At 72.7% G+C, this 43,072-nt stretch carries 44 protein-coding genes and 1 pseudogene (1 of these 45 running past the window's edge); 28 read left to right on the top strand and 17 right to left on the bottom strand.

Going from position 1 to position 43,072, the window contains the following annotated elements; all coding sequences use genetic code 11:
- Positions 1–215 (bottom strand): annotated as a pseudogene (locus ACFYML_RS30660) (hypothetical protein); the annotation flags it as partial.
- 895 nt (positions 216–1,110) lie between these two features.
- On the opposite strand from ACFYML_RS30660, the gene ACFYML_RS30655 reads away from it, so the two are divergent.
- The 4 genes from ACFYML_RS30655 (at position 1,111) to mshC (ending at position 4,657) form a co-directional block, all read left to right on the top strand.
- On the top strand, positions 1,111–1,824 hold the full coding sequence (locus ACFYML_RS30655; RefSeq protein WP_387423931.1) for a histidine phosphatase family protein: 714 nt from the start codon (positions 1,111–1,113) through the stop codon (positions 1,822–1,824).
- Positions 1,825–1,957: 133 nt separating this feature from the next.
- Complete coding sequence (locus ACFYML_RS30650) at positions 1,958–2,536, top strand: DUF3090 domain-containing protein (RefSeq protein ID WP_073840130.1); 579 nt, start codon at positions 1,958–1,960, stop codon at positions 2,534–2,536.
- A complete protein-coding gene (locus ACFYML_RS30645; protein ID WP_387423926.1) occupies positions 2,533–3,351 on the top strand; it encodes an SCO1664 family protein in 819 nt (272 codons plus the stop codon). Before ACFYML_RS30650 ends, ACFYML_RS30645 begins: the two co-directional genes overlap by 4 nt.
- A gap of 67 nt (positions 3,352–3,418) precedes the next feature.
- Positions 3,419–4,657, top strand: coding sequence for a cysteine--1-D-myo-inosityl 2-amino-2-deoxy-alpha-D-glucopyranoside ligase (gene mshC / locus ACFYML_RS30640; protein WP_387423925.1), 1,239 nt, complete (start codon positions 3,419–3,421; stop codon positions 4,655–4,657).
- A gap of 153 nt (positions 4,658–4,810) precedes the next feature.
- On the opposite strand, the gene ACFYML_RS30635 is transcribed toward mshC, so the two are convergent.
- Together ACFYML_RS30635 and ACFYML_RS30630 are read right to left on the bottom strand one after the other, a co-directional pair.
- Positions 4,811–5,602: a GntR family transcriptional regulator gene (locus ACFYML_RS30635; protein ID WP_387423924.1), complete on the bottom strand. Its 792-nt coding sequence runs from the start codon at positions 5,600–5,602 to the stop codon at positions 4,811–4,813.
- A gap of 127 nt (positions 5,603–5,729) precedes the next feature.
- Positions 5,730–6,599, bottom strand: coding sequence for a PAC2 family protein (locus ACFYML_RS30630; RefSeq protein WP_357442434.1), 870 nt, complete (start codon positions 6,597–6,599; stop codon positions 5,730–5,732).
- Positions 6,600–6,905: 306 nt separating this feature from the next.
- On the opposite strand from ACFYML_RS30630, the gene metH reads away from it, so the two are divergent.
- Positions 6,906–10,421: a methionine synthase gene (gene metH, locus ACFYML_RS30625; protein ID WP_387423923.1), complete on the top strand. Its 3,516-nt coding sequence runs from the start codon at positions 6,906–6,908 to the stop codon at positions 10,419–10,421.
- 47 nt (positions 10,422–10,468) lie between these two features.
- On the opposite strand, the gene ACFYML_RS30620 is transcribed toward metH, so the two are convergent.
- Positions 10,469–10,765, bottom strand: a complete 297-nt coding sequence (locus tag ACFYML_RS30620) for a GYD domain-containing protein (protein ID WP_387423922.1) — start codon at positions 10,763–10,765, stop codon at positions 10,469–10,471.
- A 462-nt stretch (positions 10,766–11,227) separates the two neighbouring features.
- Between ACFYML_RS30620 and ACFYML_RS30615 the strand changes: the two genes are divergently transcribed.
- Both ACFYML_RS30615 and ACFYML_RS30610 read left to right on the top strand, forming a co-directional pair.
- Complete coding sequence (locus ACFYML_RS30615) at positions 11,228–12,067, top strand: alpha/beta fold hydrolase (RefSeq protein ID WP_387423921.1); 840 nt, start codon at positions 11,228–11,230, stop codon at positions 12,065–12,067.
- Between the two features lie 39 nt (positions 12,068–12,106).
- The gene (locus ACFYML_RS30610) at positions 12,107–12,364 is read left to right on the top strand and encodes a hypothetical protein (RefSeq protein ID WP_387423920.1); all 258 of its coding nucleotides are present in this window, start codon (positions 12,107–12,109) and stop codon (positions 12,362–12,364) included.
- A 40-nt stretch (positions 12,365–12,404) separates the two neighbouring features.
- Here the strand turns inward: ACFYML_RS30610 and ACFYML_RS30605 are convergent, their stop codons facing one another.
- The gene (locus ACFYML_RS30605; RefSeq protein WP_387423918.1) at positions 12,405–13,064 is read right to left on the bottom strand and encodes an HNH endonuclease family protein; all 660 of its coding nucleotides are present in this window, start codon (positions 13,062–13,064) and stop codon (positions 12,405–12,407) included.
- Positions 13,065–13,384: 320 nt separating this feature from the next.
- Here ACFYML_RS30605 and ACFYML_RS30600 point away from each other — a divergent pair, with 320 nt between their 5' ends.
- Entirely contained in the window at positions 13,385–13,561 is a 177-nt protein-coding gene (locus ACFYML_RS30600) for a hypothetical protein (protein ID WP_357442442.1), read from the top strand.
- 111 nt (positions 13,562–13,672) lie between these two features.
- Here ACFYML_RS30600 and ACFYML_RS30595 read toward each other — a convergent pair whose 3' ends face one another.
- Both ACFYML_RS30595 and ACFYML_RS30590 read right to left on the bottom strand, forming a co-directional pair.
- Positions 13,673–14,905, bottom strand: coding sequence for an RNA polymerase sigma factor (locus ACFYML_RS30595; protein WP_387423917.1), 1,233 nt, complete (start codon positions 14,903–14,905; stop codon positions 13,673–13,675).
- 3 nt (positions 14,906–14,908) lie between these two features.
- Positions 14,909–15,310 (bottom strand): YciI family protein, encoded by a 402-nt coding sequence (locus ACFYML_RS30590; protein ID WP_387423916.1) that lies wholly within the window; start codon positions 15,308–15,310, stop codon positions 14,909–14,911.
- Positions 15,311–15,492: 182 nt separating this feature from the next.
- Between ACFYML_RS30590 and ACFYML_RS30585 the strand changes: the two genes are divergently transcribed.
- The 4 genes from ACFYML_RS30585 to ACFYML_RS30570 all read left to right on the top strand — a co-directional run bounded on the left by ACFYML_RS30585 (position 15,493) and on the right by ACFYML_RS30570 (position 17,658).
- Positions 15,493–15,705 carry a hypothetical protein gene (locus ACFYML_RS30585; protein ID WP_387423915.1) on the top strand — a complete coding sequence of 71 codons (213 nt, stop codon included), beginning with the start codon at positions 15,493–15,495 and terminating at the stop codon, positions 15,703–15,705.
- On the top strand, positions 15,672–15,908 hold the full coding sequence (locus ACFYML_RS30580; RefSeq protein WP_387423932.1) for a hypothetical protein: 237 nt from the start codon (positions 15,672–15,674) through the stop codon (positions 15,906–15,908). Before ACFYML_RS30585 ends, ACFYML_RS30580 begins: the two co-directional genes overlap by 34 nt.
- A 67-nt stretch (positions 15,909–15,975) precedes the next feature.
- The gene (locus tag ACFYML_RS30575; protein ID WP_387423913.1) at positions 15,976–16,848 is read left to right on the top strand and encodes an alpha/beta fold hydrolase; all 873 of its coding nucleotides are present in this window, start codon (positions 15,976–15,978) and stop codon (positions 16,846–16,848) included.
- 162 nt (positions 16,849–17,010) lie between these two features.
- Positions 17,011–17,658, top strand: a complete 648-nt coding sequence (locus ACFYML_RS30570) for an HAD family hydrolase (protein ID WP_387423912.1) — start codon at positions 17,011–17,013, stop codon at positions 17,656–17,658.
- Positions 17,659–17,708: 50 nt separating this feature from the next.
- Here ACFYML_RS30570 and ACFYML_RS30565 read toward each other — a convergent pair whose 3' ends face one another.
- The 5 genes from ACFYML_RS30565 to ACFYML_RS30545 all read right to left on the bottom strand — a co-directional run bounded on the left by ACFYML_RS30565 (position 17,709) and on the right by ACFYML_RS30545 (position 24,207).
- Positions 17,709–20,261, bottom strand: a complete 2,553-nt coding sequence (locus tag ACFYML_RS30565; protein WP_387423911.1) for an ABC transporter permease — start codon at positions 20,259–20,261, stop codon at positions 17,709–17,711.
- Positions 20,261–21,028 carry an ABC transporter ATP-binding protein gene (locus tag ACFYML_RS30560; protein WP_357442457.1) on the bottom strand — a complete coding sequence of 256 codons (768 nt, stop codon included), beginning with the start codon at positions 21,026–21,028 and terminating at the stop codon, positions 20,261–20,263. The genes ACFYML_RS30565 and ACFYML_RS30560 overlap by 1 nt, the downstream gene beginning before the upstream one ends.
- 270 nt (positions 21,029–21,298) lie before the next feature.
- Positions 21,299–21,985 (bottom strand): response regulator, encoded by a 687-nt coding sequence (locus tag ACFYML_RS30555; RefSeq protein ID WP_387423910.1) that lies wholly within the window; start codon positions 21,983–21,985, stop codon positions 21,299–21,301.
- 37 nt (positions 21,986–22,022) lie between these two features.
- On the bottom strand, positions 22,023–23,216 hold the full coding sequence (locus ACFYML_RS30550) for a sensor histidine kinase (protein ID WP_387423909.1): 1,194 nt from the start codon (positions 23,214–23,216) through the stop codon (positions 22,023–22,025).
- 76 nt (positions 23,217–23,292) lie between these two features.
- The gene (locus ACFYML_RS30545; protein ID WP_387423908.1) at positions 23,293–24,207 is read right to left on the bottom strand and encodes a RecB family exonuclease; all 915 of its coding nucleotides are present in this window, start codon (positions 24,205–24,207) and stop codon (positions 23,293–23,295) included.
- A gap of 72 nt (positions 24,208–24,279) precedes the next feature.
- On the opposite strand from ACFYML_RS30545, the gene ACFYML_RS30540 reads away from it, so the two are divergent.
- The 4 genes from ACFYML_RS30540 (at position 24,280) to ACFYML_RS30525 (ending at position 27,211) form a co-directional block, all read left to right on the top strand.
- The gene (locus ACFYML_RS30540; protein ID WP_387423930.1) at positions 24,280–25,431 is read left to right on the top strand and encodes a M50 family metallopeptidase; all 1,152 of its coding nucleotides are present in this window, start codon (positions 24,280–24,282) and stop codon (positions 25,429–25,431) included.
- Complete coding sequence (locus ACFYML_RS30535; protein ID WP_387423907.1) at positions 25,428–26,405, top strand: tRNA (adenine-N1)-methyltransferase; 978 nt, start codon at positions 25,428–25,430, stop codon at positions 26,403–26,405. Before ACFYML_RS30540 ends, ACFYML_RS30535 begins: the two co-directional genes overlap by 4 nt.
- A gap of 81 nt (positions 26,406–26,486) precedes the next feature.
- Positions 26,487–26,642: a hypothetical protein gene (locus ACFYML_RS30530; protein ID WP_387423906.1), complete on the top strand. Its 156-nt coding sequence runs from the start codon at positions 26,487–26,489 to the stop codon at positions 26,640–26,642.
- A complete protein-coding gene (locus ACFYML_RS30525) occupies positions 26,639–27,211 on the top strand; it encodes a hypothetical protein (RefSeq protein ID WP_073836754.1) in 573 nt (190 codons plus the stop codon). The genes ACFYML_RS30530 and ACFYML_RS30525 overlap by 4 nt, the downstream gene beginning before the upstream one ends.
- A gap of 55 nt (positions 27,212–27,266) precedes the next feature.
- Here the strand turns inward: ACFYML_RS30525 and ACFYML_RS30520 are convergent, their stop codons facing one another.
- Positions 27,267–27,560, bottom strand: a complete 294-nt coding sequence (locus ACFYML_RS30520) for a ferredoxin (protein ID WP_073836802.1) — start codon at positions 27,558–27,560, stop codon at positions 27,267–27,269.
- A 178-nt stretch (positions 27,561–27,738) separates the two neighbouring features.
- Here ACFYML_RS30520 and arc point away from each other — a divergent pair, with 178 nt between their 5' ends.
- The 6 genes from arc (at position 27,739) to prcA (ending at position 33,934) form a co-directional block, all read left to right on the top strand.
- Positions 27,739–29,520 (top strand): proteasome ATPase, encoded by a 1,782-nt coding sequence (arc, locus tag ACFYML_RS30515; protein WP_073836755.1) that lies wholly within the window; start codon positions 27,739–27,741, stop codon positions 29,518–29,520.
- Positions 29,521–29,778: 258 nt separating this feature from the next.
- Complete coding sequence (gene dop / locus ACFYML_RS30510) at positions 29,779–31,296, top strand: depupylase/deamidase Dop (protein ID WP_387423905.1); 1,518 nt, start codon at positions 29,779–29,781, stop codon at positions 31,294–31,296.
- Between the two features lie 104 nt (positions 31,297–31,400).
- Entirely contained in the window at positions 31,401–31,607 is a 207-nt protein-coding gene (locus tag ACFYML_RS30505; protein WP_046562769.1) for a ubiquitin-like protein Pup, read from the top strand.
- Positions 31,608–31,612: 5 nt separating this feature from the next.
- A complete protein-coding gene (locus ACFYML_RS30500; RefSeq protein WP_387423904.1) occupies positions 31,613–32,281 on the top strand; it encodes an endonuclease VII domain-containing protein in 669 nt (222 codons plus the stop codon).
- Entirely contained in the window at positions 32,200–33,039 is an 840-nt protein-coding gene (gene prcB / locus ACFYML_RS30495; protein ID WP_387423903.1) for a proteasome subunit beta, read from the top strand. Before ACFYML_RS30500 ends, prcB begins: the two co-directional genes overlap by 82 nt.
- Positions 33,040–33,100: 61 nt before the next feature.
- Complete coding sequence (gene prcA, locus ACFYML_RS30490) at positions 33,101–33,934, top strand: proteasome subunit alpha (RefSeq protein ID WP_387423902.1); 834 nt, start codon at positions 33,101–33,103, stop codon at positions 33,932–33,934.
- Between the two features lie 143 nt (positions 33,935–34,077).
- Here prcA and rfbB read toward each other — a convergent pair whose 3' ends face one another.
- Positions 34,078–35,055, bottom strand: coding sequence for a dTDP-glucose 4,6-dehydratase (rfbB, locus tag ACFYML_RS30485; protein WP_387423901.1), 978 nt, complete (start codon positions 35,053–35,055; stop codon positions 34,078–34,080).
- 118 nt (positions 35,056–35,173) lie between these two features.
- Here rfbB and pafA point away from each other — a divergent pair, with 118 nt between their 5' ends.
- Positions 35,174–36,532 carry a Pup--protein ligase gene (gene pafA, locus ACFYML_RS30480; protein ID WP_387423900.1) on the top strand — a complete coding sequence of 453 codons (1,359 nt, stop codon included), beginning with the start codon at positions 35,174–35,176 and terminating at the stop codon, positions 36,530–36,532.
- 57 nt (positions 36,533–36,589) lie between these two features.
- Positions 36,590–36,784 carry a hypothetical protein gene (locus tag ACFYML_RS30475; RefSeq protein ID WP_073836761.1) on the top strand — a complete coding sequence of 65 codons (195 nt, stop codon included), beginning with the start codon at positions 36,590–36,592 and terminating at the stop codon, positions 36,782–36,784.
- 52 nt (positions 36,785–36,836) lie between these two features.
- On the opposite strand, the gene ACFYML_RS30470 is transcribed toward ACFYML_RS30475, so the two are convergent.
- The gene (locus tag ACFYML_RS30470; protein ID WP_387423899.1) at positions 36,837–37,766 is read right to left on the bottom strand and encodes a hypothetical protein; all 930 of its coding nucleotides are present in this window, start codon (positions 37,764–37,766) and stop codon (positions 36,837–36,839) included.
- A gap of 306 nt (positions 37,767–38,072) precedes the next feature.
- Between ACFYML_RS30470 and ACFYML_RS30465 the strand changes: the two genes are divergently transcribed.
- A complete protein-coding gene (locus tag ACFYML_RS30465) occupies positions 38,073–38,621 on the top strand; it encodes a carboxymuconolactone decarboxylase family protein (protein WP_387423898.1) in 549 nt (182 codons plus the stop codon).
- A gap of 27 nt (positions 38,622–38,648) precedes the next feature.
- On the opposite strand, the gene ACFYML_RS30460 is transcribed toward ACFYML_RS30465, so the two are convergent.
- On the bottom strand, positions 38,649–39,734 hold the full coding sequence (locus ACFYML_RS30460; protein WP_387423897.1) for a DUF3866 family protein: 1,086 nt from the start codon (positions 39,732–39,734) through the stop codon (positions 38,649–38,651).
- 59 nt (positions 39,735–39,793) lie between these two features.
- Positions 39,794–40,798 carry a cation diffusion facilitator family transporter gene (locus ACFYML_RS30455; protein WP_387423896.1) on the bottom strand — a complete coding sequence of 335 codons (1,005 nt, stop codon included), beginning with the start codon at positions 40,796–40,798 and terminating at the stop codon, positions 39,794–39,796.
- A gap of 148 nt (positions 40,799–40,946) precedes the next feature.
- On the opposite strand from ACFYML_RS30455, the gene ACFYML_RS30450 reads away from it, so the two are divergent.
- The 3 genes in view from ACFYML_RS30450 to ACFYML_RS30440 are tightly spaced (at most 10 nt apart) and all read left to right on the top strand, a layout consistent with a single transcriptional unit that may run on beyond the window.
- Entirely contained in the window at positions 40,947–41,945 is a 999-nt protein-coding gene (locus ACFYML_RS30450) for a helix-turn-helix transcriptional regulator (protein WP_387423895.1), read from the top strand.
- A complete protein-coding gene (locus ACFYML_RS30445; protein ID WP_387423894.1) occupies positions 41,942–42,949 on the top strand; it encodes a helix-turn-helix transcriptional regulator in 1,008 nt (335 codons plus the stop codon). Before ACFYML_RS30450 ends, ACFYML_RS30445 begins: the two co-directional genes overlap by 4 nt.
- Positions 42,950–42,959: 10 nt before the next feature.
- A protein-coding gene (locus ACFYML_RS30440) for a hypothetical protein (protein ID WP_073836767.1) crosses the window boundary here: on the top strand, positions 42,960–43,072 show its start. 136 nt of this gene lie beyond the right edge of the window; the window shows 113 of its 249 coding nt (coding positions 1–113); the start codon lies at positions 42,960–42,962; its stop codon lies beyond the right edge, outside the window.

The raw sequence follows: 43,072 nt of genomic DNA, 5'->3' as shown, positions 1-43,072 counted from the left end.
GCGGTCTGCTCGTCGTTCAGGGTGATCTTCGACTGGGCGCCCTGCACACCATGCGGGATCAGCTTGCCCATGTCCGGCTTGTCAGCCTGCACCGCCGCCACCGGGTTGGCGTGCACCGGCTCAGCGGCGTGAGCGGCGATCGGACCGGCGAACACACCACCGGTGAAAGCCAGACCAGCAACACCAAGAACACTCTTACGCAGCATCGAGTTCATGATCAAAGCTCCATTCGGGGGTTGGCGCACACACCGATGGGGGTCGGCTACATGTGCGCAAGCACCGTCAGGCGCTCAAAGAAAGGGGGGAAGTCATTCGACCAGCGGCTCGCGGGGCGGGGGTTCGCCTCTTCGCGGCGCCGGGACCATATCCAACGACCGGCGGCCCGCCATCATTCCGGGCCCGACCACCCCGCCACTTGGGGGCGGCTTCCTCGGTCGCGAGTCGTCTGCAACGACCGGCGGCCCGCCAACATTCCGGACCCGACCACCCCGGCTCACGGGGCGGCTTCCTCGGTCGCGAGTCGTCTGCAACGACCGGCGGCCCACCAACATTCCGGGCCCGACCACCCCATCTCACGGGGGTGTGCCTACCTCGGCCGTGCACCCATGTTCAACGAAACCCGGCCGCCCATCATTCCGGTCCCGGGATGCCGCCGACCACACCCACAAACCGGACATCGCCCACCACAACAGCCGCCAAATGGGCGCGAAACGCCCTTGATCCACTCTATGTCGCCGAAACGGCGGTAACCGACACACGCCTACACCACCACATCCCCGACAGGGAGTCGATCACGGGCGGGCCAGGACGGGAGGCCACACTTTCGGCGCAACCGGCGGCCGAGCCGGTGCCCCGCCGAGGCGCGGACCGTGTGCAGGTACGCACGCCGTACCCGGGGCGCGAACCGCGCACGCCGGACAGCCGGACGCCGCTGGACCACGACGCGGGTGTGGCCCGCCGTGACCGGCGGAGGGATCAAGCCTGACCGCCCGGAGCCGGGCGCGGCGGGCCACATCCAGCCGTGACCAGAGTCGGCAGCGACCCACGACGGATGCGCGCGGCGGGCCACACCCGAACCGCAGCCGGAAGACCGACGCCGTACCGCCTAGGCTGGTCAGGGTGGCGACCCTTCTGCTTCTGCGACACGGCCGGACCACCGCGAACGCCGACGGCGGCCTGGCCGGCCGGCAGCCGGTCGAGCTGGACGAGACCGGTCGCGCCCAGGCCACGGCGGTCGGCGAGCGGCTGACGGGCCTGCCCCTCGCGGCGGTGGTGACCAGTCCGCTGGTCCGCTGCCGGCAGACCCTGGAGCTGGCTCTGCCGAAGGCCGAGCAGGTGGTGGAGGAGGGGCTGATCGAGTGCGGGTACGGCAGCTGGGAAGGGCAGCCGCTGAAGAAGCTGGCGAAGGAGCCGCTCTGGCCGGTGGTCCAGCAGCACCCGAGCGCGGCCGTCTTCCCGGAGGGGGAGTCGATGGCGGCGATGTCGGCGCGGGCGGTCGCGGCGGTGCGTTCCTGGGACGCCCGGATCACCGCCGAGCACGGGCCGGAGGCGGTCTGGCTGGCGTGCAGCCACGGCGATGTGATCAAGGCCATCGTGGCCGACGCGCTCGGCGTACACCTGGATCTTTTCCAGCGGATCGTCGCGGACCCGGCGTCGGTGACGGCGATCCGCTACACGCCGCTGCGACCGTTCCTGGTCCGGCTCAACGACACGGGCGGTGATCTGAGCGGGCTGGTGCCGCCGCCGCGGAAGCGCCGGCGGCGCGCGGCGCGGGCCACGGAGTCGGACGCGGCGGTGGGCGGCGGCGCGGGAGCGGCCCCGTGAGCGCGAGGAGTGAGCCGATGAGCCGGTTCGCCACGCCCGGGAACGGCCCCCGTGGGCGCCGGTGTTTCGCCTTGGGCGGATTCAGCGTCGGTGCGCTGCACGGCGGTTCCACCCGCCGGATAGGGTCGTGGGTATGACCCACCAGGTGCACGCCTTCGAGCCGCCGGAGCGGTTCGTCGCCGGAACCGTCGGCCCGCCGGGGGAGCGTACGTTCTTCCTGCAGGCGCGCGGCGGTGGCCGGCTGGTCAGCGTCGCGCTGGAGAAGGTCCAGGTGTCCCTGCTCGCCGAGAAGCTGGAGGAGTTGCTCGCCGAGGCGCAGCGCCGGTTCGGCGTCCAGTTGCCGGAGGCGGCCCCCGTCGTCGGCGACAACGACCCGCTGGACACCCCGGTCGACGAGGAGTTCCGGGTCGGCACGCTGGGGCTGGCCTTCGACGTGGACAGCGCCACCGTGGTGATCGAGGCGATCGCCGCGGGTGAGACCGAGGTCGAGGTCGCGCTGGGCGAGGCCGACGACGATGAGGACGAGGACCCGGACGAGCCGGACGACGACCTCGACCGGCTGCGGGTGCGGTTGACCCCCGAGGCGACCCGCGCGTTCATCGAGCGGGCCCGCCGCGTGGTCAACGCTGGCCGTCCGCCCTGCCCGCTCTGCGGTCAACCCCTGGACCCCGCTGGACACCTCTGCCCGCGGCACAACGGTTATCACCGGTGACCTCGTCGGAACTCCAGCCCCGACAGGACGGAGCCGCTGCGCTGCGGCTCCTCACCGATGGTGAGCTCACCCTGGAGGGGCGGCTGGTCGACGCCTCGAACACCACCCTGCGCGGGATTCTCACCCGCGACGGGGTGGCCGCGCGCTGTGTCTACAAGCCGGTCCGCGGCGAGCGTCCGCTCTGGGACTTCCCGGACGGGACGCTCGCCGGCCGGGAGGTGTCGGCCTATCTCGTCTCCCGGGCGAGCGGTTGGGATCTGGTGCCGCCCACCGTGCTGCGGGACGGACCGTTCGGCCCCGGCTCCTGCCAGCTCTGGATCGACGAGCCCGAGGACGCCGAGTCACTCGTCGGTTTCGTCCCCGCCGACGCCCTGCCGCCGCGCTGGTTCCCGGTCGCCGCGGCCCGGGACGACGACGGGGCCGCGTACGCCCTGGCGCACGCCGACGACCCGCGCCTGGCCCGCCTCGCCGTCCTCGACGCGGTGATCAACAACGCCGATCGCAAGGGCGGTCACGTCATCGTGGGCCCCGACGACCGGATCTACGGGGTCGACCACGGCGTCTGCTTCCACGTCGAGGCGAAGCTGCGTACGGTGCTGTGGGGCTGGGCGGGCCGGCAGCTGCCGCCGGACGCGGTGGAGATGCTGGACGGGCTGGCCGGGCAGCTCACCGGTACGCTCGGCGACGAGTTGGCCGAGCACCTCACCATCGGTGAGGTCGCCGAGTTGGCGGCCCGGGTGGACCGGCTGCGGGAGAGCGGGCGGTTCCCGTTGCCCCCGCAGGAGTGGCCGGCGATGCCCTGGCCGCCCATGTGACCCGTTGTCGCGTTGATCACTTGAGGCACGGCACCCGAGCGCCTGACGGATCGTTAGGCTGACGGTCATGGAGTCTTGGGCGGGACACGAGGTGCCACGGCTGCCGGGCAAGGGCCAGCCACTGGGGTTGTACGACTCGGCGCGGCAAGGTGTCCACTCCAGTGAGCCCGACGGGGTCGCCTCGATGTACGTCTGCGGCATCACCCCGTACGACGCCACCCACCTCGGCCACGCGGCCACCATGATCGCCTTCGACCTGGTGCAGCGGATGTGGCGGGACGCCGGCCTGTCCGTGCGGTACGTGCAGAACGTCACCGACATCGACGACCCGCTGCTGGAGCGGGCCGAGCGCGACGGCGAGGACTGGAAGGTCCTGGCCATGCGGGAGACCGCCCTGTTCCGGGAGGACATGGAGGCGCTGCGGATCATTCCGCCGGAGCACTACGTCGGCGCGGTCGAGTCGATCCCGGACATCGCCGAGAAGGTCCTGGTGCTGCTCAAGGACGGCGCGGCCTACCGGCTCGACGACGGCAGCGGCGACGTCTACTTCGACCTCAGCGCGGCCCCCGAGTTCGGCTACGAGTCGAACCTCTCCCGCGAGCAGATGCTGGAGATCTTCCCGGAGCGTGGCGGCGACCCGGACCGGGCCGGCAAGCGGGACCCGCTGGACCCGCTGCTGTGGCGCGGGGCCCGGGAGGGCGAACCGTCCTGGCCTGGCGGCGAGCTGGGCGCCGGGCGCCCCGGCTGGCACATCGAGTGCACGGTGATCGCGCTGAACCTGCTCGGTGACCGGATCGCCGTGCAGGGCGGCGGCAACGACCTGCTCTTTCCGCATCACGAGTGCTCGGCGGCGCACGCCGAGCGGTTGACCGGCCAGGCGCCGTTCGCCGACCACTACGTGCACGCCGGCATGATCGGCCTGAACGGGGAGAAGATGTCGAAGTCCCAGGGCAACCTGGTCTTCGTGTCCCGGCTGCGGGCGGACCGGGTCGATCCGATGGCGGTCCGGCTGGCCCTGATGAGCGGGCACTACCGCACCGACCGCTCGTGGACCGACGAGGTGCTCGCCGCGGCGCAGGAGCGGCTGGCCCGCTGGCGGCGGGCCGCCGCCTTGCCGGCCGGGCCGGCTGGGGACGAGCTGCTGGCCGGGGTGCGCGCCCGCCTCGCCGACGACCTGGACACGCCCGGCGCTCTGGCCGTGGCGGACACCTGGGCCGCGCAGGCCCTGGCCGGGGTCGCCGACGACGCCGCTGCCCCGAAGCTCTTCGCCGACACCGTCGACGCCCTCCTGGGTATCCGCCTCTGACGCCTTCGCGTCCACCGGCGGGCCCTGCCAGCCGGCGGGGCACTCTTTCGCGGAAAGAGTGGCTATTCCGCCGCGGATAGCCAACTCTCTCCGGGAAACTGCGCGTTAAGTGCGCACGAGGCGTGTGCGCGACGGGGATGGGGCGGGGCAGGATCAGCCGAGGACGAGCCCCGGGTCCGGGTCGGGTTGCTCGGCCGGCGCCGGGATCTTGTATTCCTCGGTGAGGGTGGTCATCGGGCCGGGCCACGTCGCCTGTGCCACCTCGATCGGCTTGCGCCGCTCGTCGTAGGCGATGTGCAGCAGGTGCAGCACGGGGGTGTCCGGGCGGATCTGCAGGGTCTCCGACTCCTCCCGGCTGGGCTGCCGGGCGCTGATCGTGTCGGTCGCGGTGACGTACCTGCGGCCGGTGGCCTCCTCGGCCTCCTGGTAGAGCGGGCGGCCGAACGCCTCGGCCCGCTCCAGCGAGGTGCCCGCGGTGTCGGTCGGCAGGAACCAGGAGGCGCCCACCTCGACCGGCGACTCGTCGGTGCGGACCAGGTGCCGCCGGCAGAGCAGTTCGGTGCCGTCGGGCACCCCGAACGCGTCGGCCACCTCGGGCGGGGCGGGGGCCGGGCCGACCGAGACGAGCTGCTGCCGGTATCGGGCGGCGAGGTCGGTGTGGTAGCCGCGGAAGCCGCCGTACCGGCCGCGGGAGAGCCGGTTGAGCCGGCGCCGGGTGCCCCGGACGTACGTACCGGAGCCGGGTTTGGTGATCAGGATGCCCTCGACCCGCAGCTGGTCGACGGCGCGCTGCACCGTCTGCTTCGCGACGCCGAACATCTCGGCGATGGCCGGGATGGACGGCAGCCGCTCACCGGGCCCCCAGTCGCCGCGGCGGACCTGGGCCTTGAGCTGCGCGGCGATCTGCCGGTGCGGGAACTCGGCCGCTCCTGGGTTGATCTGCATGCCCGCCTCCTCATGACAGCTAGGTTCCTAGGATGCCGTAGTGGGGGTGACCGCGCCACCCCGGACACGCGGAAAACCGGGCCCCGGACGAGGTGTCCGGGGCCCGGCGGGCCTGATCAGGGAGCGGCTACCAGGAGCCGGCGGTCGGGCCGGCGGAGCCGCCGCGGCGGCGCAGGTACTTCTCGAACTCCTGGGCGATCTCGTCACCGGTGAGCGGGGTGATGCCGGCGTCGCCGACCCGTTCCTCCAACTCGCGGACGTACTCGCCCAGCTCCGCGTCCTGCTCGGCGGCGCTGCGCACCCGCTGCTCCCACTCGGCGGCCTCCTCGGCCAGGTCGGCCATCGGCACCGGCAGGTCGAGCACCTCCTCGACCCGGTGCAGCAGCGCGAGGGTGGCCTTGGGGCAGGGCGGGTTGTTGGCGTAGTGGGGGACGTGCACCCAGAACGACACCGCGTCGACCTCGGCCCGGGTGCAGGCGTCGTGCAGCACCCCGACGATGCCGGTCGGCCCGTCGTAGCGGGTGGGGGTCAGCTGGTAGCGCTTGGCGGCGTCCGCGTCCGACGCGCTGCCGCTGATCGGCAGCGGCCGGGTGTAAGGCACGTCGGCCAGCAGCGCGCCGAGCAGCACCACGCGCTCGACCTCCAGGCTGTGGCAGATCTCGAGGACCTGCTCGCAGAAGGTACGCCAGCGCATGCTCGGCTCGATGCCACGGACCAGCACCACGTCCCGCTCGGTGCCGGGCGGGCTGGCCACCATGAAGCGCGTGGTGGGCCACTCCACCCGGCGGGTCTCCCCGTCGGCCATGGTGATGGTCGGCCGGCTCACCTGGAAGTCGTAGAAGTCCTCCGGGTCCAGCTCGGCTACCTGCCGGGCCTGCCAGACCTGCTCCAGGTGCTCCACGGCGGCGGTCGAGGCGTCCGCGGCGTCGTTCCATCCCTCGAAGGCCGCGATGGCGACCGGCGACCGCAGCACGGGCAGTCCGTCGAACTCGGTCACGCCGCCACCTCACCCTGCTCGCCGGGAGCGGTGTCGGGCCGTCGCCCAGACGTCCGCCCGTCTGCGACAACTCCAGTACGGCGCGTCTGCGCCGCGACCTGGAGCCGTCGCACGGTCGCGTCCCTGTTGTCCTTCACGTCCGTCAGCCTACGTGCCGGCGCGGGTCGCGGCCCGTCGGCCGCGCCGGTCGGCCGGGGTGACCAACCCAGCTGAAGCGGATTAAAGGGACGGGTGATCCCGCTGACAGTATGTGGGAAGGCACGGTTGCGATATCCCCGTGCCGACATAGCGCACTAACCTGGCTCTGTGCGGACTTCGTTGCTCGATGTGCTGGCGGACCGGATCCTCATCGCCGACGGGGCGATGGGGACCATGCTCCAGGCGGCCGACCTGACCCTGGACGACTTCGACGGCCTCGAGGGCTGCAACGAGATCCTCAACGTCACCCGGCCGGACGTCGTCCGCGGCGTGCACGAGGCGTACCTGGCGGCCGGCGCGGACTGCGTCGAGACGAACACCTTCGGCGCCAACCTGCCGAACCTCGCCGAGTACGGCATCGCCGGCCGGATCCGGGAGCTGTCCGAAGCGGGGGCGCGGCTGGCCCGGGAGGCCGCCGACGCGTACGCGACGCCGGACCAGCCCCGCTTCGTGCTCGGCTCGATCGGCCCCGGCACCAAGCTGCCCACCCTCGGCCACGCCGCGTACGCGTCGCTGCGGGACGCGTACCAGGAGAACGCGGCCGGCCTGATCGTCGGCGGGGCGGACGCGCTCATCGTGGAGACCTGCCAGGACCTGCTCCAGGTCAAGGCCGCCGTGATCGGGTCGAAGCGCGCGATGACCGAGCTCGGGCGACAGGTGCCGATCATCTGCCACGTCGCCGTCGAGACCACCGGCACGATGCTGCTGGGCAGCGAGATCGGGGCGGCGCTGACCGCGATCGAGCCGCTCGGGGTGGACCTGATCGGGCTCAACTGCTCGACCGGCCCGGCGGAGATGGGTGAGCACCTGCGCTACCTGTCCCAGCACTCGCGGATCCCGCTGTCGGTGATGCCGAACGCCGGCCTGCCCGTGCTGACCGCGGAGGGCGCGTACTTCCCGCTGACGCCGGTGGAGATGGCCGACGCCCTGGAGCAGTTCGTCGCCGAGTACGGCGTGTCCCTGGTCGGCGGCTGCTGCGGCAGCACCCCGGAGCACATCCGGGTGCTGGTGGAGCGGCTGCGCGGGACGCGGCCGGTGGCCCGGGAGCCCCGGCCGGAGGCCGGCGTCTCGTCCATCTACCACCACGTGCCGTTCGCCCAGGACGCCAGCGTCCTGATGGTGGGGGAGCGGACCAACGCCAACGGCTCCAAGGCGTTCCGGGAGGCGATGCTGGCCGGCGACTGGCAGGCGTGCGTGGAGATCGCCCGCGGCCAGGCCCGGGACGGCTCGCACCTGCTGGACCTCTGCGTCGACTACGTCGGCCGGGACGGCACGCAGGACATGCGGGAGCTGGCCGGGCGGTTCGCCACCGCCTCCACGCTGCCGATCATGCTGGACTCCACCGAGCCCCCGGTGATCGAGGCCGGACTGGAGATGCTCGGCGGACGCTGCGTGGTCAACTCCGTCAACTTCGAGGACGGCGACGGCCCCGAGTCCCGCTACGCCCGGGTGATGCCGGTGGTCAAGGAGCACGGCGCCGCCGTGGTCGCCCTGCTCATCGACGAGGAGGGCCAGGCCCGCACCCGGGACTGGAAGGTACGCGTCGCGGTCCGGCTGATCGAGGACCTGACCGGCCGGTGGGGGCTGCGCCGGGAGGACATCCTCATCGACGCGCTGACCTTCCCGATCGCCACCGGTCAGGAGGAGACCCGCCGCGACGGCATCGAGACGATCGAGGCGATCCGGGAGATCGCCGCCCGGTATCCGGGGGTGAACTTCACCCTCGGCATCTCCAACGTCTCCTTCGGGCTGAACCCGGCCGCCCGGCAGGTGCTCAACTCGGTCTTCCTGCACCAGTGCGCGGAGGCCGGGCTGACCTCGGCGATCGTGCACGCCAGCAAGATCCTGCCGATGTCGAAGATCCCAGACGAGCAGCGCGAGGTGGCGCTCGACCTGATCTACGACCGCCGCCGGGAGGGCTACGACCCGGTGCAGCGGTTCATCGAGATCTTCGAGGGCGTCGACGCGGCGTCGGCGCGTGCCACCCGGGCCGAGGAGTTGGCCGCGCTGCCGCTGGACGAGCGGCTCAAGCGGCGGATCATCGACGGCGAGCGCAACGGCCTGGAGGCCGACCTCGACACGGCCATGGCCGAGGGGCGGTCGCCGCTGTCGATCATCAACGATCTGCTGCTCGACGGCATGAAGGTGGTCGGTGAGCTGTTCGGTTCCGGCCAGATGCAGCTGCCGTTCGTGCTCCAGTCCGCCGAGGTGATGAAGACCGCGGTGGCATACCTGGAGCCGCACATGGAGAAGACCGACGACGACGGCAAGGGGCGCATCGTGCTCGCCACCGTCAAGGGCGACGTGCACGACATCGGCAAGAACCTGGTGGACATCATCCTGTCCAACAATGGCTACGAGGTCGTCAACATCGGCATCAAGCAGCCGATCAACGCGATCCTGGACGCCGCCGAGCAGCACCGGGCCGACGCGATCGGCATGTCCGGCCTGCTGGTCAAGAGCACGGTCATCATGAAGGAGAACCTGGCCGAGATGGCCGCGCGCGGGGTGGCGGAGCGGTGGCCGGTCCTGCTCGGCGGGGCGGCGCTCACCCGCGCCTACGTGGAGGACGACCTGCGGTCGATGTTCCCGGGGCAGGTGCACTACGCCCGGGACGCCTTCGAGGGGTTGTCGCTGATGGACCGGGTGATGACGGCCAAGCGGGGCGGCGCGCCGATGGTCGACCCGGAGCGGGAGGCGGCCCTGGCGGCCCGCCGGGAGCGGCGGGAGCGGCAGCGGGCGATGGTGCGGGAGGCGCTGCCCGAGCTGGACGACGCCTCGGTCCGCTCCGATGTGGCCGTTGACGTGGAGGTGCCGCGGCCGCCGTTCTTCGGGACCCGGGTGGTCAAGGGGCTGCCGTTGGCCGACTACGCGGCGCTGCTCGACGAGCGGGCCACCTTCCTCGGCCAGTGGGGGCTGCGCGGTGCCCGGGGTGGCAATGGCCCGTCGTACGAGGAGCTTGTGGAGACGGAGGGCCGGCCGCGGCTGCGGTACTGGCTGGACCGGCTGATCGCCGACCAGGTGCTCGAGGCGGCCGTGGTGTACGGCTACTTCCCGGCGTACGCGGAGGGCAACGACCTGGTGGTGCTGGACGAGAACGGGCACAGCGAGCGGGCCCGGTTCTCGTTCCCCCGGCAGCGGCAGGAGCGGCGGCTGTGCCTGGCCGACTTCTTCCGGCCGAAGGGCGAGGAGCTGGACGTGGTGGCGTTGCAGCTGGTCACCGTCGGGCAGCCGATCAGCGAGTACACGGCGAAGATGTTCGCCGGCAACGAGTACCGCGACTACCTGGAGGTGCACGGCCTGTCCGTGCAGCTCACCGAGGCGCTGGCCGAGTACTGGCACCGGCGGATCCGGTCCGAGCTGGCCCTGCCGAGCGGGCGTACGGTGGCCGACGACGACCCGGCGGACCTGGCCGGCCTGCTGCGCAACGACTACCGCGGCTGCCGGTACGCATTCGGCTACCCGGCCTGTCCGGACCTGGAGGACCGGGCGAAGATCGTGGAGCTGCTGGGCGCGGACCGAATCGGCGTGCAGTTGTCGGAGGAGTTCCAGCTGGTGCCGGAGCAGGCCACGGACGCAATCGTGGTGCACCACCCGGAGGCGAACTACTTCAACGCCAAATAGGCCGAGATGGCTGCCGATGCCCTCTGACCTGCGGACTGTGGAAGGCCTTAGCCAGCGGCTTTGGCGATGATGCGATCCATCTGCTCCCGACCGAAGGCCCGCAGGGACGTGGTGCGGACGTTGCCCGCCCCACCGAGCTGCAGGAGCGCTGCGGTGGCGGTTTCGTCGTCGGGCGCCTCGACGACGGCCACGAGGTCGTACGGACCGACGGTCCAGTAAATGTTCAGGAGATTCGCCCCGAGATTCTGGGTCGCTGCGGCGAAGGCCTCGGCGCGCTTCGCGGTGTCCTTGTAGCCTCTGATCCCCTGATCGGTCCAGTTCAGCAACGCGATATACGTCGGCATGGTCCTTCACCTCCATGAAGAGACCTCATCGTAGGGTTAATTCTGGGCATAAGGGCTGAAATCTGCATCGGGTGCGCACCAGAACGAGTGATGCGAGCGATCACAGGATGGCGGCCAGCCCGGCGAGCCAGGCCCAGCCATCGCTTCTAGGGTGGAGCTGGCATACCTGTCGAAGCGCGGTGCCGTGAGCGTCGTCTGCGTGGAGCAGCCGGAAGATTTCCTCCGGCGCGCGGCCAGGGAAGGGACAGGGCAGGCCAGCTTCAGCGGTCGGCGTTGTCGGAGCGGCCGCCAGTGAGGACCGTGGAGGTGACGCGGTGGTCGGCCGGCGTTCGCCGGCTCACGTTCCGGCCGTCTCGTCGAGCAGCCGGCCGTCCGGCGGGGCCGGCGAGAATGCCCGGTCGGTTCGGTACGCCGGGCCGGCCCGGTCGAGACGCCGGGAGCGCGACTGGCAGCATCGTTGCTATGGAGAGCTTCACGTCTTGGGACGGCACGGAACTGGCGTACCGAGTCGTCGGCTCCGGGCCGCCGTTGGTGTGCATTCCGGGTGGCCCCGGGCAGGCGGTGGAATACCTGGGCGAGCTGGGCGGGCTCACCCGCAGCCGTACCCTGATCCTGCTGGACAACCGGGGCACCGGCGCGTCGGGTGTTCCCGCCGATCCCGCCACCTATCGGGTCGACCGCCTCGTCGATGACGTGGAAGCGCTGCGCCAGCACCTGGGCCTCGAGCGGATGGACCTGTTCGGGCATTCCGCGAGCGGCGGGATCTGCCTGCTCTATGCCGCCCGGCATCCCGGGCGGCTCAATCATCTGGTGCTGGTCGCTCCGTCGTTGCGGGTGGTCGGCCTGCCGTCGGACCTCGACGTCGACCGGGTGCTCGCCGGGCGGGCGCACGAGCCGTGGCACGCCACCGCGGTGGCGGCGTTGCACGCCGAGCCGACGACGCCGGAGGAGCAGCAGCGGTACCGGTGGGAGGCGGCCCCGCTGTTGTACGGCAGGTGGAGTCCCGCGGCCCAGGCGCAGGCCGCGGCCGAACCCGCCCAGTTCGCCCCGGCCGCCACGGACGGGTTCTACGCGGGGTTCGCACCCGACCCGGCGCTGCCCGCGCGGCTGGCGGAGTTCACCGCTCCGGCCCTGCTCCTGGCCGGCGAGCACGACATCTGGCCGACCGCGGCCGCGGTGCGGCAGCTCGCCATGCTCTTCGGCAGCCACGAGCTGGTGGTCCAGCCGGACAGCGGCCACTTTCCCTGGGTCGACGATCCGGCGGCCTTCGCGGCGTCGGTGGAGGCGTTCCTGGCCGGATGACGGACCCGTGGCCACGCGCCGGGGCCGCACCATGGGTGGGTGCGGATGACACGGGTGGTCGGTTGGTTCGGGCTGGCCGTACACCTGGCCGTCGGGTTCTGGTACGCGGCGAGTGGCCTGGTGGTGCCGGGTTGGGCGCTCGCCGGGCTGCTGGTGGTCTGGGCGGTGCTCCTGGCGGTGGCGATCCGGCTGCTGCGCCGGCGGCCGGTGTTCGTGCCGTTGGTGCCGTTGGCGGCGGTGCTGGTCTGGCTGGCGGTGGTCTCGGCCGGTGGCGCGTGGCTCGGTTGGACCGCGTGACGGGCCGGCCCGTGGGTGGGCCGGCCCGCAAGCGACGTGGTCAGTACGCGTAGGTGACGGAGATGGTGCTGTTGGGGCAGCTGTTCGCCCAGCTGGTCAGGGCGCTCTTCTCCGTGCTGTCGACGGTCAGCCGCCAGCGGATCTTCACGGCGACCCACTCGTTGATGTACCGGCAGCGGGCGGAGGCGTACGGCGGCATCCAGGTCGCCGGGTCCTGGTCGCCCTTGGACTGGTTGACGTTGTCGGTGACGGCGGCCAGGGCGCGGGAGTCGCCGAGGTCGTTGGCGTACGCCTGGCGGCGGCTGGTGGTCCAGTTGCGGGCGCCGGAGTCCCAGGCCTCGGCGAGGGGGACCATGTGGTCGATGTCGAGGTCGCTGGTGAGGGTCCAGTATGCGTTGTCGTAGTAGGAGTACCAGCGGCCGCCGGACAGGGAGCAGCCTGAGCCCTTGGTGGGCTTGGTGGTGGCCTCGGCGATGAGGACCTCGTTGCGGGTGTTGCAGCCGTTGCCGTCGGCGTCGATCCAGTGGGGGAACAGGTCGCGGTTGTAGCCGGTGCGGACCTCGGTGGCGACCGGGAGGCTGGCCACCGCGGTGGTGAGGGGGGCCGAGTAGCTGGCCGCCCAGGCGGGCTGGGTGAGGCCGAGGGTGGCGGCCACGGTCGCGACGAGGCTGATGGCCGTCGCGCGCAGGGTGCGGTTCATGATGCTCCGTCCGGATGGAAGTGACTGCATCTATATAGACCCGCATGGAAGTAACGGTCTAGATCAATTTCCGTGAACGGCGGATGAGCGACGGGCGTACCCTCCCCGCCGCGCCCATCGTGGAAGCCGCCGGGTCGACCGCGGCTCCAACCGCCCTCCACCGCCCGCGCGGAGGCTGGCCGGGTCGGCCGCCGTGTCCCGGTGTCGAACAGCCGGCCGAGGGTATGCGGACCTGGACCGGTCGGACAATTGAACAGGCCGAAAGATGCGGGCGCCGGGAGGCCCTGGCGAGGATAAGGTGACGAGGGAAGGGGACGACGATGGCCGACGAAACGCCAGTCAAGGTTCGGCCGGCCACGCCCACGATCGTCGGCGTGCCAGCCGACTCTCCCGAGGAACCGCCGAGCAGCCTCGATCTGTGGGCCCAGGCCCAGGTGCTGCACCGCTGTTTCGGCGACGACGACGGAGAGCCACACATCATGCGCGGCCTCGACTGAGACCGGGCCGCACCGCAGGTCGGCGGATGACCGCCGCCGATCTGGCGGCGCGTGATCCGCCGCCGGCCGGTCGGGTCGGACAGGCTCCCGGAAGGGTACGGCGACCTTCGGTCAGCCCAGCCGGGCGGCGCGGGAATGCAGGTAGCGCTGCTGGGCCAGGTTCATCGAGCGGCGGGCCGCCGCCAGATACGCCTGCCGCGCCGCGTCCGTCTCCCCGGCCAGTTCGAGCAGGTGCGCGCGGGCGGCGTACCGGCGGGGGTCCTCGGCGACCCGGCGATCGGCGTCGAGCGCGTCGAGCAGCGCCAGCCCGGCCCGGGGCCCGCGGGCCATGGCCACCGCGACCGCGTGGTTGAGCCGGACCACCGGGTTGTCGTGCAGGGCCAGCAGCATCTCGTACAGGGCGACGATCTGCGGCCAGTCGGTGGCCGCGACGCTGGGCGCCTCGTCGTGCAGGGCGGCGATCGCCGCCTGGAGTTGGTACGCCCCGACCGCGCCCCGGGGCAGCGCCGCGCCGACCAGGCGGATCCCCTCGGCGATCTGCTCACCGCGCCAGCGGCGCCGGTCCTGCTCGGCCATCGGCACCAGCGTGCCGTCCGGTCCGGTGCGCGCCGGGGTACGCGCATCGGTGAGCAACATCAACGCCAGCAGCCCGGTCGCCTCCGGATCGTCGGTGAGGCGGTGCAGCAGCCGGGCCAGCCGGATCGCCTCGGCGCGCAGATCGGTGCGGTGCAGGTGCTCGCCGGCGGTGCTCGCGTATCCCTCGTTGAAGATCAGGTAGAGCACGTGCAGCACGGCGTCGAGCCGGGCGGCCCGTTCCTGCCCGGCGGGCAGGGCGAACGACAGCCCGCTGTCCCGGATGCGCTGCTTGGCCCGGGTGATCCGCCGGGTCATGGTGGCCTCCGGCACCAGGAACGCCCGGGCCACCTCGGCGGTGCTGAGCCCGCCGACCGCCCGCAGGGTGAGCGCGATCTGCCCGGCCGGCGGCAGCGACGGGTGGCAGCACAGGAAGAGCAGGATCAGCGAGTCGTCGGCGTCGTCCGGCGGCCGGTCGGCGGGTGGTGCCAGCCGCCGGTCGGCCGGGACCTGGCGGGCGACGCTGTCCTCGCGGCGGCGCCGGGCCTGTTCGGCGCGGAGCAGGTCGGTCAGCCGGCGGGACGCGACCGTGATCAGCCACGCCTTCGGGTCGTCGGGCAGGCCGGAGCCGGGCCAGCGGGTGGCGGCGGCGAGCAGCGCCTCCTGGGCGGCGTCCTCGGCGGTGTCGAAGTGCCCGTATCGGCGTACGAGCGCGCCGAGGACCTGCGGCGCCAGGGCGCGCAGCAGGTCCTCGACGCTGGCGTCGGCCACCGGTCAGCCCTGAAGTTCCTCGAAGCCGTCCACGATCGGGCGTACGTCGACGTACTCGCCCTCGCCGTCGGGGTTGACGAACCGGGCGGCGATCTCGGTGGCGCGGTCGAAGCTGGCGCACTCGACCAGGGTGTAGCCGGCGAGCACCTCCTGCGTCTCCGCGTACGGGCCGTCGGTGACCACGGGCGCACCGCCGCGCAGCCGGACCCGGCGGGCGTGTACCGGGGCGGTCAGCCCCTGCGCGTCGACCAGTTCCCCGGACTCGGCCAGCTCCTTGTGGATGCTCACCATGTGGGCGTGCATCGCCGCGATCTGTTCGGGGCTCATCGGCGGCCGGTCGCCCGGCCGCCCGGCCAAGGTGTCGTAGTCCTGCTGGCTGCCGTAGAGCATGATCAGGTACTTCACGGTCTCTCCTCTCGGGAGGCGCCCTGCGGGCGCCGGTCACCCGGGACGTCGGAGCCGGGGCGCCGCCCCGGACACCAGCCTAGGGGCGGGCCGACCCGGCCGGCCGGATCAACAGAGCCGCCGACTGGTCCGGCCCCGCACCGGGCGGCGTCGACGGGCGCGGCCGTCCTACCGTGACGGTCATGACGGCGGTGTTGATGACCCTGGCGGCGGTGGCGGCACTGGTGGCGACGTTGTTCGCGTACGTCGGCTGGCGGGACCGCCGTCGCCGCAGCGCCGACGACGACCCGGCGGTGGTGCGGGCGGCGCGGACGGAGAGTCATCGGCGGGCGGCCGAGCGGGAGCACGCGCAGAGCGACGCGTGGAACCGGGGCGGCCACGGCTTCACCGGCTGAACGTCGTTCGACCCGCAGCAGGCGTCGCTGGTGTCGACGCCGGGCTGAACGATCGCCGGCGGGGGAGGGAGGGGCTGCTGGCGGTCGGTGACGATCCGGATCAGCCGTGGTTCGCCGAGGGCTCGCACGGCACCGCCGAACAGCGCACCGACTCGTTCTTCCGCGGCTACGAGAACTCCCTCGACGCCTGCGGTCTCGGCTGAACGGGTTCGGCGAGGGCACCCGGACTGTGCCGGGTTTGTCCGGGTCCGACGGGGGTACGCAGGCGGTATGAGCGCCGTCCCCGTCGCGCACCGCACGGTCGACGTCAACGGCATCCGTACCTTCTACCGGGAAGCCGGGCCGGCGGACGGTCCCGTGGTGCTGCTCCCGCACGGCTACCCGTCGTCGTCCTTCCAGTTCCGCAACCTCATGCCGGCGCTCGGCGACCGGTGGCGTCTGCTCGCCCCCGACCTGCCGGGCTTCGGATACACCCGGGCGGATGCCGACCATTTCCCCTACACCTTCGACGCGTACGCCAGCTTCCTGCGCCGCTTCACCGAGGCGCTCGGCCTGCGGCGCTACGCGATCTACCTGCACGATTTCGGCTCGCAGTTCGGGCTGCGGCTGGCCATCAGCGCGCCGGAACGGGTGGCCGCGCTGGTGATCCAGAACGGCGACATCTACGAGGACCAGCACGGGCCGAAGTACGCGCCGCTGAAGAAGATGTGGGCCGATCCCAGCCCGTACGCCCTGGCCGCAGTGGCCGCGCACGTCTCGGAGCAGGGCTTCCGCGACGAGTTCGTCGGCGAGGTGCCCGAGGAGATCGCCGAACGGATCAGTCCCGACCTGTGGACGCTGTCCTGGGCTCAGGTGGGCCAGCCGCCCGGGCCGGCGAACCTCGTGCGCCTGCTCGCCGACCAGCGCACCACGGTGCAGTGGTTCCCGCGCCAGCAGGCGTATCTGCGGGAGCACCGGCCACCCACCCTCGTCGTCTGGGGGCCGTACGACGGGTACATGCCGGAGGGCGCCGCGCGTGCCTACCTGCGGGACCTGCCGGACGCGGAACTGCACCTGCTCGACGGCGGGCACTGGCTGCTGGAGACGCGCCTCGCCGAGGTGGTGTCGCTGATGCGTGACTTTCTCGGCCGCGTGCACCCGTAGCGCGTTCGCGCTGACCGCGACCGGCCGGTGGCTCCGGCCGCGTCATCCGGATCACCCCCGGCCGGCCCGGATCGCTGCTCCGGACGTCCGGTTGGCAGGATCGAGGCCAGCCCGCCGTCCGAGCCGAGGAGGCCCCCGCTGAGCAGCAAGCACCCCGCCGCCGTGCTCTTCGACATGGACGGCACCCTGGTCGACAGCGAGAAGCTGTGGGACGTCGCGTTGCAGGAACTCGCGGCGGTGTACGGGGGGATCCTCTCCGACACCGCCCGCAAGAGCATGATCGGCACCAGCATGGCCGCGTCGATGCGGATCCTGCACGACGATCTCGGTCAGCCGGAGCGGGATCCGCTGGCCAGCGCCGAGTGGATCAACGCGCGGATCCTGGAGCTGTTCCGCGGCGGGCTGCAGTGGCGGCCGGGCGCGCTGGTGCTGCTGCGCGCGGTCCGCGCGGCGGGGATCCCCACCGCCCTGGTCACCTCCAGCGTCCGGCCGCTGGTCGAGGTGGCCATGGACACCCTCGGCCGGGACAGCTTCGACGCGGTGGTCTGTGGTGACGAGGTGGACTCGGTCAAGCCGCACCCGGAGCCGTACCTGACCGCCGCGCGGCTGCTCGGCGTGCCGATCGCGCGGTGCGTGGCGATCGAGGACTCCGCGACCGGGGTGGCCAGCGCGCTGGCCGCCGGGGCGGCGGTGCTGGCCGTGCCGGCGGAGGTGCCGCTGCCGCCGACCGACGGCGTACACCAGTTGGAGAGCCTGACCGGGGCGGACCTGGAGCTGCTCGCGGCGCTGCTCGGCGAACCGCCGATCTGATCCGGACCCGGCGGAGGGCCCCCTGCCGGGCAGGGGGCCCTCCGGTGGGCTCACTCGTGGGCGATGGCGCCGAGCACGTTGATCCGGGCGGCCCGGATCGCCGGCAGGACCGCGGCGATCACCCCGATGATCGCGGCCAGGCCGAGCATGACCCCGATCTGACCCCAGGGCAGGATCAGGTCGTTGATCCCCTCGTCCTTCAGCGCCCGGACCACGGCGGCGCCGAGGCCGCTGCCGACGACGACGCCCAGCAGCGCGCCGAACACCGAGATCACCACGGCCTCGACGGTGATCATGCGCATGGTCTGCGCTCGGCGTAGCCCGATTGCCCGCAGCAGTCCCAGCTCCCGGGTGCGTTCCAGCACGGACAGCGCCAGGGTGTTCACGATGCCGAGCACCGCGATCACGATGGCCAGCGCCAGCAGGATCTGGATCATCTGGAGCAGCCCGTCGAGCGAGCCGGTCTGCTGCTTGATGAATGCGTCCCGGTCGGCCACCGACACCTCGGGGGAGTCCGCGAGTAGCCGTTCCACCTGCGGCTGGACGTCGGCCACCCGGGTGCCCGGGGCGAGTTGCAGGAAGCCCTGGATCGGCTGCGGGATGGCGAAGTCGCGGGCCGCCTGCGGCGGCAGCACCACCGGGTTGGTGAACTGTGAGCTCTGGTAGATGCCGCTGACCGTGTAGCTGCGGGCCTCGCCGCGGGACAGCTGCACGTTCACGGTCGAGCCGACCGAGACGCCGCGGGACTTGGCGGTGTCGGAGCTGAACAGCATCTGGTCCGGGCCCAGCCGGCTGATGTCACCGGCGGTGGCCTTCGCCCCGAAGATGCGCTCCAGCGCGGCCACGTTGCTGGACGCGGCCACCCAGGTCCGTTGGCCGTTGACCATGGCCATGTCGCCGTACTCGCCGTCGACCAGCTGCACACCGGGCAGCGCGGCGGCCTTGTCCAGCACCGCCGGGTCGAAGCTCGGCGGCCGTGGGCCGCTCTGCGACCCGGCGATCACCAGCTCGGCCTTGATGGTGTCCTTCGCCAGGGCGCTGATGCTGCCCTTCGCCGAGTCGAGGATCACCGTGACCCCGGTGACCAGGGCGATGCCGACCATCAGCGCGGCGGCCGTGATCGCCGTACGGCGGGGGTTGCGCCCGGAGTTGAGCCGCCCCAGCTTCCCCGGCACCGACCAGGCGAAGATCGAGCCCAGCAGGGAGACCACCGGCCGGCTGATCAACGGGGTCAGCAGCGCCACGCCGATGAAGGCGAAGAGCACGCCGCCCAGGATGGTGGCCAGGGTGTTGCCGCCGGCGTTGCCGCTGAGCCCGAGGAAGAGCAGCGCGGCGCCGACCGCGGTGACCAGCCCGCCGGCCACCGTGATCCGGGTCAGCGGCCGGTCGGGGGTGGCCACGTCCTGCATCGCCGCGATCGGCGGGATGCGGGACGCGCGCAGCGCCGGCAGCAGCGCCGCCACCACCGTTATCACCAGGCCGACGGCGAACGCGCCGATCACCGCCGCCGCCGGTACGCCGATCCCGGCCAGGGTGAGCCCGCCGGCCAGGTTGCCGAACGCCCACGCCAGCAGCGCGCCGATGCCGATGCCGGCGGCCAGGCCGAACACCGAGGCGATCAGGCCCACGGCGATGGCCTCCAGCACCACTGAGCCGATGATCTGCCGGCGGCTCGCCCCGACGGCCCGCATCAGGGCCAGCTCCCGGGTCCGCTGCGCGACGATGATCGAGAAGGTGTTGAGGATCAGGAACGTGCCGACCAGCAGCGCCACCGCCGCGAAGCCGAGCAGGATCCGGTTGAAGAACGACAGCGCCTCCTTGAAGCCCTGCGCGGCCTCGGTGGACAGCTGCTCGCCGGTCTTGACCACGTATCCGTCACCCACGGCGGTGGCTACCGCGTCGCGCAGCGACTCGTCGGTGACCCCGCCGGCGGCCTTTACCGTCACGCTGTTGAAGGTGTCCGGCTCGCCCAGCATCAGCCGCTGCGCCGTCGGGGTGGTGAACATGATCTCGTTGCTGCCGCCGATCGAGTCGCGGCCGCCGCTGTAACCGAAGATCCCGACGATGGTGAAGTCCTGCTTCGGCTCCAGGGGAGTGAGCACCCCGACCCGGTCGCCGAGCTTCACCTTGCCTGCGGTCGCCAGCCCCTGGTTGATGACGATCTCGTCGGCGGCGCGCGGCTCGTGCCCCTCGCGCAGTCGCAGCTGCTCGGACTCGCCGGTCCAGTTCTCGCCCAGCTGCGGCGGGCCGAACGACGCGACCGCCTTGCCGTTGCTGCCGATCAGGCGGGCCCCGTCGGCGGCGACCACGCCGGTGGCCGTGGCCACCCCGGGCACCGCGCGGACCTTGTCCACCGTCGCCGCCGGCACCGGCGCCGCCGTCTGCTCGCCCTCCATCTCCGACACCGCGATCTTCGGCTTGGCCGCGACGTTGACGTCCACCCCCTCGTACGCGTCGGCGAAGATCGCGTCGAAGGTGCGGCCGAGGGTGTCGGTCAGCACGAACGCGCCGGAGACGAACATCACCCCCAGCACGACCGCCAGGCCGGAGAGGAACAGCCGCAGCTTCCGGGCCAGCAGGCTCTTCAGTGTGGCCCGGATCATCAGCCGTTCACCTCGGCCGGGGTGTCGAGCTTCTTCATCGTGTCCAGCACGGTGTCGGCGGTCGGCTCGATCAGCTCCGAGACGATCTGCCCGTCGGCGAGGAACACCACCCGGTCGGCGTACGCGGCGGCGGTCGGGTCGTGGGTAACCATCACGATGGTCTGGCCGTGCTCGCGGACCGAGTTGCGCAGGAAGTTCAGCACCTCGGCGCCGGAACGGGAGTCCAGGTTGCCGGTCGGCTCGTCGGCGAAGATCACCTCGGGGCGGGCGACCAGCGCCCGGGCGCACGCCACCCGCTGCTGCTGGCCGCCGGAGAGCTGCGCCGGCCGGTGCCCGAGCCGGTCCCGCAGGCCGACCGTGTCGATCACCGTCTGGTACCAGGCCGGGTCCGGCTTGCGGCCGGCGATCGACAACGGCAGCAGGATGTTCTCCTGCGCGGTGAGGGTGGGCAGCAGGTTGAACTGCTGGAAGATGAAGCCCACCTTGTCGCGGCGCAGCTTCGTCAGCCCGGCGTCGTTGAGGCCGGTCACCGTCGTGTCGCCGATCGCGACCGTGCCCCGGGTCACCGAGTCCAGGCCGGCCAGGCAGTGCATCAGCGTCGACTTGCCGGAGCCGGACGGGCCCATGATCGCGGTGAACCTGCCCCGCTCGAACTCGGCGCTCACCCCCCGCAGCGCGATGACCTGCGCCTCGCCGCTGCCGTACACCTTCCACACGTCGCTGGCCCGGGCCGCGGCCTGCGCCTGCCGGCCTACCATCGCGGTCACGTCATCTACCTCTTCCGTCTGCCTGCCGATCCGCACCGCCCCCGCTGGTCAGTGCGGCAGTTCCATCCTCGGTGCCGCCGGTGGCGGATCCGTCCGACTCCGGGGGGAGCCGGTGCCGGAAATCCCGCTGAGGGTCGCCCCCGAGACCGGCTCAGGGTCACCCCTGATCCGGCGGCGGCGCCGACGATAGGACCTGACGCCACGTCACGGTCAACCCTGCCGGCCGGACGATGGTCACGGTAGGTGACGGTCGCCACCCGGTCGGAACGCTCAGCCGCCGGGGCGCACCAGCCCCGTCTCGTACGCCAGCACCACCGCCTGCACCCGGTCCCGCAGCCCCAGTTTGGTCAGCACGTGCCCGACGTGGGTCTTGATGGTGGTTTCGCTGACCGACAGGGCCCGGGCGATCTCCGCGTTGGACAGCCCGCGGGCCACCTGCACCAGCACCTCCCGCTCGCGCTCGGTCAGCGAGTTGAGGGCCTTCGGCGGGGCCGCCGCCGGGTCGGGCAGCGCGTCGGCGAAGCGGTCCAGCAGCCGCCGCAGGATCCGGGGGGCCACCACCGCCTCGCCGGCGGCCACCGTCCGGATCGCGGTGACCAGATCCTCCGCCGGTACGTCCTTGGCCAGGAAGCCGCTCGCCCCGGCCCGCAACGCGCCGACCACGTACTCGTCCAGGTCGAAGGTGGTGAGGATGAGCACGCGCACCGGCAGCCGGGCGTCCACGATCGCCCGGGTCGCCGCCACCCCGTCCATCCGCGGCATCCGGATGTCCATCAGCACCACGTCGGGCAGCAGCCGGCGGGACAGCTCCACCGCCTCCAGCCCGTCGCCGGCCTCGGCCACGATGTCCAGGTCGTCCTCGGTGCCGAGCACCATCCGGAAGCCGGTACGCAACAGCGGCTGGTCGTCGGCGAGCAGGATCCGCACCGGTCGTGGCTGCGCCGTGCTGTCGGTCATCCGTCATCCCTCGTCGTGCCGGCCGGGCCGGGAACGGTCATGCCGGTACCGCCCCGACGGACTCGAGCGGGATCCGCGCGTACACCCGGAAGCCGCCGCCCGGTCGCGGACCGGTCCGCAGGATCCCACCGTAGAGGGCGACCCGTTCCCGCATGCCGACCAGCCCGTGCCCGATCCGGTCGGCCGCCGGCGCCGGGCCCCGGCCGGTGTCGGTGACCTCCACCGCCAGGACGCCGTCGGCGACGGTGAGCTGGACCAGCGCGGTGGCCCGGCCGGCATGCTTGAGCGCGTTGGTCAGGGCCTCCTGCACGATCCGGTAGACGGTCAGCGCCACGCCCTCCTCCATCGGCCCCGGCGTGCCGTCGATCCGCAGCGTCACCGGCAGGCCCGCCTCCCGGACCTGCTCGACGAGGGCCTCGATGCCGGTCAGGCCCGGCTGCGGGGTCAGTTCGGCGGTCGGTTCGGCGTCGGTGCGCAGCACGTCCAGCAGCCGGCGCAGCTCGCGCAGGGTGGCCCGACCGGTCTCCTCGACCGTGGCCATCGCCTCGTCCGCGGCGTCCGGGTCCCGGCGCAGCACCCGGCGCGCCCCGGTGGCCAGCACCCCCATCACGCTGACCTGGTGGGCGACCACGTCGTGCAGCTCCCGGGCGATCCGGCGCCGCTCGTCGGCGACGGCCTGCTCGGCGAGGGACCGCTGGTTCGCCTCGGCGATCCGGGCCCGCTCGCGCAGCATCCGGGTGGACTGCCGGCGCGCCTGCACCGCCCGGCCCACCGCGTACGCCACCGACGCGGTGAGCAGGTTGTTGAGGACCAGGTAGGCCGGGCCCATCTCGAGCACGCCCTTCAGCGGCGCGGTGAGGTTGGCCAGCACCACCGGCACCCACAGCAGCAGCGCGGCCAGGGTGGCCGGGCGCGGCCGCTGGTGCGCGGCCATCGTGTAGGTGAGCACGACGAAGGTCAGGCTCTGGGTGGCCGGCGCCTGCCGCAGCAGCACCGGCACAGCCAGGGTGGCCACCGCCGCGGCCACCGCCGGCCACGGCGCGACCCGGCGCAGCGCCACCGGGACCGCGCCCACCGCGCTCCAGCCCAGCGCCGTCCACAGCTGCGCGGGCCGCAGCTCGGGCGGCGCCAGCAGCAGCAACACCGTGGAGAGCAGCACCAGGGCGACCGCCGTGCCGGCGTCGACGGCCAGCGGTCGACGGCGGGCCCAGGCCCGCACCCGGTTGGTCATGCCACGACGCTAGCCGCCGCCCGGCGCGTCCCCTCGTCGCCGATGCCGAACCCGGCCTCCTCCGCGAGAAGGAGGGTCACTCGTCCGCTCCGGGGGCGACCGGCCGGGACCGGGCGTCGGTCAGCGGGTCACCCGCGCCGGCGGCCGGGAACGGTGGCGGGGTCCCGCCGAAGCTGGGGCAGAGCGCCTGGTGGCTGCACCAGTCGCAGAGCCGGCTCGGCCGGGGGCGGAAATCCTGCCGCGCGGTGGCCTGCTCGATCGCCTGCCAGAGCGCCACCACCGTGCGCTCGAACCGGAGCAGCTCCTCCGCGTCCGGGGTGTAGTCGCACACCTCGGCGTCCTTGAGGTAGAGCAGCCGCAGCACGCGCGGCACCACGCCGCGGGTCCGCCACAGCACCAGGGCGTAGAACTTGAGCTGGAACAGCGCCCGCGCCTCGAACGCCTCCCGCGGTGCCCCGCCGGTCTTGTAGTCGACCACCCGCAGCGCGCCGTCGGGGGCCACGTCGAGCCGGTCCAGGTAGCCGCGGATCAGCAGCTCCTCGTCGACCACCGCGGAGATCAACGCCTCCCGCTCGGCCGGCTCCAGCCGGCGCGGGTCCTCCACCGCGAAGTAGCCCTGCAGCAGCGCCGCGGCCGAGCGGAGGAACTCCGCCGCCCCGGCCGGGTCGTCCGCGGCGAACAGCGTCGCCAGCTCCGGCTGCTCGGTGACCAGCCGGTCCCACTGCGGGGCGACCAGGTCGCCGGCCGACTGCGGGGTACGCGCCGCCGCCGGCAGGTCGAACAGCCGCTCCAGCACCGCGTGCACCAGCGTGCCCCGGGCCTGCTCGACGGTGGGGCGCTCGGGCAGCCGGTCGATGCTGCGGAACCGGTAGAGCAGCGGGCAGGTCTTGAAATCCGCCGCCCGCGACGGCGACAGCGATGCCCGGACCGTGGATGGCGTCCCCGCCGTGGTCGGGGAGTCGTGTCTGTCGATCACCGGTTCCGCCGTCATGCCCGGAAGGTTAGGGCACCGGTGTGACAGGGCCGACGTCGCCGCACCGGGGCATGATCGGCGCCGCGTAGCATCGACCCGGTGGAGCACAGGTCCCGACCACCGCGCCGGCCCGGGCTGACCATCGGTCGGGTGTTCGGGGTGCCGCTGCGCGTGGACGCCTCGATGCTCCTGCTCACCCTGGTCGTCACCGTCCTGTACGCCAGCCTGGCCCGCCGGCAGCTCGAGGTGGGTCAGCTCGGCGGCTGGCTGGTCGGCGTGGGCTTCGTGGTCTCCCTGCTCGGTTCGGTGCTGCTGCACGAGCTCGGGCACGCCCTGACCGCCCGCCGGTACGGCATCGGTGTGCGCGGGATCACCCTGGAACTGCTCGGTGGGTACACCGAGATGGACCGGGACGCCCCCAGCCCCCGGGTCGACCTGCTGGTCTCCCTCGCCGGCCCGGCCGTGTCCGCGGTGCTCGGCGCGGCCGCCGTGGCGGCCACCCTCGCGCTGCCCGCCGGCACCGTCGCCCACCAGCTCGCCTTCCAGTTGGCGGTGAGCAACGTGATCGTCGCGGTGTTCAACAGCCTGCCCGGGCTGCCGCTGGACGGCGGGCGGGCGCTGCGCGCCGCCGTCTGGGCGCTCACTCGGGACCGGCACCGCGGCACCGAGGTGGCCGGCTGGGTCGGCCGGGCCGTGGCCGTCGCCACCCTGGCCGTGGTCGTGCTGCTCACCCTGCGCCGGGCGATCGCGCCGCTGGCCCTGCCGCTGATGCTGCTGGTCGCCGTCACCCTGTGGCGCGGCGCCGGGCAGTCCATCCGGATGGCCCGGATCAGCCGGCGCCTGCCGCTGGTCGACCTGTCCCGGCTGGCCCGCCCGGTGCTGCCCGTGCCCAGCGGCACCCCCCTGGCGGAGGCGCAGCGCCGCCGCGCCGAGGGACCGGTTCCCGACGCGGCACTCACCGTCGTCGACTCCGCCGGCCGGCCGGTCGCCCTGGTCGACCCGGCCCGGGTCGCCGCCGTACCGCCGGATCGGCAGCCCTGGCTGGCGGTGGACGCGGTCTCCCGCGACCTGGACTCCCTGCCCGCCCTGCCGGTGGGCGCGGACGGCGAACGCGTGATGGAGATCGTGCGCACCCACCCGGGCGCACAGTACGTGGTGACGGCAGGCGAAGATGTCGTCGGCGTTCTGCACATCGCGGATCTGGCTCAGCTCCTGGAACCCAAACGGAAGACGAACACGTGACCGCACATTCCTCCGCCGTCCCGGCCGACCCCGCCGCCGCAGCGCTGCCTCCCGTGCACCGGGGGCCATTCCGGCCCGGTGACCGGGTGCAGCTGACCGACCCGAAGGGCCGGATGCACACCGTGACGCTGGAGCCCGGCAAGGAGTTCCACACCCACCGGGGGATCCTCAAGCACGACACGCTGATCGGCCTGCCCGACGGCAGTGTGGTCACCACCGCGGGCGGCGGCACCGCGTTCCTGGCCCTACGGCCGCTGCTGTCGGACTACGTGCTGTCCATGCCGCGCGGCGCCCAGGTGATCTATCCGAAGGACGCGGCGCAGATCGTCATGATGGGCGACATCTTCCCCGGTGCGAAGGTCCTCGAGGCCGGCGCCGGCTCCGGCGCGCTGTCCTGCTCGCTGCTGCGCGCGGTCGGTACCGAGGGCGAGCTGCACTCGTTCGAGCTGCGGGAGGATTTCGCCAAGATCGCCGAGCGGAACGTCGAGGCGTTCTTCAACGGCCCGCACCCGGCCTGGCGGCTGCACGTCGGCGACGTCGCCGAGTGCCCGGAGACCGGCTTCGACCGGATCATCCTGGACATGCTCACCCCGTGGGAGATGCTCGACATGGTCGAGCGGGCGCTCGTCCCCGGCGGCGTCCTCATCGGGTACGTGGCCACCACCCCGCAGCTGTCCGAGCTGGTCGAGGCGCTGCGCGAGCGTGGCGGCTGGACCGAGCCGCGCGCCTGGGAATCCCTGGTCCGGGACTGGCACGCCGAAGGGCTGGCCGTGCGTCCCGACCACCGGATGATCGCGCACACCGCGTTCCTGGTCTCCGCGCGCAAGCTCGCCCCCGGGGTCACCGCCCCGCCGCGGCGCCGCAAGCCCAGCAAGGGCACCGAGGCGTACGTCCAGCGCCGGCAGGCCCTGCGCGACGCGGAGGCGGCCCGCCAGGCGGCGGCCGGGCCGGAGCAGGAGCCGGGCGAGGCGTGACCCCCCGGCGGCACGGACGGGCATGAGCGAGCGGATCATGTGTCCCGGCGGGGACGACACCGAACGGGCGGAGACGGTGGCATGAGCGAGCGAACGGCGTGCGGCGGACGCCGGGCCCGTCCGGGCGGGCGGGACCGGCGGCGGCGCGGCAGCGGGACGAGTGAGCGCAGCGAGCGGATCGTCGGGCTCGGCGCGGCCGACCCTCTCGTCGCCAGCCGGCGGGAGGCGGCGGCATGAGCAGCCCCGGCTACGGCAACGGCGACCTGCCCGCCGTCTTTCCCGACTGGTCGCCCTACGCCGATCTGGAGTCGGCCACGCGGGCGTACCTGCGCGATCCCGACATCGCCCTGGAGGCCCTCGGCGGGGTGCTGCGCGGCGCCTCCGTGCTCGGCTTCACCCTGGAACGCTTCGTCAACGAGGTCAACGGGGTGTGGCAGGAGGTGGTCGTCTGTGACGGCAGCCGCCTGGTCCTCTGGCACGGCGAGGACGTGCCGCCCGGCGAGGGGCCGCCCGGGTCGATGACCTCCTCGCTGCGGGTGGTGCCGGTCTCCACGATCACCGAGGTGGGCTGCCGGCGGCGGCTCACCCGCACCGACAACGGCGCGATCCGGGTCGACAGCATCGACGTCTACCTGCTGCTCAGCTCGCTGGACGAGGCGCCGCCCGGCGACGAGATCACCGGCGCGCCCCGGCACGACGCGCTACGGTTCGGCAAGACCCTCGACGACGGCGGCGCCGGGCAGATCGCCCGGCTGGAGGAGTTCGCCCGGATGGTCGCCTCGGTCGTCGGCCGCCCCCTGCTGTAGAGACGGCGGCGGGCCGGGGACGTCCGTCCCCGGCCCGCACCGCCCCGAACCGGGGTCAGTCCTCGGCGTCCGGCCCGGCCATCTCGACACCGTCGCCGGCGCGTACCACGTGGATGCACTCGCCCGGGCATTCCTTCGCCGAGTCGATCACTTCGAGGCGCAGGTGCTCCGGCACGTCCACCCGGGCCCCCGGGGCCAGCCGCAGCTCGCCGTCGGAGCCCTTGACGTACGCCAGGCCGTCCAGGTCGAACTCGAAGACCTCGGGGGCGTACTGCACGCACAGCCCGTCGCCCGTGCAGAGATCCTGGTCCACCCAGACCTGAAGCTGGTCCGTCGCGACCTCTGCCACCGGTGCACCCCCCATGTTCTCCCGTCCCACGCCCCGACGGTACCCGAACGGCCGTACCCGCCCGGCGACCAGCCCTTGGCGATCAAGCTTCGGTGACGGGCGCGTTGCGGAGGACCGAATCGGGCTCACAGCGGCTAGTGTTAGCTCAGAACGTTCGAGCCCCCCGGGGAGGTGGGACGTGGCACGCAGCGACGACGCGGACTCGCGCGCCGCACGGTGGGAGAAGGAGGCCCACGATCTCTCCACGCAGGTCGCGTTCCTGCAAGAGGAACTCGCCCTGGTGCGGCGCAAGTTGACTGAAAGCCCCCGACACGTCCGGCAGCTCGAGGAGCGGCTGGCGGCCACCCAGGCCCAGTTGGCGCGGCTGACCGAGAACAACGAGCGGCTCGTGAGCACCCTCAAGGAGGCTCGCGCGCAGATCGTGACGCTCAAGGAGGAGATCGACCGCCTCGCACAGCCCCCGAGTGGCTACGGCGTCTTCCTGGCCAAGCACGACGACGGCACGGTGGACGTCTTCACCGGCGGGCGCAAGCTTCGGGTTGCCGTCTCGCCCTCGCTGGACGTCGACGAGTTGCGCCGCGGCCAGGAGGTCCTGCTCAACGACGCGCTCAACATCGTGGACGCGTTCGGCTACGAGCGGGTCGGCGAGGTGGTGATGCTCAAGGAGGTGCTCGCCGGGCCCGACGGCGCTCCCGGTGACCGGGCGCTGGTGGTCTCCCACTCCGACGAGGAGCGGATCGTGCACCTCGCGGAGACCCTGATCGGCACCTCGATAAGGGCCGGCGACTCGCTCATGATCGAGCCCCGCTCGGCGTACGCCTATGAGCGGATCCCGAAGAGCGAGGTCGAGGAACTCGTCCTGGAGGAGGTGCCCGACGTCGGCTACGAGGACATCGGTGGCCTCCAGGCGCAGATCGAGCAGATCCGCGACGCGGTGGAACTGCCGTTCCTGCACTCCGACCTGTTCCGCGAGCACCAGCTCCGGCCGCCGAAGGGCATCCTGCTCTACGGCCCGCCCGGCTGCGGCAAGACCCTGATCGCCAAGGCGGTGGCCAACTCGCTGGCCAAGAAGATCGCCGAGCGGCGCGGCGAGGAGAAGCACACCAGCTTCTTCCTCAACATCAAGGGTCCCGAACTGCTCAACAAGTACGTCGGCGAGACCGAGCGGCACATCCGGTTGATCTTCCAGCGGGCGCGGGAGAAGGCCGGCGAGGGCACCCCGGTGATCGTGTTCTTCGACGAGATGGACTCCGTGTTCCGCACCCGCGGTTCCGGCGTCTCCTCCGACGTGGAGAACACCATCGTCCCGCAGCTGCTCAGCGAGATCGACGGCGTGGAGGGCCTGGAGAACGTCATCGTCATCGGCGCCTCCAACCGGGAAGACATGATCGACCCGGCGATCCTGCGTCCCGGCCGGCTCGATGTGAAGATCAAGATCGAGCGGCCGGACGCCGAGGCGGCCAAGGACATCTTCTCCAAGTACATCCTGGCGGGTCTGCCGCTGCACGCGGACGACCTGGCCGAGCACGGTGGCGACCCGCAGGCCACCGTCGCCGCGATGATCGACGCGGTGGTGCTGCGGATGTACTCGGAGACCGAGGAGAACCGGTTCCTCGAGGTCACCTACGCCAACGGCGACAAGGAAGTCCTCTACTTCAAGGACTTCAACTCCGGCGCGATGATCCAGAACATCGTCGACCGGGGCAAGAAGATGGCCATCAAGGAGTTCCTCACCTCCGGGCGCAAGGGGCTGCGGCTGCAGCACCTGCTCGACGCCTGCGTCGACGAGTTCCGCGAGAACGAGGACCTGCCCAACACCACCAACCCGGACGACTGGGCGCGCATCTCCGGCAAGAAGGGCGAGCGGATCGTCTACATCCGCACGCTCGTCTCCGGCGGCAAGGGCGCCGAGGCCGGCAGGTCGATAGAGACCGCCAGCAACACCGGCCAGTACCTGTAGTCCGACGCACGACCGGAGGCCCGTGGCGCCCGCGCCGCGGGCCTCCGCGCGTTGGCGTCCGGCCCCGCCGTGAGCGAGCGCAGCGAGCGAGCCATCATGCTCAGCGCCGTGATGCCGCACGCCGGCGCCGACCGAGGGAGGCGGTGGCGCGAGCCGCCACACCGTACGCCCCCGGGCCGCCACGCCCCCATCCCGCGTGACGACGACTACGCTCGACGTGACGGGGGGACCGGGACGGCGAGCGGAGCGGGCAGGTCGATGAGCGTAAGACGGATCATGGGCACCGAGGTCGAGTACGGCATCTCCGTGCCCGGCCAGGCCGGGGCCAACCCGATGGTCACCTCCTCGCAGGTGGTCAACGCCTACGGGGCGCGCCCGGAACTCAACCGGGGTGGCCGGGCCCGCTGGGACTACGAGGAGGAGTCGCCGCTGCGCGACGCCCGCGGCTTCACCTACTCCGGCGCCGCGTACGACCCGGCGGAGGCGCTCGCCGACGAGGACCTGGGGCTGGCGAACGTCATACTCACCAACGGGGCCCGGCTGTACGTCGACCACGCCCACCCGGAGTACTCCACCCCCGAGGTGACCAACCCGCTGGACCTGGTCCGCTGGGACAAGGCGGGGGAGCGGGTGATGGCCGAGGCGGCCCGGCGGGCCGCCACCATCCCGGGCACCCACCCGATCCACCTCTACAAGAACAACACCGACAACAAGGGCGCCAGCTACGGCGCCCACGAGAACTACCTGATGCGGCGGCAGACACCGTTCGCCGACATCGTGGCGTACCTGACGCCGTTCTTCGTCACCCGTCAGGTGGTCTGCGGCGCCGGCCGGGTCGGCATCGGCCAGGACGGCGGTCAGAGCGGCTTCCAGATCTCCCAGCGGGCAGACTTCTTCGAGGTCGAGGTGGGGCTGGAGACCACCCTCAAGCGGCCGATCATCAACACTCGCGACGAGCCGCACGCGGACGCCGACAAGTACCGCCGGCTCCACGTCATCATCGGCGACGCCAACCTCTCGGAGATCTCCACGTACCTCAAGGTCGGCACCACGGCGCTGATCCTCACCATGATCGAGGAGAAGGCGCTCGGCCCCGACCTCGGCATCGCCGACCCGGTCAGTGAGCTGCGGGCGGTCAGCCACGACCCGTCGCTCAAGCACCTCATGCGGATGCGCGACGGCCGCAGGCTGACCGCCCTGGACGTCCAGTGGGCGTACCTGGAGCGGGTCCGGTCCTTCGTGGACGACCGGTACGGCACCGACGTCGACGAGCAGACCGCCGACGTGCTCGACCGCTGGGAGAGCGTGCTCGACCGGCTCGGCCGTGACGCCTTCCTCTGCGCCGACGAGCTGGACTGGGTGGCCAAGCTGCGGCTGCTGGAGGGCTACCGGGAGCGGGAGAAGCTCGGTTGGGGGGCGCACAAGCTCCAACTGGTCGACCTCCAGTACTCCGACGTCCGGCCGGAGAAGGGGCTCTACCACCGGCTGGTGTCCCGCGGCGCGATGCGGACGCTGCTCAGCGACGAGCAGAGCCGCACCGCGATGACCGAACCGCCGGAGGACACCCGGGCCTACTTCCGCGGCCGCTGCCTGGCCCAGTACGCCTCCGAGGTGGTCGCCGCGAGCTGGGACTCGGTCATCTTCGACGTGGGCCGGGAGTCGCTGGTCCGGGTGCCGATGATGGAACCCGAGCGGGGCACCCGCAAGCACGTCGGGCAGCTGTTCGACCGGTGCGAGAGCGCCAAGGACCTGCTGGAGACGCTGACCGGCGGCTGAGCCGGATGCCGGAAAGCCCGTCCCGCGCTGGAACCCGGCGCGCGACGGGCTTTTCGTCGTCTGCGCGAGGTAAGTTGATCGCAGGGATCGTGGAGGAGGCAACGATGGCGACCCAAGAAGGCGGCCAGACCCAGTCCGGCAAGTCGCACGAGGAGGTCGAGGAGGTTACCGCGCAGGCCAACCCCGAGGTTGCCGAGCGGCACGCCGAGATCACCGAGGACGTCGACGACCTGCTCGACGAGATCGACTCCGTCCTGGAGGAGAACGCAGAAGAGTTCGTGAGGGGATATGTCCAGAAAGGGGGTGAATGATAAGAATGTCCGATTTGCCCTGCGAATCGGACAAGAAGTGCCCGCAGTGTGAGCGGCTATTGCCCGTCACGGAGTTCCATCGCAACCGGCGGCGGGCGGACGGGCTCGCCTACTACTGCAAGACCTGCGCGGCGGCCCGCTCTGAGGCGAGCCGCCGCAAACGAGGAATCGGGCCGCAGAAGAAGGCCTCGACGCCAGTTCCTGCTGGTTTGAAGTGGTGCCCGGACTGCGATCAGGTCAAGCCGCTTGAGGACTTTCCGCGTACCAAAAAGGCCAGCGGACGGCACAGCTACTGCAAGCCCTGCCACAACGCCCGGGGCAAGGAGACCGCGCAGCGGCTCTACGGCGGCACGCGCGAGTACCACCTGCGGCGGCGGTACGGGATCGGGGAGAAGGAGTTTCAGGAGCTCCTCGCTGAGCAGGGCGGCGTCTGCGCGGTCTGCGCTGCACCCGATCCGGAACATGTGGACCACGATCATCGCACCGGATGGGTGCGCGGGATACTCTGCTTCAACTGTAATGGTGGTCTTGGTCAGTTCCGTGACAGTCCCGTGCGGCTGGCCAGGGCGATCACGTACCTGAGAGGAACCACGTGGCAGCGGGTTTTGATCCATCCGGGCGTCTACCAGATGTGTTCACCAACGCGGGGACGTCCTCCTTCACAGCGTTCCTGAGCAAGGTGGCCCCCGAAATGCTGCCCGGCCGGCGGCCGCTGCCGCCCGGCATGGCCGCCGACATGGCGCCGCACGCGACGACCATCGTGGCCATCTCGGCCGCCGGTGGCGTGGTGATGGCCGGCGACCGGCGCGCCACGATGGGCAACCTGATCGCCCAGCGGGACATCGAGAAGGTGCACCCGGCCGACGCGTACTCGCTGGTCGGCATCGCGGGCACTGCGGGCATCGGCATCGAGCTGATGCGACTGTTCCAGGTGGAACTCGAGCACTACGAGAAGATCGAGGGCGCCATGCTCTCGCTCGACGGCAAGGCCAACCGGCTGGCCGCGATGATCCGGGGCAACCTGGGCGCGGCGATGCAGGGCCTCGCGGTGATCCCGCTGTTCGCCGGGTTCGACCTGGCGGCCAGCGACCCGGCCCGGGCCGGCCGGATCTTCAGCTTCGACGTGACCGGCGGCCCGTACGAGGAGACCGGCTACGACGCGATCGGATCCGGCTCGCTGTTCGCCAAGTCGGCGTTGAAGAAGCGGTTCCGGGCGGGCCTGTCGGTCGACGACGCGGTGCGGCTCGCCGTCGAGGCGCTCTACGACGCGGCCGACGACGACACCGCGACCGGTGGCCCGGACCTGACCCGCCGGATCTACCCGGTGGTGATGACCGCGACGGCGGGGGGCACGCACCGGCTCACCGAGGCCGAGACGGCGGCGATCGCGGAGAGCGTCGTGGCCGGCCGGATGGAGAACCCGGGCGGCTGACCCCGCTCCCACCTCACCCGTCAGCAGTCCGCAGCACAGCGCCCGAAGGAGAACCGCCGCCGTGGCCATGCAGTTCTACGCCTCGCCCGAGCAGATCATGCGCGACCGCTCCGAGTTGGCCCGCAAGGGCATCGCCCGGGGCCGGAGCGCGGTGGTCCTGAGCTACGAGGGCGGGGTGCTCTTCGTCGCGGAGAACCTGTCCAGCACCCTGCACAAGGTCAGCGAGATCTACGACCGGATCGGTTTCGCGGCGGTGGGCCGCTACAACGAGTTCGAGAACCTGCGCCGGGCCGGGGTGCGGATGGCCGATCTGAACGGCCTGAGCTACGACCGGCGGGACGTCACCGGCCTGGCGCTGGCCAACGCGTACGCGCAGACGTTGGGTGCCATCTTCACCGAGCAGTCGAAGCCGTTCGAGGTGGAGGTCTGCGTGGCGGAGGTGGGTGCCACCCCGGACGACGATTCGCTCTACCGGGTGACGTACGACGGTTCGGTCAACGACGAGCCGGGCCGGATGGCGATGGGTGGCCAGGCCGAGGCGATCACCGGGGTGCTGAAGAACGAGCACCGGCCGGAGATGTCGCTGTCCGAGGCGATCCAGGCCGCGGTGAAGGCGCTCGGCAGCGTCGGCGGGGAGGGCGGGGCGGCCCGTGCCATCGCCGCGAACCAGATGGAGGTGGCGGTGCTGGACCGCCGCCGGGTGGGGCGGACGTTCCGGCGGGTGACCGGGGCGGCGTTGACCGCGCTGCTGGAGGGGGACGCGAGCGCGGACACCGCGCCGGCGCCGGGGCGGGCGCAGACCCCGACTTCGCCCACCGAGGAGGCGAAGAAGCCGACCACGTCGGCTGGTTCGGCGGACCTGGAGGGCCAGCAGGGCGAGCAGTCGGGGGACTGACGGCCGGGCCCGGCGCGCGCCCTGTGCGGCGCGGCTCGCCTGCGTGACGCCGCCCGTGGCGGGCCGGGCCGGCAGACGTCGCGCGGCGAGGCGGCGGCGGATCCCGGTGGACGTGCCGGGCCTGGCCGTCGCGGCCCGGTGGGTCAGCGGTGCGGCTTGAGCGGCTGCCACCAGGCGCGGTTGGTCCGGTACCAGTCGACCGTCTCGGCGAGCCCGCCGTCCAGGTCGATGGTGGGCATCCAGCCGAGTTCGCGGCGGGTGGTGGTGCAGTCCAGCGAGTAGCGGCGGTCGTGGCCCCGGCGGTCGGCGACCGGCCGGACGCGGTCCCAGCCGGCGCCGCAGGCGGCGAGGAGGCGGCCGGTGAGTTCCCGATTGGTCAGTTCGGTGCCGCTGCCGAGGTGGTAGACGCCGCCGGCCCGGCCGTGGAGCTGGGCCAGCGCGATGCCGTGGCAGTGGTCGTCGACGTGCAGCCAGTCGCGGACGTTGCCGCCGTCGCCGTACAGCGGCACGTCGTGCCCGTCGAGCAGGTTGGTGGCGAACAGCGGCACGATCTTCTCGGGGTACTGGTACGGGCCGTAGGTGTTGGCGCCGCGGGTGATGACGACGTCGAGGCCGTGAGTGCGGTGGTAGGCGAGGGCGAGCAGGTCGGCGCCGGCCTTGCTGGCCGAGTAGGGGGAACTGGGCCGCAGCGGCGTGTGCTCGGTCCAGGAGCCGGTGTCGATGGACCCGTACACCTCGTCGGTGGAGACCTGCAGGAACCGGCCGACCCCGTGGCGTAGGGCGGCGTCGAGCAGGATCTGGGTGCCGACCACGTTGGTGGTGACGAACGGGGCGGCGTCGGTGATGGAGCGGTCGACGTGGGATTCGGCGGCGAGGTGCACGACGACGTCGTGACCGGGGACGGTGGCGTCGACGAGGGCGGCGTCGCGGATGTCGCCGCGGACGACCCGCAGCCGGGGGTCGGCGCGTACCGGGTCGAGGGCGGCGTCGGTGGCGGCGTAGGTCCAGGCGTCGAGCACGGTGAGGGCGTCCACCGGCAGGTGCGGCTCGGCGCCGGTGAGCAGCCGCCGGACGTACGCCGATCCGATGAAGCCGGCGCCGCCGGTGACGAGGATTCTCACGGCTGGGACCGTACCCGGCGGTGGGATGCGCGGACGCGGGGAATGCCCGGCCCGGTGCGGATGAGACCACTGGGTTGAGCGCTGCCCAATTGGGGCCCCGGGCGGCTAATGTCACATCATGGAGCGGCGAATCTTCGGCATCGAGACCGAGTACGGCGTCACCTGCACCTATCGCGGGCAGCGCCGGCTGTCCCCCGACGAGGTCGCGCGGTACCTGTTCCGGCGGGTGGTGTCGTGGGGCCGGTCGAGCAACGTGTTTCTGCGCAACGGAGCCCGGCTCTACCTGGACGTGGGCTCGCACCCGGAGTACGCGACGCCGGAATGCGACTCGGTGACCGATCTGGTGGCCCACGACCGGGCGGGGGAGCGGATCCTGGAGGGGCTGCTCGTCGACGCGGAGAAGCGGCTGCACGACGAGGGCATCGCGGGTGAGATCTACCTGTTCAAGAACAACACCGACTCGGCCGGCAACTCGTACGGCTGCCACGAGAACTATCTGGTGTCCCGGCACGGCGAGTTCGGCCGGCTCGCCGACGTGCTGATCCCGTTCCTGGTCACCCGGCAGTTGATCTGCGGCGCGGGGAAGGTGCTGCAGACGCCGCGCGGGGCGGTCTACTGCCTGTCGCAGCGGGCCGAGCACATCTGGGAGGGCGTCTCCTCGGCGACCACCCGGAGCCGGCCGATCATCAACACCCGGGACGAGCCGCACGCGGACGCGGAGCGGTACCGGCGCCTGCACGTGATCGTCGGCGACTCGAACATGAACGAGGTGACCACGCTGCTGAAGGTGGGCACCGCGGACATCGTGCTGCGGATGATCGAGGCCGGGGTGGTGATGCGGGACCTGACGCTGGAGAACCCGATCCGGGCGATCCGCGAGGTGTCCCACGACATCACCGGCCGGCGCAAGGTGCGGCTGGCCTCCGGCAAGGAGGTCTCCGCGCTGGAGATCCAGCAGGAATACCTGGCGAAGGCGACGGAGTTCGTGGAGCGCCGGGGCGGGGACCAGACCGCGAAGCGGGTGGTGGATCTCTGGGCGCGGGTGCTGCGGGCGGTGGAGACCGGGGACCTGGACCCGGTGGCCCGGGAGATCGACTGGGTGACGAAGCTGCGCCTGATCGAGCGGTACCAGCGCAAGCACGACCTGCCGCTGTCGCACCCGCGGGTGGCGCAGATGGATCTGGCGTACCACGACCTGCGGCGCGGGCGGGGCCTGTACGGGCTGCTGGAGCGGCGTGGCGAGGTGGACCGGGTGGCCACCGACCCGGAGATCTTCGAGGCGAAGGAGACGCCGCCGCAGACCACCCGGGCGCGGCTGCGGGGCGAGTTCATCCGGCACGCGCAGGAGAAGCGGCGGGACTTCACCGTCGACTGGGTGCACCTGAAGCTGAACGACCAGGCGCAGCGGACGGTGCTGTGCAAGGACCCGTTCCGGGCGTACGACGAGCGGGTGGAGCGGCTGATCGCGAGCATGTGAGGCGGCGGCCGGTGCCGTGGGCACCGGCCGCCCGCTCACGGGTACGCTGGCGTCGCGATGAACACTTCCGAACCCTCCGGCCGCGACCGTGGCACCGAGAAGCTCAACTGGATCGACCGGCGCCGGGAGAAGATCCGCGCTGAGATCGAGCGGAACCGCCGTGGCGAGTACAAGGTGCCGACCTGGGTGCTGGGGGTGGCGCTGGCGCTGATCGTGGTCGGCTGGTTGGCGTTCATCTTCCTCGCCGGCTGAGTCCGGGTCCGGCCGCGCGCCGGCTGCGGCGGCCGGCGCCGCCCCGGGGCCGTCAGTTGTACGGCATGCTGGGGAACCAGCCGATGCCGAAGCGGGCGGGCAGCCGCACGTCCCAGTAGACGACGGTGAAGATGCCCAGGGCGACGAGCAGCGCGCCGGTCACCACGGCGGCGCGGCGGGGGTCGGCCATCCAGCGCAGGAAGCGTCCCCGGCTGACCACGACGACGATCGCGAAGATCAGCGTGACGAGCAGGATGTTGCCCAGCGACTGCAGGGTGAAGGCGAGTGCCCCGTAGAGCGGGTTGCCGGTGTCGGCCGCCCAGTGGAACAGCTTGTTGAACATCGGGTAGGGGCGCCCGATGAGGAAGCCGCCGACCAGCGCGCCCATCGTCACCACCCGGGCGACCGGCCGGTGGGCGAAGACGTCGGGGAGCAGGCCGAGCGCGGCGAGCCCGAGGTAGGTCAGCGCCAGGCCGATCACGCCGAACACGACGGACGACTGGATGAGGCGGACCGGGACCCCGCCGACCACGTCGCTGGAGAGTTGGGGGAGCCGGTCGCCGAGCAGGACGCCGATGGCGCCGTAGCCGGCCGAGACCGCGATCATGCCGAGGGCCAGCCAGCCGACGGGACGGAGCAGGGACCGCAGCGGCGCGGCGCTGGCGTGGCCGCCGGACGCCTGGCTCATCGGGCCGACCGAGGCGGCCATGGCGATGTTGCAGGCGGTGAAGGTGCCGGCGAAGCCGGAGACGAACGCGAAGAGCAGCCCGGCGGCGGTGCCGGTGATCGCGGTGGCCTTGGCGTCGTGGCCGAGCACGGTGTTCGCGACGTTGTCGCCGATGACCTTGTCGACCAGCTCGAACGACCACAGGACGGCGAGTAGGACGCCGGCTGCCGCGCTGAGCAGGGCGACCCGGAGGCGGCGCCCGGGGCCGGGTGTCGGGGGGAGGAGCTGGCGTTCGGGGAGTTGTCGCAGGGACATGGCGTCTCGCATTCCGCTACGGGGGCCGCGCCGTCCCGCGACGGGCCCCTGCGATGCCGGGTGGGGAGGCCGGGGTCGATGCGGCCGGGGTCGGATACCTGGACAGGATGGAGGCGGCCGGGCCGGCGGGGCGTCTTCGACCGTGCGGTCTTCGCTGCTGGTCGGCGGGTGGGCGGTTCGCGGCGGACCGGTCGGCGCCGGGAACAGCGCACGGGGGAAGTTGCCGCCCCCACCCGGGGCCTGGCAGGTTGCCGGATGGATCGGGTTCGCGGTCGGCCACGGCCGGCTCGGGTGGGAGGCGACGTCATGGCACATATCGATCTTGGCCTGGACGAGAAGGCGCACCCGGGCATCAACGGGCCGATGCGGTTCCGTCCCGAGACCGCGGAGCCGCTGAACGCGCTCGCCGAGCAGCTGCTGCGCGCCCCACACCCCACGCTGACCGCAGGCGAACGGGAGCTCATCGCCGCCTACGTGTCCGGCCTGAACGAGTGCACGTTCTGCTGCTCGTCGCACTCGGCGTTCGCGGCCGCCCAGCTGCCGTCCGGGATGCCCCTGGTGGAGCAGGTACGCCGGGACGTGACCACCGCGCCGGTCAGCGAAAAGCTGCGGGCGCTGCTGCGGATAGCCGGGGCGGTGCAGCGCAGCGGCCGGGCGGTCACCCCCGAGCTGGTCGACGCGGCCCGCGCGGCGGGCGCCACCGACCTGGAGATCCACGACGCGGTGCTGATCGCCGCGGCGTTCTGCATGTACAACCGGTACGTCGACGGCCTGGGCACTTGGGCGCCGCAGGACCCGGCAGCGTACGAGCGGTCCGCCGCGCACATCGTCGCGCACGGCTACGGCGCGAGCTGAGCGCCGGTCCGCCGCCGGCCGGACGGCTCAGCCGAGCAGGCGGGCCGCGTGCCGGCCGGCGGCGGCCGCGGCCAGGAAGTAGGCGTGGTCGGCGTCCAGGCCGCGGCCCATGGTCGACAGGCCGACCGGGCTGGCCCGCAGCGCCGCGTCGAGCCCGTCCGTGGGCACGGTGACGATCCGGTGCCGGTCGGCGAGCGGGGCGAGGGCCTGGTCCACCTCGGCGGCCAGGGCCGGGTCGAGGCGGTCCGGCACGACCAGCTCCGCGGCGGCGAGGGCGACCCGGCCGTACGCGGTGAGGCTGTGGTGGGAGACGCCGCGGTGCCGAGGGCGGGGGTCGGCGTCGGAGATGCGCAACGAGCCGACCGCCCGGCCGCCGAGGGTGGCGACCGCGTTGACCGCCTCGCCGACGGCCACCCCGGAGAAGCCCCAGCGGGTGCCGGTGCCCAGGTTGCCCGGCCCCTGGGCGACGATCGCGAGGTCGGCGTGCAGCACGTACCGGGCGGCGAGCAGGCCGCTGTGCAGGGTGCTGGCCTCCAGGTCGCCGCCGAACGCCTGGCCGACGCTGACCGTGCCGGCGAGGTGGTCGGCGAGCCCGGCGAGGGTGCGGGAGAACCAGGCCGGCAGCGCCCCGCCGTCGGTGAGCAGGTAGGCCACCCGGGCGTGCGGGGCGTCGGCGTGGACGCCGGCGAGGATCGCCGGCAGGGCCGAGTGCAGGTCGGCGGTGACCACCGGCATCCCGTGCAGGCTGTCCGCGGCGGCCAGCACCGCGTGGTGCGGGGAGGCCTCCTCGTCGACGCCGAGCAGGATCGGTTGCAGCGGGGTGTAGCGGGCCTTGACCAGGTGGCCGGCGTCGCGGCTGTCGGAGGCCTGCGGCGGGTCGGCGGGGAGCCGGTCGGGCAGGGCCACGACCAGGGCGTATCCGCCGGTGCCGAGGCCCATCAGCAGGGCGCCGGCGTTGAGCAGCACCCGGTCGCCGGGTTCCGGGTCGCCGACCAGCGCCGGGTAGGCCAGGGCACGCACCCGGCCGCCGTCGGGCAGGTCGACGTCGAGTTCCGTCGCGCCGGCCCACCGCCGCCGTACCGCCGTGACCGTGCCGGACCGCCATCGCACCATGCCCGGGAACCTATCGGCCGTCGGCGGGCCGGGGCGCGTCCGGGTGGCCCGGCGCGCGGTCAGAAGGTGTCGGTCTGCTGGTCCACGGGCGGGTCGCCCTCGTTCTGGGTACGCCGGGCCCGGCCGCGGTCGGTGCCGGGCATGGACCGGGTGGGGTCGAGGAAGACGTACCCGATCTCGGGGTAGTGCTCGGTGAGCCGCCGCTCGGCCTCGTCGGCGGCGGCCTCGATGTCGGCGCCGGTGGCGTCGTTGTGGAAGTCGACCTTGGCGGCGACCAGGATGTCATCGGGGCCGAGCACCATGGTCATCAGCGTGTGGACCCGGTCCACGGTGGGCAGCGAGGCCAGCTCGTGCTCGATCCTGCGGTGCACGCGCTCCGACACGGCCCGGCCCACCAGCAGCGAGATGTTGCTCCGGGCCAGGATGGCGGCGACCACCAGCAGGAGCACGCCGATCAGGATCGAGGCGATCCCGTCGTAGAGTTCCTCGCCGGTGAGCTCGGACAGCCCGAGGCCGACGCCGGCGATGAGCAGGCCGATGAGGGCGGCGGTGTCCTCCATGAAGACGGCCTTGACGGTGGTGTCGGCGGTCAGGCGCAGGTAGCGGCGGGGGGTGGCCCGCCAGCGGCGGGACTCGCGGCGGATCTGCCGGACCGCCCGGGTCAGGGACACCGACTCCACCGCGAAGGAGACCACCAGCACGACGTACGACGCCAGGTAGTTGCCGCTGTGCCGGTGCACGAGGATGGTGGTGACGCCGTGGGTGATGGCGAAGCCGGCGCCCACCACGAAGGTGAACAACGCGGCGAGGAACGCCCAGACGTAGCTCTCCTTGCCGTACCCGAACGGATGCCGGGTGTCGGCGGGCCGGGCCCCGCGGCGCAGCGCCAGGTAGAGCAGCACCTCGGTGGTGGTGTCGGCGACCGAGTGGGCGGCCTCGGAGAGCATCGCCGCCGAGCCGGAGAGCAGGCCGGCGACGGCCTTGGCGACCGCGATGGCGAGGTTCGCCGAGCCGGCCAGGATGACCGTGCCGACGCTCTCGCGCTTGACCTCCGCTTCCGCCATGCGCTCACCATATGGCCGGTGCCGGCGCTGCGCCGGTCGAGCGGGACGGCCCGCGACGGGTGGGGCCCGGCCGCCTCGGGTGCGGCGTTCCGCGCGCCGCGCCCGCGTGGGTGCACGCCCGGGACGCGCGGGCTGCTAGCGTTCACACGTGTCCCGGACCCGTACCGAACGCCTGGTCAACCTGGTGATCTGCCTGTTGTCGACGCGACGGTTCCTCACCGCCGCCCAGATCGCCGCGACCGTGCCCGGCTACGAGCACGACCCGGACGACGCCAAGGACCACGAGGCGTTCCAGCGCAAGTTCGAACGGGACAAGGCTGAGCTGCGCGAGCTGGGGGTGCCGCTGGAGACGGGCACGGCCAGCGTCTTCGACGCCGAGCCCGGCTACCGGATCGCCCCCCGCGAGTACGCCCTGCCCGACATTCCGCTCGAACCGGACGAGGCCGCCGCTGTCGGCATCGCGGCGCGGCTGTGGCAGCACGCCGGCCTGGCCGCCGCCGCCTCGTCGGGGCTGGCGAAGCTGCGCGCCGCCGGCATCGACGTGGACCCGCAGGCCACCCTGGGCCTGGAGCCGATGGTCACGGTCGACCCGGCGTTCGCCCCGCTGACCGCGGCCGCCCGGGACCGGCGGGAGGTCAACTTCGACTACCGGGTGCCGGACCGGGACGCCCCGACCCGCCGCCGGCTGCAGCCGTGGGGCGTGGTCTGCTGGCGCGGCCGGTGGTATGTGGTCGGCCACGACCTGGACCGGGAGGCGACCCGCTGCTTCCGGCTCTCCCGCGTGGTGGGCACGGTCCGGGTGACCGGCCAGCCCGGGGCGTACGAGCCGCCCGCCGGGGTGGACCTGATCAGCCACGTGGCCCGCTGGTCCGGGCCGGTGGAGCGGACCGGCCGGGCCACCGTGCTGGTCGCCCCCGGGCGGGCGGCCGGGCTGCGCCGCTGGGCGGTGGAGATCAGCTGCGGGCCGGACGGCGACCGCCTGGTCCTGCCGTACGCCGACGCGGACAACCTGGCCGGCCAGGTGGTCGGCTACGGCCCGGACGCCCGGGTGCTGGAGCCGCCGGAGGTCCGCGAGGCGGTCATCCAGCGGTTGAAGGAGATCGCCGCCCGGCACGACGAGCTGGCGGTGGCCGGGGGTGCCCGGTGACCCGCCCGGCGGCCCGCGGTGGCCGCGCCTCGGCGGACCGGCTCGCCCGGCTGCTCAACCTGGTGCCCTACCTGCTCGCCCGCCCCGGCATCGAGATCGCCGAGGCGGCCGGGGATCTGGGGGTGACCGAACGGCAGCTCCGCGAGGACCTGGAGCTGCTCTGGGTGTGCGGGCTGCCCGGTTACGGCCCGGGCGACCTGATCGACATGGCGTTCGACGGCGACCGGGTGACCATCACCTACGACGCCGGCATCGACCGCCCGCTGCGGCTCACCCCGGACGAGGCGCTCGCCCTGGTGGTGGCGCTGCGGATGCTGGCCGAGACACCCGGCGTGGCCAACCGGGAGGCGGTGGAGCGGGCCCTCGCCAAGATCGAGAGCGCGGCCGGGGACCTGGCCGGCGCCCCGGTGGAGGTGCGGCTGCCCGGCGACACCGCCCGGGCGCGTGAGCTGCGGGCGGCCGTGGAGCGGGGCCGGGCGTTGCGGATCACCTACTACACCGCGGCCCGGGACGAGACCACCGAGCGCACCATCGACCCGCTGCGGATGCTGATGGTCGGCGGCCGGGCGTACGTGGAGGCGTGGTGCCGCCGCGCCGAGGCGGTCCGGCTGTTCCGGGCCGACCGGATCGACGCGGTCACCGAGCTGGACGAGGCGGCCGTGGTGCCGCCGCAGGCCCGCCCGCACGACCTGAGCGACGGGGTGTTCCGGCCCTCGGCCGACCTGCCGCTGATCACCCTGCGGGTCGGTCGGGGCGAGCGGTGGATCACCGAGTACTACCCGTGCGAGCGGGTGGAGGCCGACGGTGAGCAGTGGCTGGTGTCGCTGCGGGTCACCGACCTGGGCTGGGCGCGGCGGTTCGTGCTCGGGCTCGGCCCGGACGTCACCGTGGTCGCCCCGGCCGAGCTGGCCGAGCAGGTCCGCGCCCAGGCGGCCGCCGCGCTCGACGCGTACGGGACGCCGGTGGATCGCGCCAATCCGGCGGTGGCCGGCCGCACCCAGTAGGCTGACCGCCGTGGTGACGTGGATCGTGCTCGGGGTCGTGCTGTTCCCGCTCCTCGTGCTGGCCCTGGCGGTCCGGCCGGTGCTGGCGCGGCTGCCCCGGCTGCGCCGGGCGGCGGTGGCCCT

Origin of the sequence: Micromonospora sp. NPDC007230 (genome assembly GCF_042869115.1) — a bacterium.
Taxonomy (GTDB): domain Bacteria; phylum Actinomycetota; class Actinomycetes; order Mycobacteriales; family Micromonosporaceae; genus Micromonospora.
Note: the sequence above shows the minus strand (reverse complement) of the source record. Positions and strands in the feature narration are given on the sequence as shown.

Coding starts and splice junctions, on each gene's coding strand:
- ACFYML_RS30635 (WP_387423924.1), bottom strand. CDS start 5,602: ATGCAGATCAACCCAGGAGCGGCCGAGTTCCCGCACCGGCAGATCGCC.
- pafA (WP_387423900.1), top strand. CDS start 35,174: ATGGAGCGGCGAATCTTCGGCATCGAGACCGAGTACGGCGTCACCTGC.
- ACFYML_RS30465 (WP_387423898.1), top strand. CDS start 38,073: ATGGCACATATCGATCTTGGCCTGGACGAGAAGGCGCACCCGGGCATC.
- ACFYML_RS30545 (WP_387423908.1), bottom strand. CDS start 24,207: ATGACGGCGGAACCGGTGATCGACAGACACGACTCCCCGACCACGGCG.
- ACFYML_RS30615 (WP_387423921.1), top strand. CDS start 11,228: ATGGAGAGCTTCACGTCTTGGGACGGCACGGAACTGGCGTACCGAGTC.
- ACFYML_RS30585 (WP_387423915.1), top strand. CDS start 15,493: ATGACGGCGGTGTTGATGACCCTGGCGGCGGTGGCGGCACTGGTGGCG.
- ACFYML_RS30600 (WP_357442442.1), top strand. CDS start 13,385: ATGGCCGACGAAACGCCAGTCAAGGTTCGGCCGGCCACGCCCACGATC.
- ACFYML_RS30620 (WP_387423922.1), bottom strand. CDS start 10,765: ATGCCGACGTATATCGCGTTGCTGAACTGGACCGATCAGGGGATCAGA.
- ACFYML_RS30470 (WP_387423899.1), bottom strand. CDS start 37,766: ATGTCCCTGCGACAACTCCCCGAACGCCAGCTCCTCCCCCCGACACCC.
- ACFYML_RS30505 (WP_046562769.1), top strand. CDS start 31,401: ATGGCGACCCAAGAAGGCGGCCAGACCCAGTCCGGCAAGTCGCACGAG.
- ACFYML_RS30530 (WP_387423906.1), top strand. CDS start 26,487: ATGAGCGAGCGAACGGCGTGCGGCGGACGCCGGGCCCGTCCGGGCGGG.
- ACFYML_RS30555 (WP_387423910.1), bottom strand. CDS start 21,985: ATGACCGACAGCACGGCGCAGCCACGACCGGTGCGGATCCTGCTCGCC.
- ACFYML_RS30565 (WP_387423911.1), bottom strand. CDS start 20,261: ATGATCCGGGCCACACTGAAGAGCCTGCTGGCCCGGAAGCTGCGGCTG.
- ACFYML_RS30605 (WP_387423918.1), bottom strand. CDS start 13,064: ATGAACCGCACCCTGCGCGCGACGGCCATCAGCCTCGTCGCGACCGTG.
- mshC (WP_387423925.1), top strand. CDS start 3,419: ATGGAGTCTTGGGCGGGACACGAGGTGCCACGGCTGCCGGGCAAGGGC.
- ACFYML_RS30455 (WP_387423896.1), bottom strand. CDS start 40,798: ATGGCGGAAGCGGAGGTCAAGCGCGAGAGCGTCGGCACGGTCATCCTG.
- ACFYML_RS30550 (WP_387423909.1), bottom strand. CDS start 23,216: ATGACCAACCGGGTGCGGGCCTGGGCCCGCCGTCGACCGCTGGCCGTC.
- ACFYML_RS30525 (WP_073836754.1), top strand. CDS start 26,639: ATGAGCAGCCCCGGCTACGGCAACGGCGACCTGCCCGCCGTCTTTCCC.
- ACFYML_RS30500 (WP_387423904.1), top strand. CDS start 31,613: ATGTCCGATTTGCCCTGCGAATCGGACAAGAAGTGCCCGCAGTGTGAG.
- ACFYML_RS30650 (WP_073840130.1), top strand. CDS start 1,958: ATGACCCACCAGGTGCACGCCTTCGAGCCGCCGGAGCGGTTCGTCGCC.
- ACFYML_RS30575 (WP_387423913.1), top strand. CDS start 15,976: ATGAGCGCCGTCCCCGTCGCGCACCGCACGGTCGACGTCAACGGCATC.
- dop (WP_387423905.1), top strand. CDS start 29,779: ATGAGCGTAAGACGGATCATGGGCACCGAGGTCGAGTACGGCATCTCC.
- ACFYML_RS30475 (WP_073836761.1), top strand. CDS start 36,590: ATGAACACTTCCGAACCCTCCGGCCGCGACCGTGGCACCGAGAAGCTC.
- ACFYML_RS30460 (WP_387423897.1), bottom strand. CDS start 39,734: ATGGTGCGATGGCGGTCCGGCACGGTCACGGCGGTACGGCGGCGGTGG.